This is a genomic window from Parachryseolinea silvisoli (assembly GCF_021190955.1).
GTDB classification, from domain to species: Bacteria; Bacteroidota; Bacteroidia; order Cytophagales; family Cyclobacteriaceae; genus Ohtaekwangia; species Ohtaekwangia silvisoli.
Genome location: NZ_JAIOAO010000002.1, coordinates 1,498,478 through 1,555,263 on the forward strand (window position 1 = coordinate 1,498,478; position 56,786 = coordinate 1,555,263).

At 50.4% G+C, this 56,786-nt stretch carries 55 protein-coding genes and 1 tRNA gene (1 of these 56 cut by a window edge); 25 read left to right on the top strand and 31 right to left on the bottom strand.

Annotation, left to right across the window (positions count from 1 at the left end; all coding sequences use genetic code 11):
• From K7P01_RS16285 to K7P01_RS16300, 4 genes are all read right to left on the bottom strand, one after another.
• Positions 1–1,314 carry the 5' portion of an ABC transporter permease gene (locus tag K7P01_RS16285; protein ID WP_267294890.1) on the bottom strand. 1,038 nt of this gene lie to the left of the window's left edge, so only the first 1,314 of its 2,352 coding nucleotides appear in the window; its start codon is at positions 1,312–1,314; the stop codon falls past the left edge of the window.
• Positions 1,315–1,399: 85 nt separating this feature from the next.
• Entirely contained in the window at positions 1,400–2,986 is a 1,587-nt protein-coding gene (locus tag K7P01_RS16290) for an ABC-F family ATP-binding cassette domain-containing protein (protein ID WP_267294892.1), read from the bottom strand.
• A gap of 119 nt (positions 2,987–3,105) precedes the next feature.
• A complete protein-coding gene (locus K7P01_RS16295) occupies positions 3,106–3,753 on the bottom strand; it encodes a response regulator transcription factor (protein WP_267294894.1) in 648 nt (215 codons plus the stop codon).
• The gene (locus tag K7P01_RS16300; protein ID WP_267294896.1) at positions 3,737–5,725 is read right to left on the bottom strand and encodes an ATP-binding protein; all 1,989 of its coding nucleotides are present in this window, start codon (positions 5,723–5,725) and stop codon (positions 3,737–3,739) included. The genes K7P01_RS16295 and K7P01_RS16300 overlap by 17 nt, the downstream gene beginning before the upstream one ends.
• 151 nt (positions 5,726–5,876) lie before the next feature.
• On the opposite strand from K7P01_RS16300, the gene K7P01_RS16305 reads away from it, so the two are divergent.
• The 4 genes from K7P01_RS16305 to K7P01_RS16320 all read left to right on the top strand — a co-directional run bounded on the left by K7P01_RS16305 (position 5,877) and on the right by K7P01_RS16320 (position 10,633).
• Positions 5,877–6,365 carry a hypothetical protein gene (locus tag K7P01_RS16305; RefSeq protein ID WP_267294898.1) on the top strand — a complete coding sequence of 163 codons (489 nt, stop codon included), beginning with the start codon at positions 5,877–5,879 and terminating at the stop codon, positions 6,363–6,365.
• A gap of 195 nt (positions 6,366–6,560) precedes the next feature.
• On the top strand, positions 6,561–7,094 hold the full coding sequence (locus K7P01_RS16310) for a C40 family peptidase (protein WP_267294900.1): 534 nt from the start codon (positions 6,561–6,563) through the stop codon (positions 7,092–7,094).
• 311 nt (positions 7,095–7,405) lie between these two features.
• Complete coding sequence (locus K7P01_RS16315) at positions 7,406–10,114, top strand: PQQ-dependent sugar dehydrogenase (protein WP_267294902.1); 2,709 nt, start codon at positions 7,406–7,408, stop codon at positions 10,112–10,114.
• A gap of 75 nt (positions 10,115–10,189) precedes the next feature.
• Positions 10,190–10,633, top strand: coding sequence for a DMT family transporter (locus tag K7P01_RS16320; RefSeq protein ID WP_267294904.1), 444 nt, complete (start codon positions 10,190–10,192; stop codon positions 10,631–10,633).
• On the opposite strand, the gene K7P01_RS16325 is transcribed toward K7P01_RS16320, so the two are convergent.
• From K7P01_RS16325 to K7P01_RS16340, 4 genes are all read right to left on the bottom strand, one after another.
• Complete coding sequence (locus K7P01_RS16325; RefSeq protein ID WP_267294906.1) at positions 10,630–11,433, bottom strand: epoxide hydrolase family protein; 804 nt, start codon at positions 11,431–11,433, stop codon at positions 10,630–10,632. The two genes, K7P01_RS16320 and K7P01_RS16325, sit on opposite strands and share 4 nt — an antisense overlap.
• A 121-nt stretch (positions 11,434–11,554) precedes the next feature.
• Positions 11,555–13,897 (bottom strand): ABC transporter permease, encoded by a 2,343-nt coding sequence (locus K7P01_RS16330; RefSeq protein ID WP_267294908.1) that lies wholly within the window; start codon positions 13,895–13,897, stop codon positions 11,555–11,557.
• Between the two features lie 65 nt (positions 13,898–13,962).
• On the bottom strand, positions 13,963–14,343 hold the full coding sequence (locus tag K7P01_RS16335) for a DinB family protein (RefSeq protein WP_267294910.1): 381 nt from the start codon (positions 14,341–14,343) through the stop codon (positions 13,963–13,965).
• 122 nt (positions 14,344–14,465) lie between these two features.
• Positions 14,466–15,218, bottom strand: coding sequence for an SDR family NAD(P)-dependent oxidoreductase (locus tag K7P01_RS16340; protein ID WP_267294912.1), 753 nt, complete (start codon positions 15,216–15,218; stop codon positions 14,466–14,468).
• 100 nt (positions 15,219–15,318) lie between these two features.
• Here K7P01_RS16340 and K7P01_RS16345 point away from each other — a divergent pair, with 100 nt between their 5' ends.
• Both K7P01_RS16345 and K7P01_RS16350 read left to right on the top strand, forming a co-directional pair.
• Positions 15,319–15,690, top strand: a complete 372-nt coding sequence (locus tag K7P01_RS16345; RefSeq protein ID WP_267294914.1) for a winged helix-turn-helix transcriptional regulator — start codon at positions 15,319–15,321, stop codon at positions 15,688–15,690.
• Positions 15,691–15,697: 7 nt separating this feature from the next.
• Positions 15,698–16,549 (top strand): AraC family transcriptional regulator, encoded by an 852-nt coding sequence (locus K7P01_RS16350; protein ID WP_267294916.1) that lies wholly within the window; start codon positions 15,698–15,700, stop codon positions 16,547–16,549.
• Between the two features lie 78 nt (positions 16,550–16,627).
• On the opposite strand, the gene K7P01_RS16355 is transcribed toward K7P01_RS16350, so the two are convergent.
• From K7P01_RS16355 to K7P01_RS16375, 5 genes are all read right to left on the bottom strand, one after another.
• A complete protein-coding gene (locus tag K7P01_RS16355; protein WP_267294918.1) occupies positions 16,628–17,158 on the bottom strand; it encodes a hypothetical protein in 531 nt (176 codons plus the stop codon).
• A gap of 38 nt (positions 17,159–17,196) precedes the next feature.
• Entirely contained in the window at positions 17,197–19,812 is a 2,616-nt protein-coding gene (locus tag K7P01_RS16360) for an ABC transporter permease (protein ID WP_267294920.1), read from the bottom strand.
• 142 nt (positions 19,813–19,954) lie between these two features.
• Positions 19,955–21,907 (bottom strand): KUP/HAK/KT family potassium transporter, encoded by a 1,953-nt coding sequence (locus K7P01_RS16365; protein ID WP_267294922.1) that lies wholly within the window; start codon positions 21,905–21,907, stop codon positions 19,955–19,957.
• A gap of 78 nt (positions 21,908–21,985) precedes the next feature.
• The gene (locus K7P01_RS16370; protein WP_267294924.1) at positions 21,986–22,732 is read right to left on the bottom strand and encodes a metallophosphoesterase; all 747 of its coding nucleotides are present in this window, start codon (positions 22,730–22,732) and stop codon (positions 21,986–21,988) included.
• Between the two features lie 58 nt (positions 22,733–22,790).
• Complete coding sequence (locus K7P01_RS16375) at positions 22,791–23,003, bottom strand: hypothetical protein (RefSeq protein WP_267294926.1); 213 nt, start codon at positions 23,001–23,003, stop codon at positions 22,791–22,793.
• Between the two features lie 292 nt (positions 23,004–23,295).
• Here K7P01_RS16375 and K7P01_RS16380 point away from each other — a divergent pair, with 292 nt between their 5' ends.
• Positions 23,296–23,709: a VOC family protein gene (locus K7P01_RS16380; RefSeq protein ID WP_267294928.1), complete on the top strand. Its 414-nt coding sequence runs from the start codon at positions 23,296–23,298 to the stop codon at positions 23,707–23,709.
• Here the strand turns inward: K7P01_RS16380 and K7P01_RS16385 are convergent, their stop codons facing one another.
• The gene (locus tag K7P01_RS16385) at positions 23,710–24,249 is read right to left on the bottom strand and encodes a DinB family protein (RefSeq protein ID WP_267294929.1); all 540 of its coding nucleotides are present in this window, start codon (positions 24,247–24,249) and stop codon (positions 23,710–23,712) included.
• A gap of 200 nt (positions 24,250–24,449) precedes the next feature.
• On the opposite strand from K7P01_RS16385, the gene K7P01_RS16390 reads away from it, so the two are divergent.
• Positions 24,450–25,526: an adenylate/guanylate cyclase domain-containing protein gene (locus tag K7P01_RS16390; protein ID WP_267294930.1), complete on the top strand. Its 1,077-nt coding sequence runs from the start codon at positions 24,450–24,452 to the stop codon at positions 25,524–25,526.
• Between the two features lie 225 nt (positions 25,527–25,751).
• Here K7P01_RS16390 and K7P01_RS16395 read toward each other — a convergent pair whose 3' ends face one another.
• A complete protein-coding gene (locus K7P01_RS16395; protein WP_267294931.1) occupies positions 25,752–26,639 on the bottom strand; it encodes an SDR family oxidoreductase in 888 nt (295 codons plus the stop codon).
• Positions 26,640–26,802: 163 nt separating this feature from the next.
• On the opposite strand from K7P01_RS16395, the gene K7P01_RS16400 reads away from it, so the two are divergent.
• On the top strand, positions 26,803–27,174 hold the full coding sequence (locus K7P01_RS16400) for a winged helix-turn-helix transcriptional regulator (protein ID WP_267294933.1): 372 nt from the start codon (positions 26,803–26,805) through the stop codon (positions 27,172–27,174).
• Here K7P01_RS16400 and K7P01_RS16405 read toward each other — a convergent pair.
• Together K7P01_RS16405 and K7P01_RS16410 are read right to left on the bottom strand one after the other, a co-directional pair.
• A complete protein-coding gene (locus K7P01_RS16405) occupies positions 27,171–28,133 on the bottom strand; it encodes a membrane bound O-acyl transferase family-domain-containing protein (protein WP_267294935.1) in 963 nt (320 codons plus the stop codon). The genes K7P01_RS16400 and K7P01_RS16405 overlap by 4 nt on opposite strands.
• Entirely contained in the window at positions 28,130–28,552 is a 423-nt protein-coding gene (locus K7P01_RS16410) for a hypothetical protein (protein ID WP_267294937.1), read from the bottom strand. Before K7P01_RS16410 ends, K7P01_RS16405 begins: the two co-directional genes overlap by 4 nt.
• A gap of 104 nt (positions 28,553–28,656) precedes the next feature.
• On the opposite strand from K7P01_RS16410, the gene K7P01_RS16415 reads away from it, so the two are divergent.
• On the top strand, positions 28,657–29,232 hold the full coding sequence (locus K7P01_RS16415) for an SRPBCC family protein (protein ID WP_267294939.1): 576 nt from the start codon (positions 28,657–28,659) through the stop codon (positions 29,230–29,232).
• 68 nt (positions 29,233–29,300) lie between these two features.
• Here the strand turns inward: K7P01_RS16415 and K7P01_RS16420 are convergent, their stop codons facing one another.
• From K7P01_RS16420 to K7P01_RS16435, 4 genes are all read right to left on the bottom strand, one after another.
• Complete coding sequence (locus K7P01_RS16420) at positions 29,301–29,771, bottom strand: group II truncated hemoglobin (protein ID WP_267294941.1); 471 nt, start codon at positions 29,769–29,771, stop codon at positions 29,301–29,303.
• Positions 29,772–29,834: 63 nt separating this feature from the next.
• The gene (locus tag K7P01_RS16425) at positions 29,835–30,662 is read right to left on the bottom strand and encodes a helix-turn-helix domain-containing protein (protein WP_267294943.1); all 828 of its coding nucleotides are present in this window, start codon (positions 30,660–30,662) and stop codon (positions 29,835–29,837) included.
• A 77-nt stretch (positions 30,663–30,739) separates the two neighbouring features.
• Entirely contained in the window at positions 30,740–31,768 is a 1,029-nt protein-coding gene (locus K7P01_RS16430; protein ID WP_267294945.1) for an SDR family NAD(P)-dependent oxidoreductase, read from the bottom strand.
• Positions 31,769–31,857: 89 nt separating this feature from the next.
• A complete protein-coding gene (locus tag K7P01_RS16435; RefSeq protein WP_267294947.1) occupies positions 31,858–32,313 on the bottom strand; it encodes a GNAT family N-acetyltransferase in 456 nt (151 codons plus the stop codon).
• Between the two features lie 144 nt (positions 32,314–32,457).
• On the opposite strand from K7P01_RS16435, the gene K7P01_RS16440 reads away from it, so the two are divergent.
• Both K7P01_RS16440 and K7P01_RS16445 read left to right on the top strand, forming a co-directional pair.
• Positions 32,458–33,486, top strand: coding sequence for an SDR family oxidoreductase (locus K7P01_RS16440; RefSeq protein ID WP_267294949.1), 1,029 nt, complete (start codon positions 32,458–32,460; stop codon positions 33,484–33,486).
• Positions 33,487–33,506: 20 nt separating this feature from the next.
• Positions 33,507–34,331: a helix-turn-helix domain-containing protein gene (locus tag K7P01_RS16445; RefSeq protein WP_267294951.1), complete on the top strand. Its 825-nt coding sequence runs from the start codon at positions 33,507–33,509 to the stop codon at positions 34,329–34,331.
• Here K7P01_RS16445 and K7P01_RS16450 read toward each other — a convergent pair.
• A complete protein-coding gene (locus K7P01_RS16450; RefSeq protein ID WP_267294953.1) occupies positions 34,295–34,690 on the bottom strand; it encodes a DoxX family protein in 396 nt (131 codons plus the stop codon). The two genes, K7P01_RS16445 and K7P01_RS16450, sit on opposite strands and share 37 nt — an antisense overlap.
• Before the next feature lie 123 nt (positions 34,691–34,813).
• On the opposite strand from K7P01_RS16450, the gene K7P01_RS16455 reads away from it, so the two are divergent.
• The 5 genes from K7P01_RS16455 (at position 34,814) to K7P01_RS16475 (ending at position 38,778) form a co-directional block, all read left to right on the top strand.
• Positions 34,814–35,158 carry a winged helix-turn-helix transcriptional regulator gene (locus tag K7P01_RS16455; RefSeq protein WP_267294955.1) on the top strand — a complete coding sequence of 115 codons (345 nt, stop codon included), beginning with the start codon at positions 34,814–34,816 and terminating at the stop codon, positions 35,156–35,158.
• Between the two features lie 78 nt (positions 35,159–35,236).
• Positions 35,237–35,890: an SDR family NAD(P)-dependent oxidoreductase gene (locus K7P01_RS16460; protein ID WP_267294957.1), complete on the top strand. Its 654-nt coding sequence runs from the start codon at positions 35,237–35,239 to the stop codon at positions 35,888–35,890.
• Positions 35,891–36,143: 253 nt separating this feature from the next.
• A complete protein-coding gene (locus tag K7P01_RS16465) occupies positions 36,144–36,980 on the top strand; it encodes a hypothetical protein (protein ID WP_267294959.1) in 837 nt (278 codons plus the stop codon).
• An 86-nt stretch (positions 36,981–37,066) separates the two neighbouring features.
• Entirely contained in the window at positions 37,067–37,807 is a 741-nt protein-coding gene (locus tag K7P01_RS16470; protein WP_267294961.1) for an SDR family oxidoreductase, read from the top strand.
• Between the two features lie 107 nt (positions 37,808–37,914).
• On the top strand, positions 37,915–38,778 hold the full coding sequence (locus K7P01_RS16475) for a helix-turn-helix domain-containing protein (RefSeq protein WP_267294963.1): 864 nt from the start codon (positions 37,915–37,917) through the stop codon (positions 38,776–38,778).
• A 168-nt stretch (positions 38,779–38,946) separates the two neighbouring features.
• Here the strand turns inward: K7P01_RS16475 and K7P01_RS16480 are convergent, their stop codons facing one another.
• Together K7P01_RS16480 and K7P01_RS32135 are read right to left on the bottom strand one after the other, a co-directional pair.
• The gene (locus K7P01_RS16480; RefSeq protein ID WP_267294965.1) at positions 38,947–39,882 is read right to left on the bottom strand and encodes a hypothetical protein; all 936 of its coding nucleotides are present in this window, start codon (positions 39,880–39,882) and stop codon (positions 38,947–38,949) included.
• Between the two features lie 130 nt (positions 39,883–40,012).
• Positions 40,013–40,279: a DUF6629 family protein gene (locus tag K7P01_RS32135; RefSeq protein WP_397311104.1), complete on the bottom strand. Its 267-nt coding sequence runs from the start codon at positions 40,277–40,279 to the stop codon at positions 40,013–40,015.
• A gap of 938 nt (positions 40,280–41,217) precedes the next feature.
• Here K7P01_RS32135 and K7P01_RS16485 point away from each other — a divergent pair.
• Together K7P01_RS16485 and K7P01_RS16490 are read left to right on the top strand one after the other, a co-directional pair.
• Positions 41,218–42,678 carry an SDR family oxidoreductase gene (locus tag K7P01_RS16485; RefSeq protein ID WP_267294967.1) on the top strand — a complete coding sequence of 487 codons (1,461 nt, stop codon included), beginning with the start codon at positions 41,218–41,220 and terminating at the stop codon, positions 42,676–42,678.
• A gap of 176 nt (positions 42,679–42,854) precedes the next feature.
• A complete protein-coding gene (locus K7P01_RS16490) occupies positions 42,855–45,227 on the top strand; it encodes an ABC transporter permease (RefSeq protein WP_267294969.1) in 2,373 nt (790 codons plus the stop codon).
• A 101-nt stretch (positions 45,228–45,328) separates the two neighbouring features.
• On the opposite strand, the gene K7P01_RS16495 is transcribed toward K7P01_RS16490, so the two are convergent.
• From K7P01_RS16495 to K7P01_RS16505, 3 genes are all read right to left on the bottom strand, one after another.
• Complete coding sequence (locus K7P01_RS16495) at positions 45,329–45,700, bottom strand: hypothetical protein (protein WP_267294971.1); 372 nt, start codon at positions 45,698–45,700, stop codon at positions 45,329–45,331.
• 178 nt (positions 45,701–45,878) lie between these two features.
• The gene (locus K7P01_RS16500; protein WP_267294973.1) at positions 45,879–46,274 is read right to left on the bottom strand and encodes a response regulator; all 396 of its coding nucleotides are present in this window, start codon (positions 46,272–46,274) and stop codon (positions 45,879–45,881) included.
• 188 nt (positions 46,275–46,462) lie between these two features.
• Entirely contained in the window at positions 46,463–48,880 is a 2,418-nt protein-coding gene (locus tag K7P01_RS16505; RefSeq protein WP_267294975.1) for an ABC transporter permease, read from the bottom strand.
• A gap of 193 nt (positions 48,881–49,073) precedes the next feature.
• Between K7P01_RS16505 and K7P01_RS16510 the strand changes: the two genes are divergently transcribed.
• From K7P01_RS16510 to K7P01_RS16530, 5 genes are all read left to right on the top strand, one after another.
• Complete coding sequence (locus tag K7P01_RS16510) at positions 49,074–49,727, top strand: dihydrofolate reductase family protein (RefSeq protein WP_267294977.1); 654 nt, start codon at positions 49,074–49,076, stop codon at positions 49,725–49,727.
• Between the two features lie 18 nt (positions 49,728–49,745).
• Positions 49,746–50,192, top strand: coding sequence for an SRPBCC family protein (locus K7P01_RS16515; RefSeq protein ID WP_267294979.1), 447 nt, complete (start codon positions 49,746–49,748; stop codon positions 50,190–50,192).
• 83 nt (positions 50,193–50,275) lie between these two features.
• Positions 50,276–51,142: a pyridoxamine 5'-phosphate oxidase family protein gene (locus K7P01_RS16520; protein WP_267294981.1), complete on the top strand. Its 867-nt coding sequence runs from the start codon at positions 50,276–50,278 to the stop codon at positions 51,140–51,142.
• Positions 51,143–51,149: 7 nt separating this feature from the next.
• Positions 51,150–52,028 (top strand): helix-turn-helix domain-containing protein, encoded by an 879-nt coding sequence (locus tag K7P01_RS16525; RefSeq protein ID WP_267294983.1) that lies wholly within the window; start codon positions 51,150–51,152, stop codon positions 52,026–52,028.
• Between the two features lie 60 nt (positions 52,029–52,088).
• Positions 52,089–52,823, top strand: coding sequence for an SDR family oxidoreductase (locus K7P01_RS16530; protein WP_267294985.1), 735 nt, complete (start codon positions 52,089–52,091; stop codon positions 52,821–52,823).
• Between the two features lie 23 nt (positions 52,824–52,846).
• On the opposite strand, the gene K7P01_RS16535 is transcribed toward K7P01_RS16530, so the two are convergent.
• Both K7P01_RS16535 and K7P01_RS16540 read right to left on the bottom strand, forming a co-directional pair.
• Positions 52,847–53,512 (bottom strand): Type 1 glutamine amidotransferase-like domain-containing protein, encoded by a 666-nt coding sequence (locus tag K7P01_RS16535; protein WP_267294987.1) that lies wholly within the window; start codon positions 53,510–53,512, stop codon positions 52,847–52,849.
• A 405-nt stretch (positions 53,513–53,917) separates the two neighbouring features.
• Entirely contained in the window at positions 53,918–54,652 is a 735-nt protein-coding gene (locus K7P01_RS16540; protein ID WP_267294989.1) for a tetratricopeptide repeat protein, read from the bottom strand.
• Between the two features lie 87 nt (positions 54,653–54,739).
• Here K7P01_RS16540 and K7P01_RS16545 point away from each other — a divergent pair.
• A tRNA-Lys gene (locus K7P01_RS16545) sits at positions 54,740–54,812 on the top strand.
• 328 nt (positions 54,813–55,140) lie between these two features.
• On the opposite strand, the gene K7P01_RS16550 is transcribed toward K7P01_RS16545, so the two are convergent.
• Both K7P01_RS16550 and K7P01_RS16555 read right to left on the bottom strand, forming a co-directional pair.
• Positions 55,141–55,662, bottom strand: a complete 522-nt coding sequence (locus K7P01_RS16550; RefSeq protein ID WP_267294991.1) for a hypothetical protein — start codon at positions 55,660–55,662, stop codon at positions 55,141–55,143.
• 155 nt (positions 55,663–55,817) lie between these two features.
• Positions 55,818–56,513, bottom strand: coding sequence for a suppressor of fused domain protein (locus K7P01_RS16555; protein ID WP_267294993.1), 696 nt, complete (start codon positions 56,511–56,513; stop codon positions 55,818–55,820).
• Between the last annotated feature and the right edge of the window lie 273 nt (positions 56,514–56,786).

Here is a 56,786-nt window from a genome sequence, read left to right on the forward strand (position 1 = left end):
AATGATAAAAATGATCGACGCGGTAAATTGGAAAACAACGAGTCCCTGGCGTACCATGTTCCCCGCGCGTGGGCCGATTGCTTTTCCTTTCAGCGCCTTTACAGGGTCGATGCCTGACAGGTATAGTGCGGGGTAAATTCCTGCCAATATACCGGTCGTGAAGGTAATGGCCATCAGGCTCAGAACAAACCGATATGTCGGCGCCAGTGTCAGGTGTTTTTGCGTGACCACGTTAAAGTTTGGAAGGATCCATTTAACCAGAAGCAATGCTACGGCAAGGGAAAGCAGGGTCAGGAATATCGTCTCGCCGAGCTGCTGCACCGTGAGCGACGTGCGGCTGGCGCCCACCGTTTTTTGAATGCCGATCTGTTTTACACGTTGCGTGGCGCGTGCTGTAGAGAGGTTGATAAAATTGATACTGGCCACGGTCACGATACAAAGCGCAATGATGCCAAACATGATCACATAGTTAATCCGGCCACCGTCTGGTTTGCCGTTGGTATACTGGCCATAGAGGTAATTGTCGGAGTATTGCTTCAAAAAAAGAATGCTGGTGGCGGCGTTGTCCTTTGACTGAATATAGGTGCTGAGCTTCTGGTTGACGATGTCAAGGTTGCTGTTGTCTTTTAGTAATACATAGGTGAAGAAAGGTTCCGGGCGTGTCCAGTTGGGTGGACCAGGTTTTACGATCTCCTGAAATTGCGCAAAGGGCAGCACCAGGTCAAACTGCTCGGACGAGTTGGCAGGCAGATCCTGAAATACACCGGCCACTACTACGTCTTGTTGTATCGATAGCAGGGAATAAGAAAATGTTTCTCCGATCGGTGCCGGGTTGTTGCCGAATAACGTTTTGGCCAGCGTTTGGGATATTACAACCGAGTATTTTTCTTTTAATACCTGCCCGGGCGCACCCGCCACCAGCGGATAGGAGAACATGTTAAAGAAGTCCTCACTGGCGAATTTAACAATACCTTTTACGTGTTGTCCGCGTACAGCGAGCGTGAATTCCGGAAAGAAGTTCGGAGGCGTGGCCACGGCGGCCATCGCCACTTCGGGTATATCTGCTTTTAACGCTTGCGCCAGGAAGGTGGGCGTCTGCCCGCTGGTTTGAATGCCGTGGTCGGTCGGTTGGTGGTACATGGCCTGATAGAGCTGGGGTGTATGGTATTGGTCGAACGAGAGCTCGTCGGCAACCCACAGGTAGATCAGGATGACGCTGGTCAGTGCGGTGGAGAAGCCGATGGTATAGATCAGGAAAGTACTTTTTGAACGCAGGGCGTTGCGATAAAAGACGGTGAGGAACTGCTTGAACATAACACTTGGTTTAGGTAAGAGATTGCCTGTAACGGGAGTAATGCGGGCCCGGTGAAAAAGTCACAGAGCCCGCAAATAATTGCTATTATACTGCTATTTCGCGCTCCACGCGCACCTGTTCCAGGAAATGTTTGTCATGTGAAACGACTATGAGCGTGCCTCGGTAGTCCCGCATCGCGGCAATCAGGATTGCTATATTCTGCATATCGAGGTTGTTCGTCGGCTCATCCAGGACAATCATTTCGGGGGCCTGGTTGCTGATCGTCAGGCAGCACAACATCAGCCGCATCTTCTCGCCGCCGCTGAGCGCGCGACACGGTTTATCCCAGGCATCCTTCGAAAACAAAAAACGGTTCAGTCGTATTTTGATCTCGTGCTCCGGCAGCTTACTGTCATTTGCGCGTTGTGCCTGTTCAAGAACGGTTAAGGAAAGATCAATCAAGGAATAATCCTGGTCAATATAAACCGGCCTGATCGCAGCACGATATAGCGTGCCGGCATTCGGCTGTATTTCACCCAATATGATCTTTGTTAAGGTGGTCTTGCCCGAGCCATTGCGGCCTACCAGGGCAACGCGCTCACCACTGGTCAGCAGGAGGCTTACAGGCTGTTGCCAAAGTGTTCGGTCCTCGTAAGCGAAGTTAATATCATGCGCTTCCAGCAACCGCTTGCCATGGTGCAGATTGGCATCACCCAGGTTTATCTTCATCTTATCGATGTCCGGTATTTCCTGCCGAAGCGTTGAAAGCTCCTGGGCAATGTTCTGGATCTTGTCGGCGTGCACATCTTTCATACGCGAGGTGCTCTTCTCTGCGTTGTTGCGAAACGTATTCATGGAGATGGTGGGCAGGCCGGCCTTCTCCTGTTTCTTTTTGCCGCGGGCATCCAGTCGTTGCTTTCGTTCGAGTGATTCGCGCTCGACTTCTTTTGCTTTGCGTAAGGCCTTTTCTTTGCTTTTCAGGTCGTGTTGCAATGCGTCTCCGGCAATCTCCTTTTGTTCGGTATAGAAATCATAATCGCCGCCGTAGCGGGTGAGGCCGCGTCGTTCTAACGCATAGACGAGCGGTAACAATCGTAATAATGTCTGATCGTGACTGACTACGACCAGGCTGTGATCGGTCGTGGAGACATAGTGGTATAATTGTTCGCGGCTGGTAGTGTCGAGGTGGTTGCTGGGCTCATCGAGCAGGACCACGTCGGGTTGATGGATGGCAATGCCCGCCAGGAACACCCTGGTCTTTTGCCCGCCACTGAGTGAGCCGATCTTGCGATGTAATAAAGTACCCTCGAGGTCCCAGGCCGCAAAGGCTTCGCGACAGCGTTCTTCTATCAGCCAGTCGTCGTTCAGCGCTGCCAGATGCTCATCGGTGGCCCGGCCGGCTATGATCTCTTGTAAGGCCAGCAACGGGCGGTCCACGTGCAGCGCTTCGGCTACGGTCATGTCATTGAACTGTCCGGTGTGCTGCGGTACGTAATAGGGTTTTGTCTCTTGGCGGATGGTGCCGGAAGCGGGGCGTAGTTGTCCGGCCAACAGCTGTAGTAGTGTTGATTTGCCGGCACCGTTGTTGCCAATGAGCGCGATCTTGTTGTGGGCATGAATGGCGAGATCGACATTTTCAAATAGACGATCGCCGTTCGGGTGTATGTACGATACACGATTGAGCGTCAGCATAATTTCTTTCGGTAAAAAGTGAAACAAGGAAAGCCCGGGAGGGCTTCATTTAGAACCGATGGAAGAAATACTGACTACACGCTTATATTAATTCGTTGAGATGCAAATATACAAAATTCTCAAATCAGTTGCAGCTGGGCTGCCAGGCGGATGAGCGCCGCGGCATTGTTTACGTCAAACTTCTGCATCAGGTTGCGCCGGTGCGTTTCAATCGTAAACGGACTTACCAGCAGCTCGGCGGCGATGTCGGCGCTGGTCTTGCCGTCGGCAATCAATCGTAAAATTTGCTTTTCGCGTTTGGTGAGCGGTGGCACGGCCTTCACTTGCGCGGCAGAGGGTTTGGCAATGATCTTTTTGATCTCGTCACTAAAGGCCATCTGTCCGCTCAGCGCTTCGCGCACACATTGCATTAGTTCCCGGGCGCTGACATTCTTCAGCAGATAACCACTCGCGCCGCTGGATAACATCTGCATGATGAGCGCGCGGTCGTTGTGGTTGCTGAATCCCAGAACACACGTATCGGGTGATTGGCTTTTTACTTTCTGACACAGCTCGACCCCATTGGTGTCGGGCAGCGTGATGTCGAGCAACGCCAGGGTTACCACGTGTTGTGCTCCGCGCAGGTGTTGCAGAAAGGCATCGCCGGTATGAAATTCCAGGAGTGTGGCGTGCGGCATTTCCTGGGCCAGGATGCGCCGGAGCCCTTCAATCACGACGGGGTGATCTTCCACCATGGCTATGTGCAACGTGTTATCGGGTTGTGACATCAAATTCAATGTTTATGGTGGTGCCCTCGCCGGGCGCAGATGTAATATCGAGCTTCCCGTTCAGGTATTCTACGCGGTTGCGGGCATTCGATAATCCGATGCCCGGTTTCGCTACCGCGGCCGGATCAAAGCCCCTGCCATTATCTTCCAGCGTAATGAAGAATCGCGTGCTGTTCTGGCTGCACTGCACGAGAATCTCGGTGGCCTGCGCATGGCGCACGGCGTTGGTGAGCAGCTCTTGTACAATGCGGTATATATTTATTTGTATTTCGGGATGTATGTCGCGGTGTATGCCGAAGGGTTGGAATACGACCGACGTTGTATCGGTGCTGAGGGAATCGCACATGTCTTTCAACGCGGGCTCAAGTCCCATGAGCAACAATGACTCGGGCATCATGTTCCGGGCAATCCGGCGCAGCTCGTTGGCGGAAACGTCGAGCTGCTCGATGACCTTCTGCAGTTGTGTGTCGGGATGCGATGTGTTGGTGGCCATGCGTGACAGGTTGATCTTGATACCGGCCAGCTGCCCGCCGAGGCCATCGTGTAGGTCGGCGGCCAGTCGTTTGCGCTCTTTCTCTTCGCCTTGCATCAGGGCGCGGGCGAGCTGTATCTGCTGTTGCTGCTCGGTGTCTTTTAGTTGCTGGCGGTAGTGTGCGCTACGTTGGCGATAGAGCACAACACCCAGCACAATGCTGACGAACAGAAACAACGAGAGGGCGCCCAGCAAACCGGCCAGCAGCCGGTTGTTGTGCAACTCGGTCGCCGCACGATCTTTCTCGGCTTGCAGCGCCGTGATCTTTCGCTCATTCTCGGCATGTTTGAATTTGTTTTCCAGTTCGGCAATGTCTTGCTGGAGCTGTTGCTCGTGCAGGCTGTCGCTGAGGGTGATATATTGTTGTGCGTACCGGAAGGCATCCCGGGTGTTGCCCAACGCCGCGTACGTGGCATACAGCTCTTTGTAATAAAGCTGTTTGTCGACGGTAAATACATGGGGGCTTTGTACCAATGCCGCTAATACAACAGCGGCCTTTTTGTATTCTTTTTGGTTGGACAATGCTTTGTACTTTGCATACAGCAACCGGTTGAGCGAGAGCACGGCCCCCAGCCTGGTGGCCAGGTCGATGCCTTTGTCCAGGCTTTTGACGGCTTCTGCGGATTGATTGATTTTATACAGGTAGACGCCTTCGGCAAAATAAAAGATCATGTAGAGGTTTGAGGCCGGGTAGGGCGCCAGGAGTGCGCGCGCATGGCTCAGTGTGTTGCGCGCGGAATCGTACCAATGCAGGTTAACAAAGTTCTCGCTGGTGTTGATGTAGGTTTCGATCAGTTCCGTAAGGTTGATCGGGTTGTCGCGTGGTGCCCGGCGTAGTGCGGCGATGGCTTGTTGCAGATATCCGGCGGCCTTTTCACGTTGGTTGGAGTTCATGAAGATGGTGGCGATGCCTTTGTAGCTTTTGCCTAACGCCAAAAAGTCGCCGGACTGTATGGCATGTTGCACCGCCTTGTTGGTGAAGGCTTCCAGCGCGCCCTTCTCATCGCCTTTCATTTGTTGCAGGATGCCGTAGTTGTTCCAGATGATGCTGCGCAATTTGTATGCTTCGGGATCATCGAAAGGCTGCAGCAGTGAGTCGCTGGTGATGAGATTCTTTTCAAGTGCGGCAATGTCGCCCGGTACGAACTCTACGATTGTCTTGTAGTAGTAGGACGCGGCGTTCAATAGTGGGTATTGCGTTGCGAGCTTGAGGCCTTGCTGCAGCGCTGCTTTACTTTTCTCCGCGTTGTTGATCCGCCGGTAGAGCAACGATAGCTTCAGATACTTATTGGCTTTGGTGCTGTCGTTGGTGGTGGCGGCGGCTTCCTGTTCCTGGCGGGCAATGTAGGCGCCTTCGTCGCCTAGCGAGTAACTTACCTGGCCGGAGGCGTGCAGTGTTAACGCGAGGGGTAAGCACAGGAGAAATATTCTGGATGACATGAAAGGGCAATTGAGATGACTGCGAAGAAACGAAATTTTTGTGTGATCCCCTCTACCAGAAAACCAGTAGAAAAAAACAGTGCTTTTGTGTGATTGATGTGGGGCATGTGGGTGCCTTACTTTGAAGGGTTCAAAAAACTCACTAGACAATATGAAAACATCTGTTCGTAATCTGTTCTTAGGTATGATGCTCACAACCGTATTATTGGCGTGTGGCAGTGATGATAGCAACGATCCGACACCGGGTGGAGACGGAAACCTGGGTACGTATGTTGGCAATATTCAAGTGTCGGACGATCCACAGACGGACCTGGGATATATTTTGAATGCCAGGGTAACGGTGAGTCATAGCGGCTCAACGGCTACTGTAAAGATCACGGGCGATCCTGGTTTTGATCGTGAGTATACCGGCACGTATACCTCGCAGGTTGAGGGCTATCATGACATCAATCTGACCAAGCAAACGAAGCCTGTTGAAAAAGTGGCGGGCGATCGTGTCTCGATTATCGACAATGAACTTACCGTCGTGATCAATCTTGCGGGTGATGAAGTGACCTTACGCGATAGTCCGTCGACAGACGCGACGCTCAAAATTTCGGGCAAGCTCCAGATGATCGGCACTGATCTGCTGAAGGAGTAAGGGTTTACTGCTTTTTAGCGAAAGGAGGCGTGAAAACGCCTCCTTTTTTATTTACAACGGCGCCTGTGTATGTCGGAAATATCTTTAAATGGCCGTAATGGCCGATGAAGCAACAAATTGTGTTTGTTTGTTTGAAATCTTACCTGGCAAAGCGTCGGGCGTCCCGTAAAACGTTGTTTGTGTTATCTTTGTAAGATGTTCACATCACTCGCACCTTATCTGTTCCCCCTTTTGCTTGCTTCGGGGCCTGGTCCGTCGCCCAAAGCACACGCGGGATTTGCACCACAGATCATGAGTCGTGTCGCTGCTGAGACTGTTGGCGCCAGCACCGGCGTGATTGATCGTACAGCGGTGATTACGTACGCCAAGACGCTTAAGGGCATTCGTTACAAGTATGCCTGTGCCGACCCGAAAGTGGGATTTGATTGCTCAGGTTTTGTGATGTATGTGTTCAACCATTTTCAAATTGACGTTCCGCGCAGCTCGGTTGACTTTACAAACAAAGGAACCACTGTCGAGCTTGCAGACGCCCGCCCGGGTGATGTTATTCTCTTTACCGGCACAAACAGCAAAGTACGGCGCGTGGGGCATGTGGGAATTGTTACACAAGCCGGCGATAGTTTGACGTTTATTCACGCCAGCTCCGGCTCCGCCCATGCCATCACCGAAACGAGGCTTATCCCGCATTATCAGAGACGGTTTATGAAGGTAATCCGCGTGCTGGAATAAGCAGCCTTCATTTTTTTACCAAAGTATATTTCTTAATCCAACCTTGACCGGTTTGTTGTTGTGCGCTGTGCGTCAACAGGCATAATTTTTTAATCTTTTCTTTTCCTGCTGTAAGGGCACGCTCTGTGACGTTTGCTATTAGTGTAATTTATAACCAGGCTCTATGGGAGTCTGAAGACTCTCTCCATACCCGGCACGAGTCTCCGCCCCGAGGCGGGGATAAGACTCGCGGCAGATGCTGGGGACAGCCGATTCATTTATTCAGTTTTCAACGAAAAATAATTAGATGAATAAAATTTACCCCTTTACAAATGATGAAATCCAACGTCTTTTTACCGGTGACATGCACGGGTGTGTTACTCTGCGTGATGGCATGCTGCATAAGCTTGTCGCTACGTGCGCAAACTTTTCCTGCCGGCTTTAGCCGGGTGCAAGTAGCCAGTGTCAGCAACCCAACTGTAATGGCTTTTGCGCCCGACGGGCGAATCTTTGTCGCACAGCAAAATGGCGTCCTGCGTGTTATTAAGAATGGAACGTTGCTGGCGACCCCGTTTTTACAGCTTACTGTAAATTCCAGTGGCGAGCGTGGCCTGATAGGCATTGCGCTCGATCCTAACTTTTCCACCAACCAATATATTTACTTGTATTATACATTGCCCGATGGTTCGCGCAATCGCATCAGCCGCTTTACCGGCAATGGTGATGTGGTGGTGCCCGGCAGCGAGGTGGTGGTGCTGAACCTCGATCCGCTCAGTAGCGCGACGAATCATAATGGCGGCGCCATGCATTTTAAGAATGGATTGCTGTATGTGGCGATCGGCGAAAATGCCAATGGCGCCAATGCGCAGAACCTCGATACTTATCACGGCAAGCTCCTACGCATCAATCCGAATGGATCTATACCGGCCGGTAATCCCTTTACTACTGGCTCCGAACAACGCCGGCGGGTTTGGGCTTATGGCCTGCGCAATCCGTATACCTTTGATATACAACCCGGCACCGGGCGCGTCTTTTTGAATGACGTAGGGCAAAGCACCTGGGAGGAGATAAACGACGCCACGACCGGCGGCCGCAACTTCGGATGGCCTACGGCCGAAGGGAACAGCACCAACGCCAATTTTACCAATCCCGTCTTTGCGTATCCGCATGGCTCCGGCGATGGCACGGGTTGCGCGATTACGGGCGGCGTATTCTTTAACCCGACCTCGACAAACTATCCGGCCCAGTACACCGGTCGTTATTTCTACCAGGATCTTTGCAACCGGTGGATCAATGTTCTTGATCTCTCCGGCGCCACGCCGGTTCGTTCGCCCTTCGCAACAGGGCTGGGCAACAATGCGCTGAGCATCGATGTAGGGCTGGATGGTAATCTATACTACCTCGAACGCAGCGCGGGCGCTTTGTTCCGGATCATTTATTCGGTGAACAATGCTCCCGCGATAGTTACGCAGCCTGCGAGTCAAACGGTAACCGCCGGCCAGCCGGTAACGTTCTCTGTCACGGCCACCGGTACGGCGCCGCTCAGCTATCAATGGCAGCGCAACAATGCAAACATTACCGGGGCCACGAGTGCCAGTTATACCATTGCCAATACACAAGCCAGTCATGCCGGTACCTATCGGGTCATTGTCTCCAATTCCGCGGGCAGCGTCACCAGCAGTAATGCGACACTCACGGTCAATGCCTTTAACGCGCCGCCAGAGGCACAGATCGTTACACCGGCGGCCGGGGCGTTGTATAGCGGCGGCCAAACCATTCAATTTTCGGGCAGCGCGACAGACCCTGAGCAGGGTACGTTGCCGGCCAGTGCTTTTACGTGGTTTGTGGACTTTCATCACGATACACACAACCACGATGGACCTCCGGTGGCATCGGGTGTCACGTCGGGGTCTTTTGTAATTCCTACGAGTGGTGAAACATCCGACAACGTATGGTACCGGCTATACCTGGTGGTGACAGATGCCGGCGGACTGCGCGATACCGTATACCGGGATATCCTTCCGCGTAAATCGACTATTACCCTGGTGACACAACCGGCGGGCATGCAGGTAACACTCGATGGTCAGCCCGTCACGACACCGATTTCCGATCTGAGTGTAGAAGGCATCGAACGTAGTATCGGCGTTGTGTCGCCGCAGACCTTCAACGGACAGACGTATGTCTTTGATCGGTGGCTTCATGGTGGGAGCGCCACCCAAACGATCGCTACACCGGTAAACGATGTGACCTACACGGCCGTCTACCGTGTGGACACCGGCTTGCGCAATCCCGATAATCCCCCCAGTACGGTGAGCGGTCTGGCGTATGCTTACTATGAAGGTACATGGACCGCGCTTCCGGACTTTTCAACATTGACGCCCGTGGAAGTTGGCGGTATTTATTCGCTTACGCTGGCACCCCGCAATCTGCAGTATAACTATGGCTTTCGGTACACCGGTTTTGTGAATGTGCCAGCCGATGGCAGCTATACATTTTATCTGAATTCCGACGACGGCAGCCGCTTGCTGATCGGCACTACGGTGGTGGTTAATAATGATGGTGTCCATACGGCACAAGAAGCCAGCGGCACGATTGGCTTGCGGCAGGGCAAACACCAACTTACGATACTGTACTTCCAGGCCATGAGCTCGGCTGTACTGACGGCGAGTTGGGCCGGCCCGGGCCTTACCAAGCAAGCCATACCCAACACGGCCTATTCGCGTCTGCCTGTATTACCCTCGCGGGCTATGGCATCGGTTGACGATGACATGCGTATGGAATCCACGGGCAGCCTGGTGACCTATCCTAATCCAGCCACGCGCGAGCTGTTTGTCGATCTCACGGCAGAGGAGCCTGGCGCTGTAAGCGTCAGCCTTGTAAGCTTGCACGGCCGCGTGGTGAAGTCACAGCACTTTGCTGAGCTGCCGGCCGGTGCGAAGTCGCTCACGCTGGAACTGGACGATGTCAGCAATGGGCTCTACCTTTTGCGCGTAGAGTACGCGGGTCAGGTGCGGTCGAAGACAATATCCGTGCTTCACTAAAAGTTTTTACCTTGTCTTAAGTGGCTTCGGCCCTGTCAATTTTGGCAGGGCTTTTTTTATGGTTTATTTTCGGCTATGGACAAACTCATCTGGATCTTTCTGACCTTACTGGCGGGTGCTTTCCTGCCGATTCAAGCGGGGCTGAATGCGCGCCTCGGCAAAGCCGCCGACAGCCCTGTCTATGCGGCCATGTTCTCCTTCCTGGTGGGTGCCCTCGGGTTGATCCTATACATTCTTCTAACACGACAGACCATCTCGTGGGCAGGTGTCAGGGGTGCACCGCTATCGTTGTGGGCAGGTGGCCTGCTGGGTGCGTTTTATGTTACGGTCATCGTGCTGGCCTTTCCGCGATTAGGGCCCGGGTTGACCTTTGGCCTGGTGGTGGCCGGTCAAATGGTCATCTCGCTGCTATTGGAGCATTTTAATATCCTCGTGGCAAATCCTTCGCCGATCAACTACATGAAAGTATTGGGCATTGCGTTGATCATTGCCGGTGTAGTTATTCTGCGGCGTTTTTAGCCGCGTAGCGCACGGAATTTGGTCCGGATGTCATGTACCACGGCGTCAGGATTTTCGATATACCCGAAGTGGCCGTTGCGTTCATGGCTGTTGTTGGTGAAGTGATCGCGCATGGACGATGCAACCGTGCCTGTAAGCCAGTAGAGCATTGTATTGGTGATTACGTGCTCGTTTGGTTGTGCCCCGACCTGTAGCCCCTCTGTAAGCCATGCGAGCAGGCCCACAGGCGAGTCGTTAATACCGTAGGCCCATGTTTGCGGGTCCGGTATTTGCACGGTGCGCTGACTTGCAAGCGGCTCGTGGACCTGGTAGCGCGTATACCCCAGTACGTCGGTCATGAGTGTATGCCACAGGTCGGCGGTCCTCCCGGAATGTATACCCGTATTCGTAGAGCCTGAAAAGACATGTCCGGGCGGGCTGGGCACGATTACATCAAAGGCATCGTCGGGGTGGCCACCAAAGGCAACGGGGTTTGTCAGTGGTCCAATGATGCGTTGCAGATCCCAAAACGATCCGGGCCATCCGTGCGTCAGGATAATAGGAATTGGTTTCGGGCCTATGCCCTTCTGATATAGAAAGTGAATCGGTGTGCCTTCAATAGGCACCCGGTAATGGGTGTATTGATTCATGGCTGCCTCTATATTGTGCCAGCGGTATTCTGTTTGCCAATAGGCTACCAGGCTTTTGAGGGAGCTTGCCTGCGCGTCGTTGGGCCAGCGGGTATTCGTCAGTCGGCGTTTGAGATCAGCCAGGGCATGACCAGGTATAGCGATCGTAAACCGGTAGGGTGATAGGTCCATAGAGAGGTACTCGTGGTATGCTAGATTTCCGACAAATAACGTGTGCGGAAACGACGAAGTAACTATCCATGTCGCCGTGCTGACAAAACCGGTAGATGTTCTGCCGTGATAGCAGCCGGTATTATTCGCACTTCAGAATCTCTACGGGGTTGGCCACGGCTCCACGGTAGGCTTTAAAAGCCACGACAAACGACGCTATACCTATAATGATACTTCCCGGTATCAAAATGAGGGCAATATCAACCGGAATGTGGTATGCAAAGTTTGCCAGCCACCGGTCTGCGACAACGTAGCCGATCGATAACCCTATTGTTGTATCGGCCAGTACGATCCTGATAAAATCTGTGGACAACAATGTAATAAGCGAGGCCGTAGAGGCGCCGTGCACCTTGCGGATGCCAAGCTCTTTGGTCCTCCGTTCGACGTGGTGATAGGTTAAGCCCAGTAGCCCCAAAATAGAGAGCGCGATGGTGAGCGTGGTGAAATACAGGAACAATACCTGAAGATTCTTGTCGGATGTATATTGGGCGTCGAAGTATTCGTCCAGAAAGAAATACTCCAGGGGGTGATCGGGAAACAATTTTTTCCAAAGCACCTGGATGCTGGCCAATTGGTCGGGTGAGGTCTTTAGGTAGAAGTAGCGTACGTCGGGATTTTTATAGTCCATTTCAAATATTGCCAGGGGCTCGATCTTGTTGTGCAGCGACTGGAAGTGATAGTCTTTGAGTACCCCCACGACGGCGCCCTCACCGGCATATGTCTTTACCGTTTGTCCGATGGCGTCGGTCCATCCGGCATGCTTTACAAAGGACTCGTTGACCAGTACACGCCGTGTGCCCTGTTCGTTGTTGTCGAACGAGTTTCCTTCTTTTAGCTGAAGATGTAAAAGTGCGGGATAATTTTTATCTACGATGATGTTGGGAACGATCAGCTCCCGTTTGTCGGCGCCCTTGCCCAACCACAGTGGCGAGGCCAGCGGGTCTGTGGTGCCGATGTTCGACGCAAAACCGCCCACGCTTATACTCTGCGTGATGCCGCTCTCCAGGAACGCTTGCGTGTAGTATGTCAGGTTCTTCGCAACCAGCGTGTCGGGCGGCGCGGCGATGGCTAAGATACCTTTCTTCGAAAATCCCAGCTCGTACGTACCCATGAATCGCATTTGTAGGATGACGGCCACGAGGAATACCAGCAGCCCTGCCGAAAGTGTAAATTGCCCAATGGTAAAAACCTTTTGTACGATAGACTGGTTTGCCATGACCCTTCCTTTCAGGGCTTTCACGGGGCGGAACGACGAGAGTATGATGGCGGGATAAAGCGATGCTGCCACCGCAATCAGGATCAGGAATAACAACGCGGCGCCTATGATCCAGCGGTCGGTTGTATTCGAAAACTGTATGTGTTTACCGGAAACGATCTCGAATATGACGCCCAGGAGGTTGATAAAGAGAATGCCCAGTACTGCGGCCGACAAGACGGAAACGAAGGACTCGCTCAGAAATTGCCAAATGAGCTGGGATCGGTATGCCCCCGTCACTTTCCGGATGCCTACTTCGCGGGCACGTTCCAGGGATCGTATGGTGGTCAGGTTGATAAAGTTGAAGACGGCCACAACAACCAATACCAGGGCCACGGCGCCAAAGATATATACATAGGATTTGTTGCCCTTGGGGTTGTCCATTTCTGTGCCATGAAAGAAGTGCAGGCTTGTAAGCGCTTGCATGTCGTAGCCCATCTTCACTTCCTGGCCGGCTTGTTTGTGCAAGCCTTCTGCCGCTGTGGGAAGCTGTGCCTGGATGAAGCCTGCGTCGCCGGGTGAACGGAGCAGTATATAGGTGTCGTATAAAAAGCTTAGCTCGGACGTTTCTTCACCGTCGAATCCTCCATAGACAAAAGCGCTTATAAACTTGTCGCTATTTGCCGGCGGATCGGACATGATGCCCGTAATGGTATAACTGTCTCCGTCTATTTCCAGGGTCTCGCCCAGGGCGAATCCGTGTGGGAAATATTTATCGGCCAGCGATTTTGACAGTACGATGGAGTGGGGCTGACGCAAGGCGGTATGGGCGTTACCTTCTATTAACGGGTAGGTAAATACATCGAATACTTGCGGGTCTGTTTTGGTGATGCCTTTTTCTTTTATTTTGTTTTTACCGACCCGTCCATCCATGGTTTCAAGCCGGACGTACTGTTCCACCTGCGGAAAGTTTCGTTGCAGGTACGGTCCTAATTTCTGATGGGTAAACCGAAGGTTCTGTGTGTTGTCGGGGGTAATGAACGTTTGGGTAAGGCGGTAGATGCGGTCGGCGCGTTGGTGAAACCGATCGTAGGTCAGCTCGTCGTATAGATAATAAAAGATGAAGAGGAAGCTGGCGAGGCTCAGGGCAAGTCCTCCGATGTTGATGATCGTGAAGAGCTTGTATTTGCCCATGTTCCGCAGGGCAACGAGTAGGTAATTTTTGATCATGGGGCAGGTTATGGCTATATAACGACAGGTAACCGGGCTTGTTGCCCCCATGATGGGGTGGGGAACTAACCTCGGGTTTTGTATAAGATATAGTCCGTCGCCAACGGTTCAAGTCCTGTTTGCCTGAATTCCGTCGCGATCTGGCCGCGGTGATAGGTGGCATGGTTCAGTGCGTGGAACAAAAGATCGCGCACGGGGTGACGGAAGACGTCGCCGCGGAAAGTGTACTCGGTGACTTCGTCAGGGTCAATGGTCGTGAGGATGCGCAGTGTGTGGTGGTAGTTTTCGTTATCAATGGTTTGTAACTGGTCCAGGGAATGTACTTGCCAAACGCCAAACGGATTTGGCTTTTTATCGATCCTATAATTCCATATCTGGTGGGCGTTTAGGATGTGGGAGAAAAGTTTTACGCATTTTTCTGACACCTGGTCAGCGTGCAGGGTCATTGCTTCGATTAGGGCTTTGTTTACGGAATTATTATACGTGAAGAGCTCCTCGAGGAAGGAAGGGGATGGTGCGTTCTTGGGTTTTGAAACGGATGTGTAGGGCGTGGTGTTGCGTTCTAATGTTAGAATGCGTAGTGACGTAGCCCGCCGTCGACCGCAGCCACGGTACCTGTGATATACCGCGCGCGGGGTGATACGAGAAAGGTGGCCATGTTTGCTACGTCTTGGGGGGTGCCAAAGTCTCCCAACGGGATGGCCTGTGGTGCATATGCTTTACGTTCTTCGTCGGTAAAGACGCGGCGGATGTTGGCGGTGTCGATCAGGCCGGGTTGCAAACAATTCACGGTAATGCCATGTGGTCCCAGTTGCGCGGCCAGCTGTTTCGCCCATACGGTTATGCTGGCTTTAAAGACTGACGAGGCGTTGATGGATCGGAGCTCGTATGTGCTGGTGACATTTAAGATGGATCCTTGCCGGCGGTCGATCATGTGCGGCAGAAGTTGTTGTGTCAGTTGGCGGTGGCGGTCGAAGTCTAACAGCAGCGCCTGTTGCCATTCCTCGTCCGGTCCCGTGACGTCCAGCGGCCGGCTGCGGCCGGCGTTGTTCATCAGAATGTCTACGTGCGATAATACCGATAACGCTGCCGTGGCAATCCGCTGCGGGGCATCGGGCGCCAGGAAGTCTTGTATCATTATTTCGGGGACGACGCCACCCGCGGCGGCGACCTCTTCTTGTAAGCTTTTTAACAAACCCTCGTTCCGGGCTACGGCGAGTACTTTTACGCCTTCGGTTGCCAGCGTTTGTGTGATCGCCCGGCCCAGGCCCTGACTGGCGCCGGTTACGACGGCGGTTTTTTTATTCAGATATAAATCCATGGGATCGAATGATTTTGTGAAATGATGTGCAAAAGAAGCTTGTGCCGTCTAATTTTACACTGTGTACAGGTCTTTGTATGGTACGAACAAACGTGTAAGTATGGCAATCCGGAAGAGTACGTCAACCTATAGCCGAAATGAAAAGTGGATCGCTGACTGCGATCTAACGTATGTCATCGCCAAGATCGGCGGACGATGGAAATTACAGATCCTAAGTGCCCTGGAAGACAAGACGCTTCGCTTTAGTGATTTAAAGAAGACGTTTTCGATGATGACCGAGCGCATGCTGACGTTGCAACTTAAGGCGTTGGAAACGGATGGCCTTGTCAAACGTACGGTATATGCAGAAGTACCTGCCCGTGTGGAGTATGAGCTCACACCGTTGGCGGTAGAGCTGTGGCCGGTGCTGGATCAGCTCAGCGCCTGGGGCAGCAAACACCGGCAGCAGGTTGGTGAAACGACTGCGCAATAATATATTCATGAAGAAGATTCCTGTACGGGCGATTGGCTCACCTGGTTCGGCCTCGAAGGCAACAGCGGACTTTCGAATTCGCGACCTGCGCGCGATAACGCTCGGCAAAGAGCGTGTCGAGGATTTTCATCGTCACGATTTTTATTACATACTCGTCCTGGAAAAAGGCAAGGGGAATCACGAGATTGATTTTGAGTCGTATCCTGTCACTCATCACGTCGTTTTTTTGGTTGCTCCCGGTCAGGTACATCGCCTGACGCTTGGTGCGGGCAGTACAGGCCACCTGTTACAGTTCCAGGCAGCGTTCGTGCAGCGAAACTCATCGCGTGCGCTGCTACGCCGCGCGGGATATACCACGTTTCATCCCCTCGATGCAGCGGGTTTCAAAAAGATATCGTTCTCCTTGCAGCAAATGCTGGAAGAGTACACGACAAAGCAGGAAGGATATGAAGATGTCATTCAAGCGCACTTCGATATCTTCTTCGTGGAGCTTGCGCGGCATCGCGAAGCATCGGGTGATCAGCATACGTATGCTCATACGCATGAGCGCCTGGCGAGCCTCCAGGATTTGTTGCGCCAGCATATTGGCAAATACAAACAAGTGACGAAGTATGCTGATCTGTTGCATGTTTCGCCTTACCAGCTTAATGCGCTGACGCGAACGTTCTTAAATAAAACCGCTTCGGAAGTGATTCAGGACTTCGTTGTGCTGGAAGCCAAACGCTGTCTGCTGGGTACGACGCACCAGGTAAAAGAAATAGCCTTTCAGTTGGGCTATGAAGATGTGTCGTATTTCATCCGGTTCTTCAAAAAACAAACCGGGCATACGCCGGAGTCGTTCCGGCAAAGCTTCAAATAAGTCTAGTCGCACTGCCCTATTTGCCGCTTCTGGTAGTGAATTCACTTTTACGCTCTCGCTCTCACACTCACTCTGTTTTCAGTTGCCCCAGTTTACGGTGATGTTGTGTTTCGTGGCGTAAGTTTTGCCGAGATCAGTCAAAGCCTGGTATAGGTCGTCGTATTTTTTGTAGTACTTGTCGTGGATGGCAGTTATCGAGGCTTCGATGTCGGTGCGGGTGGCGTTGGTGTCGTATTGGCGTGCCAGCTCAGTATATTCATTTTTATAAATAGGCAGCACATATTCGTACAGGGCCAGGGCGGCATCTTTCATCGGTTTGCCATCGTGGTCATCCGGCAGTCCCTTTATTTTTTCAATGCTACCTTCGATGACCTGGATTTTGGTCTCCACCACTTGTGCGCGTGTGGACGTGCCGATGGTGTTATCCGCTTTCAGAATAGCCGATGGTTGTTCGAACTCGCGGAAGTCGCCGTCGTTGGCGAAACCTACTACGAGATTTGAGTTTAGCACCGTGATGTCGAAGTATTGCTCAGGTGTGGTGGTGTTACAGCCGGCTAGTAAGCTCAGCAATGCGATGGAAAGAAATGTGGAGAGGGTACGTTTTTTCATACGGTGTTATAAAAAGAGTGCCCGTAAACTTACACAATTTATTCCGATCGTAGACTCTTCACTGGATTGGCTATAGCCGCTCGGATGGCCTGATAGCTTACCGTGAGCAACGTGATGGATAGAGCACCCAGGCCGGCGGCGGCGAAGACATACCACGCCAGGGTTGTGCGTAGCTCAAATTGCTCGAGCCAGTGCTGCATGCCGAAGTAGGCGAGGGGACAAGCCAGGGCGCTGGAGATCAACACCAGTACTACAAAGTCTTTGGAGAGTAGTTGCCAGACACTTCCTATCGAAGCGCCCAGTACTTTGCGGATGCCGATCTCTTTGGTGCGTTGTTCGGCGACAAAGGATGCGAGTCCGAATATACCGAGGCAGCTGATGAAGATGGCGATACCGGCGAACATGAAGGCCAGTTTGCCGATGCGTTCTTCTTCGGTGAATTTTTTTGCGTAGGCTTCTTCGACGAAGTTGTATACAAAGGGACTGTCGGGGTCGTGTTTTTTAAAGATGGTTTCGACGGTTGCCAGTGCGGTGGGTAGATCTTGTTGGGGGTTGAGGCGGATGTTTACTACGCGGCCACCCGTGGCTGAGTTGTCGATCATGTATACGGTGTTTCGAACGGGCATATAGGGTGACTCTTGTAGCATGTCTTTGATGATGCCAATCACGGTGAAGTTCGAAGTTTTGTCGAACAGGGTGAGCTGAATGGTTTGGCCGATGGGATCGGGCATGTTCATGATTTTTGCCGAGGCTTCGTTGAGGATGATGGCGGCAGAGTCGCTGGCGATGTCGCGGGAGAAGTCGCGCCCGGCGATTAGCTGCCAGCCGATGGTCTTTCCGAACTCACGGCCTACCCAGGCGGTACAAAATGCTGTACGTTCGCCGGGTGTCATGCCGGGCCATGTGTAGCCGCCGAAGCGAAAGCCGATGTTGGCGGGTGTATTGACGGATTCTGCCATTTCAGTGATGGCGCCGGATTGCTGCAGATCGTGGCGGACGGCCTCCCAGTGGTCGTGTATACGTTTTGAATAGGCATCTACCCAAATCAAGCCGTGTTGGTCATAGCCTACGGGTTGGTCTTTGCCCACTTGTATTTGCCGATAGATCACCACCACGCCGACAATCAGCATGACGGATACCGTGAACTGTAGTACGACCAGCACTTTGCGTGGCGTTGCCGCTGCGCGGCCTGCGGCCAGGGCGCCTTTGAGTGCTTTTACCGGTTTGAAAGCAGACAGATAGAGAGCCGGGTAGCTGCCGGCCAGTATACCGGTGATCAGGGTAAAAGCGATGCCGGCCAACCAGAAGTATGGATTGGTCCAGGGCATGATCATTTTTTTGTCGGCTACCGAGGCAAAGAATGGCAGTGCCAGTTGTGTCAGCACGATGGAAAGGATAAAGGCCACGCCTGCGACGAGTAGCGACTCGCTAAAGAACTGGTGTATGAGCTGACTGCGCAGGGATCCGATTGATTTGCGGATGCCTATTTCTTTTGCGCGTTTTTCTGACCGGGCGGTGGCCAGGTTCATAAAGTTTATGCAGGCGAGCACCAATACAAAAAGACCGATGCAACCGTATAGCCAGACGTATTGTATGCGGCCCGTATTTCCTTCGAAGCCGGAGTGCAGGCGCCAGGCATCCATGGGATGCAGGAAGAGTTGTGGCTGGTCTTGTGCGTCTTCTGGTTTCAGGTTGTTTAGCTCCAGGTCTTTAATGGCGTGTGACACCGCGGGGAGTGATGCGTTGTCTGCCAGTTCTACGTAAGTAAAGAAGCCGTTTTGACGCCAGTCATCTTTTCGGATCCAGTCGCTCTTTGCCAGGTAGAGCGCCCATGGCGCGATCCATTGGAGCTCGTGGAAGTCGGAGTTGGCCGGTATATCGGCATATACACCTGTTACCACCAAGTCGGCCTTGTTGGCAAGTCTAACGACTTTGCCCAGTGGATCGGCGGTGCCGAAGAGCTCCCGGGCGGTGGTGGCGGAAAGCAACACCGATTCCTGGATGGTCATGGTGCGGGTGCCTTGCAGCATGCGTAGGGTTAACATTTCCGGCAAGCCCGGCTCGCAATAGCCTCCCCGTTTTACCAAACTGGTTTCGTCGTGTAGCAAGGTGGCGTTCGAGGGTCGCGATGCCATGCTTACGTGTTTGAATGAGCTTCCATGCAGGCTTCGCAGTCCTTCGCCGAACGGTGGCGCGGTAATATCTTGTACCCAGGCGCCGCTGCTGTTGTGGCCACGGACCATGACGCGGGCAATGCGTGCATGATTTTCGTGCACGGTGTTGAACGAGAGCTCGTCGTATACCCAGAGGCCGATGAGCATGGCTACGGTCATGCCGACGGCGAGGCCGCCGATGTTGATGCCGGCATATCCTTTATTTTTAATGAGGTTCCGGAAACCGATCTTGAAGTAACTTTTATACATACCGAATTGGTTTGTGTAGCGATAGGGTTGCGGAGGGCGAATGATGCCCGGACGGAAAAGCAGCAGCACGTCGCGTATGAAGGCGAGGTTCGCCCGGCGGGGTGAGTCTGTGCACCGGTCGTTGTATAGCTCCATCAGGTCGCCTTCGATGTGGTCACGAAGCGAGGGGTGGCAATACCACCGGAAAAACCGGAGGAACAACGATGGTGGTCGATGCTTTTTTGATTGCATGCAGTCCGGGGACAATTATTATTTCCTAAATGTAGGAATAACAATTGTGCCAGGATTTAAAAAGGACGTTACGCGAATAGAAACGCGGTAGCGGTGTTTATACCCTGTCCGGTTTCGGGCGCTGAGCGGACGGTCGACCTGTTTAGTGCCAGTCGCGTTCCAGCGGCAACGGCACGACAGGCGTTACTACGACCGGGTATTTTTCGATCGTAACATTGCTTTCGTCGAGTCCGAAGTTGGCGGCTTCTTTTACGCCGATGGCCTTCAGGTTAAAGTAGCTGCGCACGAGCAGGTTTTTCCAGAAGGGCATGTCGTTGTCGAACGAGAGGAACGAGTCGAGGATGAGGAATCGGATGTCGCCGATCTTGGTCTGTTGGTATTCCAGCTCTTCGCTGTCGGACAGGTCTACTTCTTTTGTTTGTACCAGCTCGTGCAATACCTGGCGGAAGTAAAAGTCGATGCGTGGATCTACGCGGAAGCCTAAATTAAACTCGATAAAGTATACATCGTTTTTGGCGATGGTGTCGACTTTATACCGGAGTGCATAGGGTTCGTCGAGGACGTTTACGTGTACAAACCAATATACGTCGGCGCGCTTGGGGAGCCCGGCCAGGATCGAATAGATGGCTGTCTTTTCGATCTGGCGATGACTGGCAGAGGTGGTCAGGTATACCAGGTTGGTAGCATATTTCTGGATGTCGTCGTCTTCGCTCAGCTGTTTGAGTTTAGGAATGTACGCTTCGATATCCACCAGTGTCGTAAGCTCTCGTTTGATCGAACGTCCGCGGTGCCAGATGTACATGACGGTACACAGTAATGCGCCCATGAGTATCGTGATCCAGCCACCGTCGCTGAATTTCTGCAGGTTGGCCCAGAGGAAACACGATTCGATCACCAGGAACAGGGTTGTTACGAGAAAGACCCACACGAACGATACGTGTTTGACGTACAGGTAGAATGCAATCAGCACGGTGCTCATGAGCATGGTCAGGGTAATGCTCAGTCCATACGCCGCTTCCATGCGGGTGGACTCGCGGAAGTAGAGTACCATGGCGATACACCCGGTCATTAGAAACCAGTTAATGAACGGTATATAGAGTTGGCCTTTCATGCTGCCCGGGAAGATCACGCGCAGACGGGGCCAGATGTCGAGGCGTATGGCTTCGTTGATGAGCGTAAAGCAGCCGCTGATCAGTGCCTGGCTGGCAATGATGGTGGCGAAGGTGGCAATGGCTACGGATACGAGGTAGAGTGAGTCGGGTACGATGAGGTAGAAGGGGCTAAGGCCTTCGAGGTGCTGGCCGGTGTGGTTGAGCAGCCAGGCGGTTTGGCCGGCATAGCTTAGCAGCAGCATGGCCTTTACATAGATCCAGCTGATGCGAATGTTGGCGCGTCCGCAATGTCCCATGTCGCTGTAGAGGGCTTCGGCCCCGGTGGTACACAGAAAGACACTTCCCAGTAACCAGAAACCACCTGGTATTTCCTGTAACATGACCCACGCGTAGTAGGGGTTAAAGGCCTTGAGTACGTCGGGGCGACCCACGAGCGACATAAAACCGATGATGCCAATAAAGGTAAACCATACTACCATGACAGGACCGAAGATCTTGCCAATGCGTTCGGTGCCAAATTGCTGGAAGGTGAAGAGCAACAGCAGGATGACGATGACGATCGGTTCCGTTTGGATGTTGGGATAGATCTTTTGTAAACCCTCGATGGCGGAGGATACGGAAATGGGGGGTGTGATGATGCCATCGGCGATGAGGAATGCGCCGCCGGCCATGGCCGGGATCAGCAGCCAACGACCCCAGTACCGTCGGATGAGGGCGTAGAGGGAGAGAATGCCGCCTTCGCCTTTGTTATCGGCTTGTAGTGTAATCAGGACGTATTTGAGGGTCGTCTGGAAGAACAGCGTCCAGAAGATCGCCGAAAAGGCGCCGAGAGCGACGTCTTCCGTGACCTGGCGTCCGTGAAAAATGGCGTTGAGGGTATAGAGGGGCGAGGTGCCGATATCTCCAAAAACAATACCTACGGCAATGAGGAGGCCGGCTCCCGTGACTCTCTTGTGAAAGTCTTCGGAGGAATGAAGCGTCATGTGTTGATTAATCTACGGGGGCAATATAGCTATTATCGGGAGAATCTTTGCGATCCTATCGGGAGCCATTGCTATAGACTAAATACTTCGGGTTTTAAACGCACGATGTTCATTGCGCTCGACGTAGCCTAGCGGGTTTGTTGTCAGTATAGTTTGGCCAATGGTAAGATCCTGGAGCGTCTCGTGGGTATGCGCGAAGATCCAGTGTGTTGCGCCCGAGGTTTCGATCATGTCATGCAGTTCTGTGGCAAATGCTGTGTTGAGCTCGCTGTGGCGGTAGCGTTCCGGGTAGTTTAGAAATGTGGGACGGTGGTGCGTGATGACGATGGTTTGGTGTGTGGTGGGTGTTAGCTCGGTTTGGAGGAAATTGAGTGCGTTTGCATGGAGAGCGTTGTAGTCGTCGATGTTTATTTTTCGGCCATTTATGGTAATGAGCTTGAAGTCAGACATTACTTTTTTGATTACCAGTTCTTTTGTTGGATCGATCTGTGACCAGAGCGTGGAGAACACCAGGCGGGTGCCCTGGTGGATGATGGTTGTGTTGTTGAGTAAGGTGACGTTGCTGCGGATGTTTTCCTGGAAGGAGCCGGTTCGTTGGTGGAAGTCCGACCGATAGTATTCATGGTTGCCGGGGAGCCAGTAGACATGCTGGAAGTTGTCGGATAGGGAGTCGAAGAATGTTTGTTCGTGTTCGATGTGGGTGAAGGGCATGACATCGCCGGCAAGGATCAGGATGTCGCCGACCGGCTCGATGGGATGTTTGCTCAAATGGTTTTTGTTTGCGGGGAATTCGAGGTGGAGGTCGGAGCAGTATTGGATTTTCATTGGCGTGTGTCGGATGGGAAAGCTACGATTTTAATTGTGATGTGGCAGGGCTAACTGTTTATACGTTTATTGGACTAAGTCCATGTTTTGCATTAGACTGATCATAGACCTGCTTAAGGCTGACTTCCATTAGCTCTCCGGTCATAAATTCTTCGCCCGTGTCCTGGCATTTGTAGAAGAATTCTGTAATGGTGAATTTTTCTTTTCTGAATTCAACTTCTCTTTCGGCGTAGCACAGAATGGCTTGTCCGTTGGTGATGGGGCTTCTCATGTGAGTATTGGTTAACGTATATATGAAGGCAATAATTATTTTAACTGATAACAGATTCTAAAATAATAGCGATAGTCTTAGTCCGGTATGGTAGATGAGGGATTTTTTATGACTTACTGTGGATAATTTATTTTGTGGTGACTTTGCTTTTTTTTAACCAGCGATCGGTTTAGTAGCCGTGCTCCACGGCAGTCTGAAGACTGTCACCATGCTGGGCACGAGTCTCCGCCCGTGACGAGCTAAGACTCGCCAGGTTTTGACTTTCTTGTTGATGGCGCGTACTTTTCGGGGTATGAAACAACGCATTGCCCAACTTGCTCTTGTCGTACGCGATTACGACGAGGCTATTAAATTTTATACAGAGAAGCTTTCCTTCGAGCTTATCGAGGATACGCGTATGCCCTTGGAGAAACGTTGGGTGGTGATTGCGCCGCCGGGGTCTACGGAGTGTTGTTTGTTGTTGGCGAAGGCAACCAATGAGGCACAGCTGGCCAGTGTTGGGAATCAAACGGGCGGCCGCGTATTTCTTTTTCTCTTTACCGATGATTTCTGGCGTGATTATCACGCCATGACGGCGAAGGGAATTCGGTTTACGGGGCCGCCGCGGGAAGAGGCGTATGGTACGGTGGTTGTGTTTGAAGATCTCTATGGCAACTTGTGGGATTTTATACAACCCCGTGACGCCAACAAAAGCAACAGACCGTAATTAATTCTTCAACGCAATCTTGATATGCTCGAGGTGATGCTTTACGTGCCATTCCGACATCGCGATGGCCTGGCGTTGATCGAGCGTGATCTTGCGGACAGGGTGATAGTACGATACATTCAGTTGCTCTTCGGTAAGCGACTTTGCCAGGAAGACAAAACGCTTTACGAGATTTTCAAACAAATCCAGTGAGTCCGCTATTGGCGAGTTAACACCGTCATATGTTTTGGCCCAGCCGTCCATGCTTACTAAAGTGAGCTCTTTGTAGTCGGGTTCGGTGAGGGCTTTCTTCATGCGGAAGAGATGCAGCATTTGCATGTCGGCTACGTGGGCCAGCAACTGTTGGATGTTCCACGAGCCTGTGCGATATGTCTTTTTTAACTCCGCGGGAGAGAGGTTGGCGGTGAGGGCGCGGTAACGCGCGGGGGCAGTCGCTATGGTCCCGATCATGGCGTCTAGGTCGGCCGGGGTGATCGTAGGCTTTGGCGTGAAGGGGCCGATGGGAAATTTGAGGGCGGTGTCGTCGGTGGTGGTCGTCATGGCGTTGGGTTGTCGTTGAATACAAAGATACGGGATTGCGGGTTATTAGGTTGCTGTGATTAACCAGTGATTTTTACTGGATATCGGTAAAATATTTTCCAGCTAAACGAAAAGTAAGCGGGTTTTAAATATATTTATCGTACGTCAACCTCTTCGTCCGGTCGCTATGAAACATTGCGCTGGAAGAAATATATTTTGAAATGAACCAGAAGCGCATTCACCAGGCCAAAGAAGTACTCACCATTGCTATTGTTTGGATGCTGCTGACTTTTTTGTATGTGTACGTTAAATTCAACGATATTCCTGATTTATACCTGGCAGAGATTTATCACATGAAGCCGGGCCTATCAAAAGCGGATTTGTATCGTATTTCTTTTTTTGTGTCACTGCCGATTGGGTTTGTATTTGCCTGGCTTCACACTTTTGTTTATCCGACTATTGATCGCACCCAAAGTCTGTTATTTAACATCGGTATCAGACTGTGTATTTTTTTTCTGATAGCCGTTGTAGTCTTTTATGCATTGTCATTTATGAATAATGATGGTGGTGAACATGGTGTTGAATTTTCAAGTACCATGGTGAGCGGCCCCGTACTCAATATTCTTATCTACACTCTACTGATTGAGAATTTAATTGGAGTATTCATTTTATTGCGGCGAAGTCTCGGCATTAATTTCTTTCTAAATACGATTACCAATACGTATCGAAATCCGAAAGAAGAAGAGCGGGTTATGATGTTTCTGGATTTGGAAAACTCTACGCCGATGGCGGAGAAGTTGGGGCACCTTACTTTCAGTCGCTGCCTTCAGGATTGTTTCCTCGAACTGTCGCATGTAGCCATAGCCCATGGTGGTGAGATTTACCAGTTCGTTGGTGATGAGGCTGTCATTACCTGGAAAGTATCCGGGCGTTTCAATTACTGGAAGTGTGTTGACTTGTATTTTAATTACATGAAACAATTGAGGGCAAAGGAAACTGTGTTCCTTCAAAAGTATGGGTGTGTTCCTGTATTCCGGTGTGCGATTCATGCAGGTGTAGTTTCCACTGCATTGGTAGGAGATTACAAGAAGGAGATCGCGTATCATGGCGAGGTGCTCCACTTGTGCTCACGACTGAGGTCTGTTTGCAAAGAGCATGATGCGCACGTTTTAATTTCTGGAGCATTTCGAGCGAGTGCCGCCCATGTCACACAATACATCTCGCAAAGCGTTCCCTTGTTGGAGCTCAAAGGGATAAAAGGTCCGCAAGTAGCTTACAGAATCCGGGAAGGCGCATAACAATACCCTGCCCGTTCCCTTTCACTTTGCCCGCTTCACCACGAATTGATTATGTGCTTTTCCCGATTCCCTAATGCTCAGGGTAGGCTACGCGTATTTGTTGGCTGTTGTTGGGTGTGGTGGGGTTTCGGTACGACGTTGCCGTGTGGCGGTCGGGAGACCGCCCCCATACTGGGCACAAGTCTCGCCCGAGGCGGGCTAAGACTTGCGCCCGATGTATTCTAGTTATTTATAGGCTTGCTTGATGACTTCGGCGGCGGGGGTGGTTTTGCGGCCGAGGATTTTTTCGAGGTCGTTTGTTTTGTGATCGAACTCGCCGTTGGCGATGCCTTGTCCGAAGCTGGAGACGATGGCGATGATCGGTGCGGGTACGCCGTGGCCGGCGAGGGTCTGCTCGAACTCTTTTGCATCGGGGGAGATATACGCAATCTTCTCGCCGGTGGTCTCTGATAGGATCTCCGCTATCTGTGCAAAGGTTATGGCCTCGCTGCCGTTGAATTCGTAGATTTTATTGACGTGCGGCTGTGGATTGGCAAGGATGTTTGCTTCTGCTTCGGCAAAGTCTTTACGGGGCACAAAGGCTGTTTTGCCGTGGCCGGTAGGCTGGTATACGGTTTTGCTCTGTAACAACTGTTCTTTTGCGCCCAGGAACAGTGGTACGACTTCGGCGTACAGGTTGTGACGGAGTAAGGTATAGGAGAGACCAGATTCGAGGATCCACTTTTCGGTTTGGGCATGTGCCTGTACGACCAGGTGCAGTGGGGCAGAGGCCGATTCGTCTTTGCGGACGGTGCTGGTATAGAGTATATGTTTTACACCGGAGGCTTTGGCCATGGTCACGACGTTTTGGTGTTGTGGCAAGCGGGCGTGTACGTCGCTGCCCGATACGAAGTATAAAACTTCGATGCCTTGAAAGGCGGCGGCCAGGGAGGCAGGATCGTTGTAGTCGCCACGGCGGACGTCGAAGCCCTGGGCGCGGAATTGCTGGGCTTTTTCGCCTTGGGTGTCGCGTACAAGTACGGCGATATTTTCGACGGCGATCTTGTTCTTCAGGAAAGTTGCTACGGCGCTGCCGAGTCCACCGGTAGCACCTGTAATCAATGTTTTTGCCATGTTTTTAAGCGTTTTTAGTGATATTCTATGGAATGTTGCTATAAAAAAGTTTATTACTTACTTTTGGTAAGTCAAAGGTATGTGCTTGATTTTGAGGGGACAAGAAGTTACTCACACGTCAGGCACTTACCTGCGGGTAACTCTTGTTGATAATGAAGGTGTTATGACGGAAAATATTTTGAAAAAATATTCGGAGACGGTCGATTGTCCTGTCCGGAATGTGCTGGATCGCTTCGGCGACAAGTGGTCGACGCTGGTGATTTTGATTTTGGGTGATGCGGGGACGCTGCGTTTTAATGAGCTGCATCGTCTGATGGAGACGGTGTCGGAGAAGATGCTTACGGTTACGCTCAAGAAGCTCGACGCTGATGGCCTGGTGAAGCGTACGCTTTATCCCCAAGTGCCGCCGCGTGTTGAGTACGAGCTGACGGAGCGTGGTCGGAGCTTATTGCCTTTGCTGCAAGGTCTTGTGGTTTGGGCCAACGAAAATATGCCGGAGATACAGAAGTCGCGGGAGCAATACCAGGCGGCCTAAGCTGGTAATAGCAGGTGCCGCAGTGGTGTGAGCACGTGAAGTATGAACGCCTGGTGAAATAACAACGGTAAGGGTACTATCAACAGGCCCATTACCCATACACGCGAAAACACAGGGTGCTTTAAAAAGCGTTGTAACCCGGTTGACTTTGCCTCGGCCAGCATGGCGGCAGCGTGTAATGCAAAATAAAGCATAGGGAGCCCGTAGCCGGCATTTACCGGAAGTGAGATGGCTATTTCATGGAGCAATCCAGAGAGTAGAAATGAGAGCAGCATGGCTTGCTCGGCACTTATCGTTTGCTTCAAGGGGCGGTATGCTATCTGTGCGGTCATTTCCGAGAAGGCCATGTTCCAACGCTTGCCCCAGAACTCGCGCAGTGATGCAGACTTATAGGGTGACCGGAAAAGCTCTTGTACATCGACACCTTGCGCACGCCAGGCTGCCGTGGATAAATTGAGGATACCGAAATGCAGGATCATGCTGATTCCGACCAGCAACAGAAGCTGCGGAATAAAAAGTGTCGTCGCGATGGCAAAGTGTTCCGTAGTCACGGAGAGGTATAATAGGATCAGCCCTATCGCGATACGAATCACTCCCTTTATTATAAGTCTGCTGTGGGGTAGAGTAATGCTGGGAAGCCGCTCGAAGGGAGCGGCTCGCATGCCGAACCAGCCGAGGGCGAATGCCAGCCACTGAAATACTTTTAGGCGGTTCTCGCCTGAGTATGTTTCTACGACAACCAGGACTTTCATGGATAACAACTGGAGGAATACGATGACAACCATTCTCAACAGGGCGGACTGATCGGTTGTGATAAAGGAGGAGAACCATACGGTGGTGCATGCGATTGTCCAGGCCAACGTCCGGGCTATGAATTTCTTCTTTAGAAATGGGAGGTAATAGCCGACGGTGATCAGCAGGAGAATATAGACCGAAAGGAAAATGACGAGTGTGTTCATGCAAGTGTGTGTAAGAATGCTAGGAAATAAATGACCGTGAAACTGGCGAACATGCTGACCAGGCCGATCTCGCCCAGCGTGTATATAAATCCCTTCGGGGCTTGTGATCGATCAAAGTACAGGAATTGAATCCCGATCCGGGTGAGCCAATACAGTGCTATAAATAAGGTCATACTTTTGGCCAGGAAGGAATGTCCTACTAATTCATTTCCTCCCCCTACCGAGACAATCCCGAAACAGAAGTTGATGACCAGGATATAGCCAGCATAGGTCCAAAACATTTGTCGCAGCAGGGGCTGCAGGTTCTTTAAATGTTCACGCCACTGCAGTGCCTTGGGAACGAACAGGCTGCTGAGGCACAGGATGAAATGGCCGATTCCAGCCCAAAAGATCAGTTTTACGAGAAGTGATTCGGTCATGGTTTCGGCGTTTGCTCTAGTACACGAATAAGATTAGCTTAAAGTTTCAATATTTATTGAAACTTTGATAACCCGGGATTTTCTTTTTCGTATATTCTGGTAGAATGCCACTGATTGAATTAACGACGGTTATCCATGCACCCATCGAGCGGTGTTTTGATTTGGCGCGCAGTATTGATTTGCATAAGCTTTCGACAGACGGTACAGAAGAAGAGGTTGTCGATGGTGTAACATCAGGTTTGATCGGTATGGGGCAGTATGTAACCTGGCGTGCGCGGCATTTTGGTGTTACGCAGACGTTGACGTCTAAAATTACGGGGTATGAGTATCCGATTTATTTTCGCGACGAGATGGTGAAAGGGGCTTTTAAGATGATCTGCCATGATCACGCCTTTGAAAGCTCGGGCGATGATACAATCATGAAGGATAGATTTGAATTTGAGTCGCCGGCGGGAATACTCGGAGTGATGGCGAATAAATTGTTTCTGGAAAGGTATATGCGGGACCTTCTTATTAAGCGCAACGCGGTTATAAAGGAGGTTGCTGAGGGGGGGAGATGTGGCGAGCTGTTCTGTCGAGAAGATGGTGATTCGTTGTTGGTGGTAGGGGGGTGTGGTGTGAATTCACTAATTCACTACGCCAGTCTGAAGACTGGCATCAGGGCAGGCACATTCCGATAGCTATCGGAACGCCCTCCCTTCGGTCGGAAGACTTGCGCCAGGGAAGTCACTATAACTATATAATTACTTTACGGTGCGATATATGGTCCGCCGGGGACGCCCCAGCCCCAGGCGGGCATCGGCTCATTGGCATCGATGGGTGACTCTTCGAGGTTTGAGTTTATGACCGCTAAGCGCGTGCCCCATTCCAGGTAGGCCATGAAGGCGGAGCGGAATTCGGGGTCGTCGGGGAGGGCTAGGGTATCGGCAGTTTCGACCAGCAGTTTTACCCATTGTTTGCGATGGGCTTCGGTGAGGTGCTTGCCGATGTGTTTCTGGATCATTTTGAAGTGGCTGCCTTCGGCGGTGCTATAGAACTTGGGTCCGCCGAAAACTTCGGCAACGAAATGGGCCACGTGGACGCGGTGGTCGGGAGACATGTGTTTAAAGACGGGTTCCAACAAGGGGTCTTGCAACACCTTGTCGTAAAATGATTCCATGAGCTTTTCGAATACGGGCATGCCGCCGGCCCATTCATAGAGTGTGGGAACTGTCTTCATGCAGCTATAGTAAGCCTTGATGAGCAGAAATCAAAATGGCATGATTTGCCATGCAGCAAATGGCTAGGGCGTAGGCTGATGGTTTCTCTTGATCAGGCTGTTAGGCGAATAGCCGAATTGCTTTTTAAATGCGAAAGAGAAATGGGAAAGATCTTCAAAACCGGCTTCAAAATATACTTCTACCGGCCGGCGCTGCTTCTCGGAGAGCTGGTAGTGGGCCAGTTGCAGCCTTTTGTGGGTGAGCCACCTTTGCGGTGTGGTATCGAAGATTTTCTTGAAATCCCGTTTAAAGGTGGTCAGGCTACGGCCGCTGAGGTAGCTAAACTTTTCGAGTGTGAGGTTAAAGCGATAGTTCTTTTCCATGAACTCGGCCAGGTTGATTTTGCCGGGTTCTTGGAAGTCGGCGAGTAGGCCGTCGATGTCGGGGTCTATGCTACGCAGAATGGTGATAGCTTCTTCCAGTTTTACGTCGGCCATTTTCGGTGGCAACGCATGGGCCATATCGAAGTATGGCATGAGCGAGGCAAAGAAGCTAATCAGCAACGGATGCTCTTCAAAGTGCCGGATCTTGTCGGTGCGTGGTAGCGGTGTTTGAAACGGGTTGCGGGTATAAAAATCTTTTAGTCGCTCGTGCGTGAGCTTCATGGACACACTCTGAAAGCGCTGTCCGTCTTTCGGATACTTAATGACGGTGGCGGGCTGGTTACGCGGATATAAAAACGTGCTGCCAGGTCCGAGCAAAAAAGTGCTGTCGGCCTGGATGATTTTCATCTCGCCGCTGATGACGCGTGCCAGGGAGTGGTGACCGAGTATGATCTCGTCTTTGTAGAATTTGTCGTCAACGCAGGAGAAAACGATCTCGACGAATTGGTTCTGTTGCTGTTCAGCCATAACGAGCGGATTGTAATACAAAGCTAAACAAAGACGGACAGCCAGAGATTCCCGCTGCCGTCCTTGTAAAGAGTGTACTATTTGGTGACATCAAATGTCACACCGGTCATGCGCTCGGTCAGTGTCCAAAGCTGTTGGGCATGCTCCTGGTCAAGGCTGTAGGCCATCACGCCGCGCAGCGATCCGTTTTCGGGCCGCCAACCCTGGTAGGTTGTATCGATGACCGCTACTTCATTGTCTTCGCAGTACACGCCGCCGAAGTCTTGCAAGGCCGGACTGGTGGCACACCACACTTGCGTGGAAGCGCCTTGCGCGATGGTCTTCATGCCGCGGGTAGCGTCGTGGATAGTGTTGCCATCTTTGTCGTGTACACCGAGTTGGATAAGCATCTCGGGCTCGACTTCCCGTTTCAGGTCCGTGTCTACGATGCTGCCTGGGTGTAGGGTGTAGGAGCGTACACCATATTGTTTACCGCGCTCATCAAGCGCTATGGTGAATAGGATGTTGGCGGTCTTGGATTGTCCATAGCCTTCAAAGGAATCGTACGCGCGGTTCTCAAAGTTCGGGTCTTCGAAATTGAAATCAGACCGGTGATGTCCCCACGAAGATACATTCACTACGCGGGCGCCCTTTGCATTTTTAAGGGCTGGCCAAAGTCGTGCGGTCAGTCGAAAGTGGCCGAAGTGATTGGTGGACAACTGTGACTCGTTGCCGGCTGCATCGCGTCGCAGGGGCACCCACATGATGCCGGCGTTATTCACCAGGATGTGCAAGGCTTTGTGTGTTGCTAAGAATTTTGTAGCAAAGGCATCGATGGTAGCGGGGTCCATCAGGTTCATCGTTTCGATGGTCACGTTTTTTATACCCTTCAGGTTTGCTTCGGCTTTTTTACGGTCGCGTGCCGGCGCGACCACGGTAGCGCCGGCGGCGGACAATGCCCGCACGGTTTCCAGGCCCAGTCCGGCATAGCCGCCGGTAACAATGGCGACTTTGCCGGTCAGGTCGATACCTTTTAATACATCGTCGGCGGTGGATTCGGCGGTAAAGCCTGATCCTATAGGGTGTTGCGGGGCTCCGGAGTAGTTGCTTTTTGTTGCTTGTTCCATGGTGTTTCTGTTTTATGGAACAAAACTAGCGGGAGTTACACCGTCGGACTTTGTTTAGAAGACGTGATTTTCTTTGTTTAAGAGGCCACTTACCAAACTAGCTCCATCTTTACATTGGCTGTAGTAAAGGGGCTGTCCGTTACGGCGATGTGCTTGAATCCGTATTGCTGGTATAAAGCGATTGCTGTTTGGAGCTGGTCGTTGGAGAAGAGTACTATCTTTTTAGCGCCCAACGTGCGGGCTGTGTCGATACATTTTTCGAGGAGTAGTTTGCTGATGCCTTTGCCGCGCCAGGTAGGTACGACAGTCATTTTGGCGAGCTCGTAGATGCCGTCGTGCTCGTGGATGAGGGCGGCGCTGCCGATAATACTGCCGTTGTCTTCGGCGAGGTAGATTACGCCGCCGCTATTGATGATCGTGCCGCGTGGGTCATCGAGCATTTGGAGGTCGTGGTCTTCGAGTAGGTTATATTTTTCGAGCCACTCCACGTTGATATTTTTGAAGTCGGAGGCGTAGGTGTCGGTGTAGTCGATGATGTGGGGCATAAACGTTTGGGATCGGGTGATCAAAGTCCGAAATCAGGCGCTAAAATCCAATTGCTGCGCCTTTCCAGCAAAGTAATAGCGTCTTTTTAACAAACTCCTCCGACGCGGGTCGTCCTACCTTTGATCCAGAAATTAATACATGATATGAATCAATCGGATCAAGTCCTGGTCACTGGTGGATCAGGTTTTATTGCCAGCTATTGTATTATAGTGCTTTTGCAACGGGGATTCCGGGTGAAGACTTCCTTGCGTTCGCTCGACCGTATACCAGAGGTTAAGGCGATGTTGGCGACGGCGGGTATCACGAATTTTGATGCGCTGTCGTTTGTCCAGGCAGACCTGTCGCATGCGCACAGTTGGCGTACTGCTGTGGAAGGATGCAGGTATGTTATCCATCCGGCGTCGCCTACGCCGCATCCGGATGCAACGACGGACGATGAGTTTGTCGTGCCTGCGGTGAACGGTGTGCGGTACGTATTGCAGGCTGCGAAGGCTGCGGGTGTGCAGCGGGTTGTGCTCACGTCAGCGTTCGGTGCTGTCGGCATGGGTACAAACAAGAAAGAGCCTTATACGGAAGAGGACTGGTCTGATGTGAATGCGGGTATTCCGGCCTACCAAAAATCAAAGACGCTGTCGGAGCGGGCGGCGTGGGACTATATAGCTGGCGAAGGCAAGGGGCTTGAATTGGCCGTGATAAATCCAGTGGCTGTATTGGGTCCGGTGTTAGGGCCTGATTATTCTCACTCTATCCGGATGATCCATAGCATGCTGAACGGCGCGACGAAAGGATTGCCTAAAATTCGCTTTGGGTATGTTGATGTGCGTGATGTTGCCGAACTGCATATACTGGCGATGACTAGTCCCGCGGCGAACGGTCAACGTTTTCTGGCGGTGGCGGGGGACTCCGTATCGATGTTAGCGATAGCCCGGATGTTACGTGAGGGGTTGGGGAGTGCTGCCCGGAAAGTACCGCTGAAAGAGCTGCCGAGCTGGCTTATCCGGTTCATTGCGTTGTTCAATCCCAAGGTGCGACTCATCGTGCCACACCTCGGCATGGAAAAAGAAGCAAGTCACGAAAAGGCCGGCCGCCTGTTGCACTGGCAACCGCGCAGTACGCGTGACGCTGTCATTGCCACGGGTGAGAGCTTACTCCGGCTGGGATTGGTGAAATAGGAATTTGTTAACTTTACGGTATGGAGTATCCGGGGGCATCGGGCAGGGCGGTGAAGGGTCGCATGTTTATTTCGTGTAAACGCGAGCGTCACTATAGCAAGGAGTTGATTCTTGACCAGCATGCACTGGTGTATATATTCACGGGTACGCTGGAGATTGCTTATGCAAACCAGGCACATGAGTTTGGTCCGGGTACAACGCTCCTTATTCCGCGCAATCAATTGGGGCGGTTAACCAAGCTGCCCGCCAACGATGAGCCGTTTCGTTCGTTGTCGATTATGTTCCCGCATGAGCTTCTGCGAAAATTCTTTGCGTCGCAGGTAGAGAACCCGATGGAAGGAAAATGGAGGGGACACCTGGCCCTTGGTCCACATCCTTTATTGAAGAGTGTTTTTCATTCGTTGCTGCCATATTTCGAGTTGCAGGATGAGCTGCCCGAGAATTTAACGGATATCAAAATAACCGAATGTCTGACGGTGCTGGACGCATGCAACCCGGAGGTTAAGCATTTGCTCAGCTCGTTTCATGAACCCGGTAAAGTCGACCTGGTGGAGTATATGGAGCAGAACTTTATGTATAATTTGCCGCTGGCGAAGTTTGGATACCTGACGGGTCGCAGTCTGACGACCTTCAAAAAGGACTTTCAAAAAGTGTTTAAGATGACTCCCGGCCGGTGGCTTACGCAAAAGCGTTTGCAGCACGCGCATTATCAGATCTCGGTCAGAAAGCGAAAGCCGACCGAGATCTTTATGGATGCGGGCTTCGAGAATTTGTCGCATTTCTCGTACGCCTTTAAGAAACAGTTTGGTTATAGCCCGGCGGCTGTACCGGATGTGCCTGCGTAAATAATACGTTTCGTTAGTTCCGGCAACCGCAGGCATGCGCCGATCCATATCAAGCTTTCCAGTATTGCCGGAAACAGGATGCCCTGGTTATGTAGTAAATGTGTCGTGATGGCGCCGCCCAGGTACGATGAAAGCAAGAGGAGTCCGAGAACGGCGGTTCGGGGAATGACAAACAATATAGCAGAGAGTATCTCGATGATGCCCACTATGCGATAGGTTTCCGGGGAGAGCCCGAACGATGTTCCCATCTGTATGGCGTGCTGTGATAAAATGATCTTATCCAGTGCAGAACCCGCCAGCGCGAGTGCCATGGTGCCAGACACGATCCAGCCTGTTATGTTTTTTACTTTGGAGCTCATACCGTTACTTTAGTTTTTAAATGCACTCATATATTTTTTACGAATTATGAATGCGAAACTAGCGGGAGGCTTGCTAACTTTGTTACCTGTTACAAATAGGTTACTAGTTACAAAAAGGTTACCATGGTAAAACACGCAAAAACCGAATGCGACGATGCTCACTTTGCTGTACAGGATACCTTGTATGTAGTGGGTGGAAAGTGGAAGATGATGATCCTTTCCATTCTTGTCAGGTTCGGCACCAAGCGCTTTGGGGAGCTGGTAAAGCTCATGGGTATCTCGGCCCGGATCCTTTCGAAGGAGCTGAATGAGTTAGAGCAAAACAAGCTGATCAGCCGGAAGGTATGTAACACGAAACCGATCACGGTGGAGTACTCGGCCACGGCTTATTCAAAATCTCTGCACGAGGTGCTCAATGCCATGATCAAATGGGGGAGAAATCATAAGAAGAAGATCCGGGAGAAGTGATAAGCGTTGGCGCTGCCGGCAGAGTCGTTGCAGGTGGAGGAGCGCGTGATTTGTCGGGAGAGATTGTATATTTGAGGTATGGAAAATATTCTGCTGACCGGGGGTACCGGTAATCTGGGTCAAACAGTCGTAAAGGTTTTGGCTGATGGAGGCTATCACGTACACCTTGCCGTACGAAAGGATGCTGCGGGTGGTGGAAATGTATCGTATTACCCGACGGAGTTAACGGACAGTGCACAGGCCGGGGCCTTTGTGCAGAACGTTATCAACGTTGGTAAGAACATCCGGGCGGGTGTTTTTCTGGCGGGAGGCTTTGCGGCGGGCAATCTGGCCAAGACGTCGATGGAGGATATTCAGTCCATGATCCAGGTGAATTTTGCGACGGCGTTCAACACGGCCCAGGAGCTGATTGCGTATTATAAGACCGTTGGCGGTGGCAAGCTTATTTTTGTAGGCTCCAAGGCGGCGATGGATTTTAAAGGCGCGGGTAACATGCTGGCGTATTCTCTGTCGAAGCAGCTGTTGTATAATTTTTCGACGTTGATCAACGAATCAGAGAAGGCGTCTGGCGTAACTTCTCATATTTTGCTTCCAGGGACCATCGACACGGAGACGAACCGCGGCTTTATGCCGAATGCCGACGTCTCCAAGTGGATTAAACCCGAGGCTATTGCGGGCGTTATAAAAGACATTGTTTCGGGAAAGGAAACGAGGGCTGTGATTGAGTTTTAGTTCACTCCCCCAGTTCGTTCGCCGACATGTTAGGTGAAAACGTGGGCGGTATCAAATAACGATTTGGTCATACCCTTGAGCATATATTTTTAGTATGGACATTTGTCAGTCTTGTAGAAAGAATTCCGTTGAGGTCATTGATGATTGTGATAACCCTGCTTACCCGTATAAAGTCTGTACAGCTTGTCACGACAGGCTGGTGAACATGTCGTTGCGCCCGCGGGAATATTTTAATCTGGTTTCCCGGCACGGCATGACGTTTCTGTTGCATGATGACTTTTACGATGAGAATGGCACAGCCAGCGCTCCTGAAAATGAAGTCGTGTTCGATCCTGCTTTAGCCTTCCCAGTATTAGCGGAGCTTCGTGACCTGTCGTCGATTGTCGACTATGCCATCGTGGAATGGCAGGTGTCGGACGAAGTGGTGGCAGCGATGAAACGATTTGAGTGGAAGGAAGTTCTTCGCGAGCTGGATGAGCGGCTCACGTTGAATGTGGGCCTGACAGAACGGATCTGTCTGCTGGGCGCATTGACTTGTGGGAAGCATGCGGAGGCGTGGATGCTCTGGCACTGGGGGGAAAGAACGCACGATAATTTTCCCCTCTATGCCAAGCCGATGGCGACATGTTTACCGTCGGACGTGGGCTTCGCGCTATACAGTCAGCAGGTTTCGCAGGTGGAGCAATCGAGCAGGTTTGTGGAGACGATGATGGGGCTAATGCACTTCCAATCGAAATCAACCTTGTCCTGGATCGAGGGGCACATCGGGCGTGTGTCGAATATATCGAGCTCGTGGGGCTACCTGGCGGCGGCTTCTCAGTTTGACTGGGCGACGGCGAAACGATGGCTGGAGGGTGGGAGGCCGTTGAGTCTTGTTGCGCTGGATGCGTTGGCTAACTGTGCCGTTACTTCGAAGACACAAAACAGCGTGCCTTTTTTACGGGAGAATCCACCGCGGTTGTCAGACCCCGACACGGTTGATGCGATGAGCCGCGTGCTGCAGCAGTATGGTGAAACCGACAAGGTGCCCCGGGTACGGTTGAATATTAGTTATATCCTGGAGAATTGGGACAGGATTTTGAAGCAGTGATTTTTGCTCCGTTTCGGCCACGACATGCTCCATTTAAGACACTGACGGTTTTTTAGCGTTCCGCTACTTTTGAATAAAAGTAGAAGATGGAAACGAAACTAACAGGAAAAGTGGTGGCAGTCGCGGGTGCCAGCAGTGGTATTGGAAAGGCGATTGCGCTGGTACTGGCAAAACAGGGTGCTAAAGTGGTGTTGGGTGCCCGGCGGGCAGAACAACTGGAGGGAGTTGTCGCGGAGATTCAGTCGGCGGGTGGCGAGGCGATGTATGTTGTAACCGATGTGCGTTCTCGCGCGGACCTCTTGAATTTAGTGAAACAGTCGTGTGACCATTTTGGTCGACTGGATGTGATCGTCAACAATGCGGGCGTGGCCCCGCTTTCGCGGATTGACGCCGTGGATGTGGAAGGATGGGAGGCCATGATAGATATCAATCTAAAAGGCGTGCTGTATGGCATGGCTGCTGCGATCCCGGTATTTCAAAAACAGCAATCCGGTCATATAGTCAATATCATTTCCACGTCCGGTCTTAAACTATCGCCTACGATGGGCGTGTACGCCGCCACGAAGAATGCGGTGCGGACGTTAACAGAGGCTTTTAGACAGGAGTCCGATGGTAAGATCCGGATTACGGGCATATCCCCCGGGGTGGTAAATACGGAGCTTGCGCAGAGTATCCAGGAGTCGAAAACAAGAGACAGCATCCAGGCGTTGATGGATACGATGGCACTATCACCGGAAAGTATCGCGAATGCAGTCTCGTTTGCCATAGGCCAGCCCGCGGAGGTGGAAATTGGCGATATCACGATCCGACCGTCGGTTCAGAATTAGAAGATCACACAGCGGGCATTTGTACTATAATGGGTGCGAATGCTTGCCTCAATTATTTCACCATGGATAACTCGACATTATACGCTTTCAAAAGTATCGCTGAGCTTATGCGGTATTTGAAGCAGCCCAGTCCGGCGCATCCGCTTATTTCCATTATGCAGTACAATTCCGAAAATGTGCAGATCGGCACACCCGGTGATCGTATTTCGTTGGATTTTTACAAAGTGTCGTTCAAAACAAGCTTCTCCGGGAAGATAAAATACGGACAGAGTCATTATGATTTTGAAGACGGAGGGTTGGCCTTTATAGCACCGCGTCAGATTGTTTTCACATCCGATACTAAAGAGGCCTATGAAGGTTATTCGTTATTCTTCCATCCGGACTTTCTGAGAAAATATCCGTTGATGAACACGATCCAGCAATACGGTTTTTTTCATTATTCGACAAGCGAGGCGTTGTTCCTTTCGGCGAAGGAGAAGAAAGTGGTTGAGGCCTTGTTCAATAGTATACAGGAAGAACTCAATAACAATATTGATGCTTTTAGTCAGGATATACTCATCACGCAGATAGAGCAGCTGCTTGCAGTGAGTAATCGCTTTTACAACCGACAGTTCATTACACAACGGGTGGTCAATAATGACTTAATTGCTCGCATGGAGAAGATCTTATCAGACTATTTCGCCAGCGAGCAACTACGCGAAGGGCTGCCTACCGTGCAGCAGATCGCTGACTCGTTACATGTCTCGCCGCATTACCTGGGCGATATGTTACGGTCGGTGACGGGGCAGAACACGCAGCAGCATATCCATAGCAAGGTTATCGAGAAGGCGAAGGAAATGCTGAGTGTTGGTAATCTTACCGTTGCAGAGGTGGCGTATCAGCTTGGCTTTGGTCAGCCGCAGTCGTTCAATAAGCTCTTTAAGCGAAAGACGGGAGTGACGCCGATGGAGTATCGGAAGTCGTTTAATTGAGGCGGCGTCCATTAGTCGTTTGTGCCCTTTGGGGCGCGAAAATATTTATCTGAAAGGCGAATAAAGGGGAGGCAGTGAGTTAACGTAACTCGCTGCATCGAAGTGACATTCCAGAAGAGGTGATCTTGAACAAGAGTGTAAGATCGTTTTGTTGAAGAGAATAGGTGGTTAATCACCTGTTTGCATCTCGAAATGGCGCAAAACTCTCAAAGCCCTAAGCGTATTCCAGCGGCTGGGCTTACCAGCTTTTTCCATCTCAAAGTGGGTCTGCCCGGGATGCATTGCGGCTACTTTCCATTGGCCGGATGACATTCTTTTATTCACGATTATGTTTAGCGCCTCCTGCATTCTATCGTCATAGTTTCTTTTAGCAAAATGAAAGTAGTCCATGGCCTTGAGTATATCATAGTACCACCGGCAGGGATAATATAGCTTCAGGAAATTAGCATTGATTATTTCTCCCGTTCGGTCGGAGCGAAATAGTTTGTGCATTAGGATAAATTCTTCGGATTCAAGTTTTGCCTTTCTCAATTCTTTTATTCTGTAGTGGTAACCATTATTTTCATATTCAAGAATTCCCTCCAGAACTGACAGGGTAGAATGTAAAGAACTATGAACAGCTCCCTTTCGGTTGGACTGGCAATTAAATCCGCCATCACTCATTTGTTCTGATAACAGAAAATCAACAACAGACATCAGGTCCTCTTGTCTTACCTGAAAATAGGACGAATAGTTTAATACCATTCCGTTGATACAAACATCGCTTTTTTGAACAGTACCGATCGGGTTTATTCCCCCATCCACTGCTTTTTGATTTTTGAAAATGATTTTAAGCGTTTCTCTGATCGCCTTGTTCTTGGGAGGGATGCCCAGGTTTTTTAGGTCGAGTAACGTATAATGGGTTGACGTCCATTTAGGTTGATAGAATCCTCTGCCCCAATGACCGTTACGTTGTCGGCGGGAAAGGAATTTCATTCCCCAGCCTTCGGACTCAATTTTTTTCCGGAGACCGGGTTTGTTGAAACCTAATATATCCCTGTTAGTTTGATATTGAATCGATACATCACCTTTAAGAAGCCAGGCAATTATTTCCTTGTTCATCATTCCTCCTGTTGATCAAATTAAGCGGCGTTATAAACAATAAGTTAAGTCCATCGAGGGGACAATCTAATGACAGTTGTCACTCTTTAAATGGAATTACGTCATGCTGATTTGATAGCCTTTACAGGAGTGGCTAGTCGTGCGCGATATTTGATAATGGTTCCTGCGCTGAGTTTATTGGGAAATTAGGAATCGACTGATTTACTTTTTTCAGGTTGTGCATAATTGCATAAATGGCAATGCTTATTATTGAAGCGAAGAAGCACCAGACGGAAACGACATAGTCGGTATACAAAATCACAGTGATTACGTATGATGCCAGCACTGTCGCTCCTAGCATCCACATGCGTTTGATGCGAGAGAAGAAGGGTGGCGCTACCGTGGCAATAACGTAGAGCAAACTACCGTAGTGACCAAGTGATGATGGTTAGTTCTGAGTATAAGAAATGTGATAACCGATTACTTTTCCTTCAACATTATACGACAATAAACAATAGGCCAGGTAGAGCGAAATAAAGGCACCAATTCCGAAAACCTCCGTCAGTATCAAATCGTAGGGTTAGGCATGCCGATAAGATCGGGACGCGAGCAATTAGGTTTAGCCCTGCACGAGGGGACGATACGGCAATACAGTGTCCGCGGGGTGGCCGCGTGGTGCCAATTTACCCTGGGCTCTTGCCTCCCTGGTTTCAGGCTTGGCCCAGCCATGTTCTACTCCTATAAAGCGTAGATCATCCGTGGTTCATGTGTGGAACATCTATGGGGGAACCCTGTGGCAGACTCGAAGGATCCCCGGCGAAGGGTGTCTTTTTTTCGTCCTGGCTTCGAACCGTCGCGCAATTCCTCACCCCTCCCCGGGACCTCCAAATCCCATTTTTTCAAACTAACGAAATTTGTTTCAGAAAGACAGGTCAAACGTGATGCAACAGGTGATTAAGATGTGATTTCCAGGTGATGCGCCGGTCCGGGGGCAAGGTCCAAGACCTTGCGTCAGTTGGGCATTTTTTGTCGTTGTCAGCATAGGGCTTTGATAGGGCTTAAGTACGGCTTTGGTACGGCTTTAGTAGGGAGTATCCCGCGCCTGCTTTTCCATCCCCCAGGTACTGCGATATGTTCATTTTTTTTGCAAGGCTTTGGTACCCTTTCCGGGAACTGTTGGGAACATATGGGAACAAATAGGAACCTGTGGGAATTGTTGTTATGGTTTGCCCAGCGTTGCGAGTATGTTTGAATGGCGGCAAGCACAGCCGTTGCGCCGGTGGACCTGTGACAGGCGGAGGAATGCTGTGCATAAACAATCCCGTGGCTGGTATGTTATACTCCTGAACGAACGAAGCAATGAAGATATTATTAACCGGCTCTACCGGATATATTGGCCGTCGCCTGCTACCGGTGTTGCTGGATGCGGGGCACAACGTGGTTTGCTTTGTACGGCAGCGACGGAAATTTGATATCGATGCGTTTACGCCTGCACAACGGCAGCAGATCGAGGTGATCGAGGGCGACTTGCTGGAAGGGCGATCGTTGGATGCCGTTCCGAAAAACATTGATGTGGCGTTTTATCTGGTTCACTCGATGGGTGCAGGCGGTGGGGATTTCCAGCAGTCGGAGGCGACGTCAGCCGACAATTTTGTTCGCATGGTGAATGGCACCGCGGCCCGCCAGATTATATACCTGGGCGGGATTGTGAACGACAGCAGCCTGTCGCAGCACCTTACGTCCCGGAAGGGGGTCGAGGACATCCTGGCGAAATCGTCGGTGCCGCTGACGGTACTTCGGGCGGCGATCATCATTGGCTCGGGCAGTGCTTCGTTTGAGATCATCCGCGACCTGGTGGAGAAGCTTCCCGTTATGATTGCGCCGCGCTGGCTGCGGACGCGGTGTCAGCCCATCGCCATCCGCAATGTGCTGGAGTACCTGGTGGGGGTGATGTTGAAGCCGGAGGCCCTGGGGCAGACGTTCGATATCGGCGGCACGGAGATCCTCACGTACAAAGAAATGCTCCTGACGTTTGCGCGGGTGCGGCAGCTGAAGCGCACGATCATTACGGTGCCGGTATTGACGCCCAAGCTTTCGTCGCTTTGGCTGGTGTTGGTGACGTCAACGTCTTTTGCGCTGGCGCGGACGTTGGTGAGCAGCATGATGAATGAAGTTGTTTGCCGGGATGCGCGGATCAAAGGTATCGTGGAGACAAAGCTCTTCAGCTATACCGAGGCGTTGCAGCTCGCCTTCGAGAAAATCAGCCACCGGAACGTGGTGTCCAGCTGGCGCGACGCGAACTATCTGCCCCGGCACAACCACGAGTCGGGCGATAACCTGGAGGTGCCCACGCACGGTGTATTGACCGACCGGCAAGAAGTGCCCTTTACGCGGCCGGCGGAAGAGGTGATCCGAAACATCTGGTCGCTCGGTGGCAAGCAAGGATGGTATGCCGGTAACTTCCTGTGGCGCATCCGGGGCCTGGCCGATAAAGTAGTGGGTGGTGTCGGCTTGCGTCGCGGCCGTCGCAGTGAGCATGACCTGAAGACGGGCGACGCGCTTGACTTCTGGCGGGTACTGCTTGCGGATAAGGCTGCGGGCAGGTTGATACTCTACGCGGAGATGAAGATACCCGGGGAGGCCTGGCTGGAGTTTACGATCAAGCAGCAGGGCAACGAAAAAGCACTGGTGCAGACGGCAACGTTCCGCCCGCTGGGGGTATGGGGACGGTTGTACTGGTATAGCGTCCTGCCCTTTCACGGATTGATTTTTCCCAGGCTTTCTAAAACACTCGTTACGTTTGAAAAAGAGCATGTGTAGAAAACTCAAGGCGAAGGGGCCTGGCGGGAGCCATGCCAGATGTTAGTTTTTGGTTGTTGTTTGAATTGAAGTAGTAAAGATAATTTGAGCGACTGTCCGAGGGCCGAAGTGAAAAAATATTCTTGAAAGGGTGTAACATACTGGCTTGATTTTAGTCGTGCTATAAATTGCCAGTTATGTTTAAAAGCTATCTGAAAGTTGCCGCGCGGAATATCGCCCGGTATAAATACTTCTCGCTGATAAATGCTTTTGGTCTTGCGCTGGGCATGTCTGTCAGCCTGCTATTGATTTCCTTTTATTCGTATGTGAGCTCATTCGATGATTTTCACACGCGAGGGGAAAACATCTATAGAATCATTTCTACGATGGAGAAAGGAGGGGACCGGGAGGAGCTTGCCTCTGCTCCTTCTTCTCTGGCTACGAGCATGCGGCATGAAACGGCGGGCATTGAAGAAATCGTCCGCATCAACGCATCGTTTCGGGGTGATGTGGTTTCGGACAAGGTCAATATTCCCATCCGCCAGGGGTACTACGTTGATTCAAGTTTTTTCTCGGTATTTGATTTTGAGATGATCCAGGGCAATCCGCAGGTGGCGTTGTCGAAGCCCAACAGCATTGTGCTGATTGAATCGGTGGCAAAGAAGATTGAAGCCTCCGGCTACCTGCTGGGCAAGGCGATTGAAATTGACGGGCTCGGTATGTTTGAGGTTGCGGGCGTTATAAAAGATCCCAAGCGAACGCATCTGTGGTTCGAGGCGCTTGTTTCGTTCAGCACGCTTCCGGCGGATGTGCGCGGCGATGAGCATAATCAGGAACAATGGTTGTCGTACAAAGATCAGTATATCTATCTCGTTGTCGGGAATGCATCGAACACTGACAAAATTCAACAATCGTTGGATCGTATTGCCCGGGAAGTATACAGCCCATCGAAAGACGCACGTGTTGCCTTTACGCTTCAGGCGCTCAATGATATCACGCCCGGGCCGGATCTGGAAAATTCCATCGGACCGGACACAGACTATGTATTGATCGTGGTGTTCGGAACGATTTGCCTGCTGATCCTTCTCCCCGCATGCTTTAACTATGGAAATATGTCCATCGCCCGGTCGCTTAAACGTGCGAAAGAAATAGGGTTACGGAAAACCATGGGGGGTGGAAAGAGGCAGATCTTCCTTCAGTTTATTATCGAGGCGATTGCCATCACCCTGATCTCGCTGGTGGGCGCTGTCATTCTATTCATTCTAATTCGACCGGAGTTCGAAAACATGATGCCTGGCGCCTGGCTGGACCTGGACCTCACGTGGGAAATGGTAGGGATGTTTGTACTTTTTGCCGTGGCTGTAGGTGTTTTAGCAGGCGTGTTTCCCGCGCTGCTCTTTGCGGGTCTCAATCCGATCCAGGCATTAAGAAGCCAGCCGGGTGCCGGCGGCATCTCGCGGATGCGCGTACGGAAAGTGTTAATCATTTTTCAATTTGCACTGTCATTTTGTTTTATTGTTTTGATGATTGTGCTGGGCCGACAGTACCGATACAACCTGAACTTTGATTTCGGATTCAATACCGAAAACATCCTGGATGTCGGGCTTCAGGGCGTTAATCCCACGGCATTCCACTCTGAATTTTCGCGACTTCCCGCCGTTCAGGAAATCTCGCTGTCATCCGGCATTTTGGGGGCAACGTATTCCAGCACACACGTTCGGGCGGAAGCCGGAGGAGATTCTATAAGAGTTTTTGAGCTCTTTGTGGATCACCGGTATATAGACAACATGGGTTTACAATTGTTGGCGGGGCGGAATTTTCCTAATGCTTCCGTGCAAACAGAACGGTATATCGTGGTGAACGAAGAATTTCTTCGCGGGTGGCAAATCACGAACCCGGTCGATGCGCTTGGGAAAACATTCCTGGTAGAGGGGAAAGAGCTTGAGGTCATTGGCGTACTCAAGAACTTTCATTTTGCTCCCCTGCAAATACCGATTAAAAGCTTTTTTCTGAGAACGGATCCAACGCGGTTCGCGTACGCGAATGTGAAAGTGGCCTCCCCCGACATTCACGCGACGCTGAAGTCTATGGAAAAAACATGGAGCAGGCTGAACGACACCAGGAAATTCGAAGCACATTTCTTCGATGACGAAATGGAAGAAATGAATAAGTTTTATTGGGCGCTGCTAAAGATGATCGGATTTTTAGGACTGATCGCTATTTCGATCTCCATCCTGGGTTTGTTGGGGATGGTGATTTACACGACGGAGACCCGGACAAAGGAAGTGGGTATTCGCAAGGTTTTTGGCGCCAATGAGGCCGGCATTATCTACCTGTTATCAAAGGACTTTTTAGCGCTCGTGGTATGGGCGGTCGGTTTTGCCATTCCGGTGAGCTTCCTTTCGTTTGATAATCTTCTTTCTGAAATTCAATACTACCGGGTCAGTCTGAACGGGTGGGATATACTCATCGGCCTTGTTGCCTTCTCGTTGATTGGCCTTGGTACGATTGCGTCTCAAACCTGGAAGGCCGCGGGAGCGAACCCTGTTGATACACTGCGATACGAGTGATATGCCGTTGGCCTACAGTAAGGGAGGAGGGTAAACCCATCGACCCGCCGAGTTTAATCAGGCGGGTGATGGGGAGAGGGGTTTTTTAATTAAGACGGCTCTTATGCCTTTGTGCTTCCTGTGAAATGTTCTTTAACAAAGGCGTGTTCTTGATTCTCTGTCATTTTATCAGACGGTTTAACATCAATCTTGATTTTGGAGAATAGATGGTCGGCTGTGAGAAGATTAAAAAGCTCAGTCTTGGCATCGGTTGGGCCGAAAAGCAAAACAGAATCGTATTGTTTTATGGTTTCTCCCAATACGTTAAAATATTCACTCTGCTTGTGTTGTTCTTTATTATGGGTGGCGTTTTCATTGGAGGCATGTGTAACCTTCGATTCGATAAGTTTTGTTTCCATGGCGTCCGTGGTAAACTCCATCAAGTGGGCGGCCTGGTGATCCATCCAAATTCCTATTTTTCTTTCTGTCTTCATGTTATTTTTATAAGTATCGTAGTGTATATGCAATTGCATGCTCGTTCGATTTATTGTTTTTAACAGTCGCAAGGCGGTGTTTTTGTATCCGCTATTGTTACATGCATTACCTCCTCGCGATGACGGCGTGCAGCGTCTTTTTTTTCATGCTGGTTGATTCAATTGTTTTTCGCCCGGTTCAGGAACGGCCGTTAAACTTAAAAAGGATGTGCGCAATTTCTTCGCGAAGTACTGCAACACTACAGCTCTTCTTGATGAATCCGTTGGCGCCGGCGATCCGGGCTTTTTCCCGGTGCCCAACATCAGCCGACAGCATGATGATGGGTACGGTGTTCATCCAGGGATCTTTTGCCAGAATTAACAAACATTCCATACCACTCATAACGGGCATGTGAATGTCGAGGAAGACGATTCTTGGCGGGAGGAGGGCCCTATAAAGCCACTCAATGGCTTCTTTTCCGTTGGTGACCAATTCAAACGCGGGAGTATTCTTAATTCCACGTAGCGCGGAAATAAAGAGGTTCTGATCGTCCGGGTCGTCTTCTACCAGCAGAATGGTCTGCGAAGAATTCATGCAATTGGCATTTAATTTTAGAGGGGACTGCCAAGGTCGACAAAATCGCTGGTAATAGGATTACAGAGTATTTTTATAAGTTACATCTATTACTGATGTGTTGGGAATAGTCAACGACAGTGTCTGCGATAACAACAAAGGCGCCTCTGAGTCTCTCAGAGGCGCCTTTGTTTACAGTTTATGGGGTATTATTCCCCTCGCAAGTTGTCGACGGGTTTGACATACAGCGCGCGCCACGCCTGTGAGCCAATCGTGACTATTCCGAAAACGATGAGCGTGAAGATGCTCATGGCAATGGTCAGCATGCCTACGGATACATGATACGCCAGCTGCTCGAGCCACAAGTTGTTGATGAACCAGGCGGTGGGTACGGCGATCACAATCGCGATGAGTAACATCGAGCCAAAACCTTTTGAGAGCAGGTACAGCAACGCTCCGTCACTGCTTCCCAGCACCTTGCGAATAGAAATTTCTTTGATACGTGTTTCTGTTGCATAGGTGGCCATGCCCAGCAACCCCAGGCACGAGATGGTGATGGCCAGAAAAGCAATCACACTCAGGATGCTGACCAGGTCGCCGAAGAATACATCGTATATTTTGTGAACTTCATCATTAAAATCCTTGTAATCGATTTTTAAAGTAGGGTTGATGGTTGCCCACGCTTTTTCAATACTCTTGCCGGCTTCACTATACGCGCCGGTGTATTGTACTTGCAGCACGGTATATTCTTCCTCGCTGGCAGTCAAGGCCATCGGCTTCATCTTGTCAAACAACATTTGGTGGTTGTAATCTTCTACCACGCCGATGATCTGCTTGCGGGTAGAGTCGTCTTGTAAGATGATTTGCTGCCCAATAGCTGATGCGGCGGAGCTGAAATGAAACGCGTTCACGGCCATCTCATTCAATACAATATAGTTATTGTTGGCGAGTTGCTCTGCCGGGAAGAACTCCCCGGCAACCAGGTGCAAATTCATGTTTTTCAGATAGTCCTCGTCGGTAGAGAAGTAGTAAAGCTCGGTCCATTCTTTTTCATCCACGGATTGCTTGTAGCTTGTACTACGGCTAATCCCGGCTGCGGGTACGTGCGACACCGCCGAAACGTTTTCAATGTTGTTATACTTCAGTAACTCCGTTTTCAGCGCCACATAATTGGTATTGCTAAGGCCCACGACAATCTTCTTCTCCATGCTGAAACCATGATCTGCTTTCAGGAATAATTGCAATTGATCATACACGACGATCGCCGAAAGAATAAAAATAAGCGAGAAAGAAAACTGCGCGACCAATAATGTTTTACGCAACCCGACATGCGAGAATAGCTTGAGGGTGCCCAGTCCTTTCAATACTTTCACCGGTTGAAATCCACTTAATACAACTGCGGGGAAGAAACCTGCGAGCAGGCCCACCACGAAGGCAAAGACGATAAAGATGCCCACCACAGCATAATTAATTTCGAGGTTCCACATCATCAGACGGGCGAAGCTCAGCTGCATCAGCAGCGGCTTCAACAAAAACAAGATCAGGAAAGCTCCCAGCAAGGCGCACATCGACGTGATGACCGATTCAGAAATGAATTGCGTAAACACCTGCCAGCGCATGGCGCCTGTTACTTTGCGGATGCCGATCTCGCGGGCGCGTGTAAGCGATCGGGCGATGGACAGGTTGGTGAAGTTAAAGCACGACGTAAGCATGACGACCGCGGCTAACCCGCCAAAGAAATAAATGAACAGCCAGGGAAGAAACGGGCCAATCGGATTGCTCACCAAGGGTCCGGGGGTGATGTTCGTCAACGCTTGCAAGGTATAGGTTACTTTGCTTTGTGTTTCCGGCTTGGGTAACGTGGTAAAATACTTTTTCTGAATACGATCCAGCACCGGCTGGAGCGACGACGGTGTTTCGCCGGGCGCTAATAACACATAGACCCAGCCCTGCGTGTAGTTATACCAGTTGTCGAGGTTCTTTGTACGTTTACCCGTGGCCTCTAAAGCCCTTACGGTTGCTATACTGGCCAACGCATCAAATGCTATGTGTGATTTGTTGCCGGTCTCCCGGATCACACCGGTCACGGTATACGGGCCATCATCACCTACTTTGAACGTCTCACCGACGGGATTCTCCTGTTTGAATAACTTGCGTGCAGCTTTTTTTGTCAGCACGACCGTGTAGGGTTCTGTCAATGCCGTTTCTGCATCGCCGTACTCCAATTCATATTCAAAAAAATCGAGTGCTTCCGGATCTGCATAATAACCTGCCACGGGAATATTTACATTTTGCGCTAGCTCTACCCACATATTGCCAAAGCCGCGCACCAGGCGCACGGCCTTCTCCACCCCGGTGTGGTTTTCCAGCAACTCCTGCCGCAACGGCAACGCTGAAGTGGCAACCTCGCCGGATTGCTGTCCTTGCTGCCCGATGGGATTTGTGTTTACCCGGTATATGCGTTCACACGTGGTAATATGACGGTCGTACGTCCACTGATCCGCCACCAGCATGATGATTACCATGGACAATGCCATGGCGATGGATAAGCCGAATATATTAATGAAAGAGAAAAAGCGGTGCCGCAACAAGCTGCGTACAGCTGTCTTGAGATAATTCCTGAACATGTCGGTGCGTAAAATTTACAGTGAGACGCCTGCCTGCCGCCGAATGTTGCAACGGGCGGGAAAAAGATTTAAAAGAATGATTTTGACGCAAATCGCCTCTGTTTATGTCACGATCACGACCTCCGTTTTATGTTCGGTCTGCCGATATTTGTTCTACAACAAGGCCATCACAAAACGTAAATTGTAGTCTACTATGAGTAAAGTTAAAGTAGCCGCATTCTCCATTTCGCTGGATGGTTATGCGGCAGGCCCCGACCAAAGCAGAGAAGAGCCGTTGGGTAAGAGAGGTGAGGAGCTCCACACCTGGTTCTTCCCCACCCGGATGTTTCAGGGCATGTATGGCAAAGGAACCGGAACGGAAGGTATAGACAACGACTTCGCTGAAAAGTCATTTGAGAATCTCGGGGCGTGGATCATGGGGCGCAGTATGTTTGGGCCGGTTCGCGGGCCGTGGCCGGACGATGCGTGGAAAGGCTGGTGGGGAGAAAACCCGCCGTACCATGTTCCGGTCTTTGTCTTAACACACCATGCGCGAGAATCCATTACCATGGAAGGTGGAACGGTATTTCATTTTGTTACCGACGGTATCGATTCGGCGTTGGAGAGAGCCAGGAAGGCTGCTAACGGCAAGGACATACGCATTGGTGGCGGAACATCCACGGTGCGTCAGTACCTGCAGGCAGGGCACATCGATGAAATGCACCTGGCGGTCTCGCCTGTATTTCTGGGATCCGGGGAGAACCTGTTTGCCGGACTGGACCTGCCCAAGCTCGGGTTTACGGATACGCAGACGGTCTATGGCGAGGGCGCCACGCATGTGATTTTAAAGAAAAGTAAAACAGTTTAAAACTTAAATAATACGATTATGTCTAACAGTGTTTCATTACATCGAATTCTGAAAGCAACGCCGGAAAAAGTATTCCGGGCGTTTACACAAGCATCGGCCATTGCGTCCTGGTTGCCACCGTACGGATTTATTTGCACGGTCGACCACTTGAAAGCCGAGAAAGGCGGTACGTTCCGCATGGCGTTCGAAAACTTCTCCACGGGCAACAGTCATTCCTTCGGCGGCACCTACGTGGAATTTAAACCGGGAGAGTCTTTGAAGTATACAGATAAGTTCGATGATCCGAACCTGCCTGGGGAAATGATGACGTCTGTTTCGCTTAAGCAAACAATTGCCGGTACCGAGATAAAAATAGTACAGGAGGGAATCCCCGCGGCTATACCTGCCGAGATGTGCTATTTAGGTTGGCAGGAGTCGCTCGAAAAACTGGCTAAGCTGGTAGAGCCGGTGATTCCGGATGCCTAGCGTGGGTAAATTTTAGACTCGTTCCCGGGCAGTTGCCTGAACTTATTCCCGTTGGAAAATTGTTTCCCTGAGAAATCCCGATTATGGAAGAGGTATTTCATGCTGGTGAAAAAGCAGTTCACGACCTGCTTGGTGTTTCCGACGAAGCGCATCAGCTTGAAGGAATGATTAAGGGACGGTTGGCGCCCGCGGCCATGCGTATGCTGCCTGCGTTTGGTTTTGCATTGGCAACCTCCATTGACAGTTCGGGAAATGTATGGACATCCTTCCTGGCGGGTCCTGCTGGTTTCCTTTCCGTAGTTTCTGATGAGATTATTTCGTTATCGACGATTTCCGATACGAAGTTTTTAAACAATATAAAAGGTAATCGTGAAGTCGGGCTACTGTTTATAAACTTTGAAGCACGTGTGCGCGTACGCGTGAATGGTACAGGTGTGATCGACGATGACGGCGGCCTGGTACTTACGGTCAGGCAAAGCTATTTTAATTGTCCTAAATATATTCAGGCGAGGAAGTTTGAATTTACGCATCAGAATCATACAGATGGGGAACATGGTGAAGCAAGTCTTGACGATTCTCACATCCGGATCATTCGGGAAGCCGATACATTTTTTATTTCAACGTATGCCGCGGCGCAAGGTGCAGACTGCTCGCATCGCGGCGGCAGTCCCGGATTTATGGAAGTATTGGATCATCAAACGATTCAATGGCGCGACTATCCGGGGAATAACCTGTATAACACGATTGGCAACTTACACGTCAATCCCCATTGTGGTTTACTGGTAATAGACTTTGCCACGAACAGGATTCTGCAAATGACTGGGACCGCGCGGTTTGTCGTAAAGGACCAGGATAGTCGGTTTGTCGTATTTACGTTGAGATCGATGAATGACATCTTCGATGCCACACCATTCAGCTGGAAATTTCTGAGTTATTCGCAATTTAATTGAGTTTCGGATGCAAGACACGAAAGGGTTACTGAATAAGTTTAAGCACCATACTACGTTGCCGCTTACGGTGAACGAGAACTGTAAGGTTGATGTGCCCGAAGATCTGTTGCAAATCTTTCTTCGGCCGCATACGCTGGGCTTTTATTATTTTGTTTTTATGGACGAGGGGATTGCTACCTATCACGCCGACCAGCAAGATATCACGCTTGCCGGTAGTCAAATGGTGTGTGGTTTTCCCAATCAGGTGTTCTACAATTCACCGAAAGACAAGAACAACCGGTATAATAATTTCGGATTTGATGAGAAGATGCTGTCATACCTGCCGCAGTTCTACCCCTTCTTGTTAAATCCGTTAAATTCAAACCTTGTTACGTTTGATCCGGCATCCAAACAACGGGTGAAAACTATTTTTAGCGTTCTATTTCAGCTGGTTCATTCTCCTGAGAAGCAAAAAAACACGGAGATCATTTTAGCGTATTTGAATATTCTGCTGTTCGAGTTTAACAAGGCTTACTTTCAACAAGGCGATGTTGGCATCATCTCCAGTTCCAGGCTGTCGAAGTATATAGAGTTCAAGCTTGCTGTAGAAACACATTTGACCGAGCAGCAGGACGTCCGTTTAATCGCTGAAAATTTGTCCGTCACCACCGGTAGGCTTTATGCTATAGTAAAAGAGTTTTCGGGCGTGTCGCCCAAAGAATGGATTACGAATCGGCTGATACAGGAAGCCCAACGGAAGTTGCAGCTCGCGCATATATCAACGAAAGAGCTGGCGTACGACCTGGGCTTTAATGACCCTGGCTATTTCTCCCGGCTTTTCAAGAAAAATACGGGCAAGACCGTTCGTGAGTTTTTAACAGACCTAAGGGATTTGTCCCCTAAATAGAAAGATTTGTCCATGCCCACCGGTTTTTCGCTGGCTAGTTTTGCTTCAAACCAAGAAGCAATGAAGACAGCATTAGTGACCGGCGCCAACAAGGGCATTGGCTTTGAAGTAGCAAAACGACTCGCACAACAAGGATACTTTGTCTACCTGGGGTGCCGTAATCTGGAAAGAGGTTTGTCTGCTGTGCAACGTCTCCAGGCTGACGGCCTCGGCCATGTCGCCGCTGTACAACTGGACGTTACCAGCCCGGAGTCGGTCCAATCAGCCTATGAGGCAATACATGAAAAGTCATCGGTGCTGGATGTACTGGTGAACAATGCCGGCATTTCGGGGCCGTTTCAGCAATCTACACTCGGATCAACCGTTGACCAATTTAAAGAAGTGTATGAAACCAATCTGTTTGGCGTCGTACGCGTTACCCAGGCATTTATAGATCTGTTAAAAAAATCAACGGCACCCCGTATTGTGAATGTGAGTACGAGTATGGCTTCGCTGACGCTGGCGGCCGATCTAACCGGGAGTAATTATCCAACAAGATTTGCGCTATACCAGTCGTCCAAGTCTGCGCTGAACATGTATACGATTAACCTCGCATACGAGCTCAAAGATACCCCCGTCAAAGTAAATGCGGTTTGTCCTGGATATACACAAACCGATTTTACCAACCATCAAGGTACAAGCACGGTACAAGAAGCGGGTCAACGCATTGTTAAATATGCTCTACTCGATGATGACGGACCGACCGGGAAATTCTTCAGCGAAGAATATTTTCCGGCGACAGTTTGTCCGTGGTAATATGTCAATGGCCAATGTCGGAATCATTGATTAAACAGTTTCCAGTTTCCTTCGGAGATGATTTCGACCTGGCCATCGGTTACTTTAATAGCGGTCTGATCGTCGATGGCATAAGAGGGCACGGGGATCGTGGCGGCCACCTTTTCCAGGTTGGCTAACGAGTTCTTTGGAAACCACGCGTGATCCAAATGCGGATGAATCGCAAAGTCAACCAGTCCGAGTGATTTATCGGTTTCGACTGGCAGCGTATGATTGCTGTAGGTCGTTCCATAGCGGGTCAACACCATGCTCCCGGCGCTCAGGCCCACGTAGACCGTCTTGCGGAGCAATGATGGCAACAGGTCAGTCAGTCCGGATTGCTGCATCCAGTAGCATAGATACTGGCAGTCGCCACCGCCTACCAGCAGGGCGTCAGTCTCCAGGAGCGTGGGCACCCAAAGCTCTTGTTTCATGGTGGGCAGTGCGGTGAGCTCCAGCAGTCCCAACGACTTCCAACCCAAATCGCAAAAGGGGTCGCCAAGCGATCCGCAAATCACCCGTCGCACGATGTCGCCACCGTTCGGTATACCGTATATCGCGGTGGGAACAAAAAGGGCGCTGGCTTCGGCGATGGGTTTTCCCAGGAGATCAACCAGTGCATTGTGAATGCTTGTGTTGCTGATGCCGGCGGAAGTGAGCAGAAGCTTCATGATTTTCTTTGTTTCGGCGTAAAGTTAAATCATGGGTGCGACGCATCTTCCCCCCTTTTATGTCACTTTCTGCCCGGTTGAAGAGCCGGTTTCCATGTGCGTCGTAGGATAGACAATATCTGGGTACATGGACCTTTTAAGAAAACAAGTTGGGGCTTTCTGGAAAAGTAAGCGCAATTTTTTTGTGCGCAATTATGAAGTATAAAACTTCAGCCATGGAAGATCAGAAAGCGTAGGTCATGACGGGATCTACTTCAGGTATAGGTTCTGCGACTGCATCGGCGTTTGTAAATCTCAGTGTGCGAAGTGGCTACCTCGGAAGTAGCAACAATCAAGAAAGATCTATTGGCAAAGGAGCTATCACCTTTTGGTGGCGGCGTCTTTACGACAGAAGGCTTGTAATCTTTAGAGCGTAAGCGTCAGCAAATTGGTATCACGTATGTAGGCAGTGGCGCCCTGCCACTGGATTTTCACCCACACATCTTTGCGTCCCAGTATTTCGACACGGTGTCCGCCGCCGACGACTGAAACAACGCCTGCCCCGGGCGACGGCCCATCCATCAGGACCGTATTGTCGTGCGCTACGATGCCATTCTCACCGTTGGTACTAAGAAGGTTATGGCCTACCAGCGAGCTGAGCACCAGGAACAGCAGCACGAGCGCCACCACCGGATTTCTTTTCTGTCGGCGCAGGTAGAAAGCAATGCTCAAAAAAAGTACGGCCAGGGCCATCAATGACAGCCCAATGGGCCAGCGGAAGTCGTGGTAGAATGACAGGGCCTGCACGGTGTCGGTTTGTTTGTAGCCCTCGAGGTTATATTTGCCGGCCAGCTCTTCCATTTTATCGAGCACAGCCTGGTCGTTGGTGGCATCGAAATAGAGGTTCAGGTAGAAGAGCGCCTGTCCTGCCTGGCCAAGGCCCTCTTCGATATAAGCCATTTTCAGGAGCATGGCGGGAGTATATTGGTTAGAAGCAAAGATGGCGCGGTAGTGCTCCATGGATTGCGTATAGCGCTTTGTTTTGAAAAGAGAATCAGCCGTTTGCAAGCGAAACGAGGATGTTTGAGCGGATGCCGTCCCGGTAAAAACGAGCAGGGAAGAGAAGATAATGAAAATAATTTTTTTATGGAGGCTTTGCATATTAATGATGTCCTGTTACCTTTGCAGCCTCAATTACGGAAAATACCCCGAAATTGACAAGAAATAGAAGATTTCTTGAAGAATGTCGATTCCGTAGCTCAGCTGGTAGAGCAATACACTTTTAATGTATGGGTCCTGGGTTCGAATCCCAGCGGGATCACTTGTAACAAGAACGATGCGCCTCCATGTCTCATGGAGGCGTTTTGCTTTTAGGGAGGTTCGGGCCGAGCGCCTCGCCTGCGTGAGAGCCTCCCTAAAAGCAAAATGACGAGCGAAGCGAGGCACATCGTTCTGCTTTTGCAACTCGGATAGCTGGGGATCACCGAAGGTAATCCAGCGGGATCACAAGAGAAGCGAGAGCCACTTTTTATGCATGAAAATCATTGATTGCAAATTATTTCGTGCAAACTGCCGCGAGCTGTGGACAAATCCGGACCAGAATCCGTAACTGGGTAGGGAAGTTGGTGGCAAATGCTGTGCGTTCGCCTTTATTCACCACCATCATCATCATGTTCCCACCATTTGTCACCGTATTGTTCCTTTAATTTGAGAGTCTTCTCAATTCGCTTTCTTATACTTTCAAAATCTTTTGAGTTGCAGAAACCTAATTTCTTTTGCCCTTTTGGTGCTGTAGAAAATTTTTCATTCCCTTTGTGTAATAGATTTAAAATGTCCGGCACCGTGTCAGCAAACCTAAAAATACACAAGTGCTTATGTCCATGATCAACAGTGTCCAATGGAAACCAAGCCTCATGAATACTCTGAACAAGCTCGTAGTCGATCTTTATAAAATTGTCGGGATTATCCGTCTGGAAAATTATGTCAAATGTTTTAGGTATAGGAAAGTCCGCATAAGCATATAGTGTAAACACTGCTATTTCATTGTTCAATCGTTTCCAATTGATGTACCTCTCATAAGGTGGTCCTTTTGTTTTGTCTTTGCAACGGCTGATGCATTCAGCTTTCCAAATGGCAATAGCGTTATCCGTAAAATATTCGTCTGAAAACAAATATCGTTGGTTAGATGGGCATAGTTCTTCAGTTCTCAAAGCTGTCTTAATAAAGGTGACGCAGAACGTTTTGCTATGAGGCGGTGGCCCTACCCTAATTTAAAATATACAAAAAAGGCCAATGCCTTATAGCTTGTGTTGTAGTGCGGTTTACTTCACTCTATTACAGAGGGTCTGTCCAAGTCGCTGTATGGATAAAATCCCTTCTCTTTCAACTTCTTTAGTAATTCACTACTTCCATTTTCCATTGCATATTCCATTTCATTTCTAAATACTTCAATTACTAAAAGGAGTCCGTGTTCTTTATCCCCAATAATAAAATCTTTATTATCCGGTTTGTACTCGTCAAAAATTAGGCACTTATTTGGTTTATCGTCTTCTGGTATTTCGATTGTCTCCCCAGGCTCTAACTTGGCTTCCAATGAGTAGTTTCCAATAGCAGTAAAAGTTCCGCAAGTCCTTCGCTCGATTAAATTGAATGCGTTTGTTTCCGTTGTATCTGAAACATAATTAAGCTTTGTAAAAGCAACGAGTTCATATGTCCCGTTCCTATTTGGTATCGGACCTGTGCCATCTGGTTGAATCAATTCCATTGTCGCAAAACCAGTTCCCTCTAATGCATTTGGAAAGTAATACATGTCCACTGCTCCTCCAATTTCAAAAGGGATAATAGCATGTCCAACCACGTCGTGAGATTTACCTAGTATCTTCTCAAGTCCTTGTGATTTAAGTTCATAATGTTTTTCAAATTCTTCGTCAGTAAACTCTCTAGTTATTTTTTCTTGTGTCTTTTGTTGTGAACACATTACTGTCAAGAATAATGTTGTTAATATTCCTATTCGTCTAAACATAATCGGTTATAAAATTCGCTACAAGGCTCGAATATACGTAATAGCGTATATTTGTTCTTATCATGAAGCTCTGAGACGGCCATTTTCTAAAAAAAGTCAGGTATTTAGGATCGTATTGCGAAAGATCACAATTGTAACCTTGTTATTTTTATCACTATTCATTTTCAATGGTGCTACGAGCTTTACCAAATCACCTACTATGATAGATAAATTTAAGATTCGGCACACTGTCGTGTTCAATTTAAAGCACGCTAAGGGTTCTGTAGAAGAAAG

Excerpts from the sequence above, each read along its gene's own strand:
- K7P01_RS16515 (WP_267294979.1), top strand. The coding sequence starts at position 49,746 with ATGTCTAACAGTGTTTCATTACATCGAATTCTGAAAGCAACGCCGGAA.
- K7P01_RS16315 (WP_267294902.1), top strand. The coding sequence starts at position 7,406 with ATGATGAAATCCAACGTCTTTTTACCGGTGACATGCACGGGTGTGTTA.
- K7P01_RS16520 (WP_267294981.1), top strand. The coding sequence starts at position 50,276 with ATGGAAGAGGTATTTCATGCTGGTGAAAAAGCAGTTCACGACCTGCTT.
- K7P01_RS16380 (WP_267294928.1), top strand. The coding sequence starts at position 23,296 with ATGAAACAACGCATTGCCCAACTTGCTCTTGTCGTACGCGATTACGAC.
- K7P01_RS16295 (WP_267294894.1), bottom strand. The coding sequence starts at position 3,753 with ATGTCACAACCCGATAACACGTTGCACATAGCCATGGTGGAAGATCAC.
- K7P01_RS16450 (WP_267294953.1), bottom strand. The coding sequence starts at position 34,690 with ATGAGCTCCAAAGTAAAAAACATAACAGGCTGGATCGTGTCTGGCACC.
- K7P01_RS16375 (WP_267294926.1), bottom strand. The coding sequence starts at position 23,003 with ATGAGAAGCCCCATCACCAACGGACAAGCCATTCTGTGCTACGCCGAA.
- K7P01_RS16310 (WP_267294900.1), top strand. The coding sequence starts at position 6,561 with ATGTTCACATCACTCGCACCTTATCTGTTCCCCCTTTTGCTTGCTTCG.
- K7P01_RS16355 (WP_267294918.1), bottom strand. The coding sequence starts at position 17,158 with ATGAAAAAACGTACCCTCTCCACATTTCTTTCCATCGCATTGCTGAGC.
- K7P01_RS16510 (WP_267294977.1), top strand. The coding sequence starts at position 49,074 with ATGAGTAAAGTTAAAGTAGCCGCATTCTCCATTTCGCTGGATGGTTAT.
- K7P01_RS16305 (WP_267294898.1), top strand. The coding sequence starts at position 5,877 with ATGAAAACATCTGTTCGTAATCTGTTCTTAGGTATGATGCTCACAACC.
- K7P01_RS16445 (WP_267294951.1), top strand. The coding sequence starts at position 33,507 with ATGGAGTATCCGGGGGCATCGGGCAGGGCGGTGAAGGGTCGCATGTTT.
- K7P01_RS16405 (WP_267294935.1), bottom strand. The coding sequence starts at position 28,133 with ATGAACACACTCGTCATTTTCCTTTCGGTCTATATTCTCCTGCTGATC.
- K7P01_RS16500 (WP_267294973.1), bottom strand. The coding sequence starts at position 46,274 with ATGAATTCTTCGCAGACCATTCTGCTGGTAGAAGACGACCCGGACGAT.
- K7P01_RS16540 (WP_267294989.1), bottom strand. The coding sequence starts at position 54,652 with ATGCAAAGCCTCCATAAAAAAATTATTTTCATTATCTTCTCTTCCCTG.
- K7P01_RS16435 (WP_267294947.1), bottom strand. The coding sequence starts at position 32,313 with ATGCCCCACATCATCGACTACACCGACACCTACGCCTCCGACTTCAAA.
- K7P01_RS16320 (WP_267294904.1), top strand. The coding sequence starts at position 10,190 with ATGGACAAACTCATCTGGATCTTTCTGACCTTACTGGCGGGTGCTTTC.
- K7P01_RS16480 (WP_267294965.1), bottom strand. The coding sequence starts at position 39,882 with ATGATGAACAAGGAAATAATTGCCTGGCTTCTTAAAGGTGATGTATCG.
- K7P01_RS16330 (WP_267294908.1), bottom strand. The coding sequence starts at position 13,897 with ATGATCAAAAATTACCTACTCGTTGCCCTGCGGAACATGGGCAAATAC.
- K7P01_RS16300 (WP_267294896.1), bottom strand. The coding sequence starts at position 5,725 with ATGTCATCCAGAATATTTCTCCTGTGCTTACCCCTCGCGTTAACACTG.
- K7P01_RS16335 (WP_267294910.1), bottom strand. The coding sequence starts at position 14,343 with ATGACCCTGCACGCTGACCAGGTGTCAGAAAAATGCGTAAAACTTTTC.
- K7P01_RS16465 (WP_267294959.1), top strand. The coding sequence starts at position 36,144 with ATGACGTTTCTGTTGCATGATGACTTTTACGATGAGAATGGCACAGCC.
- K7P01_RS16530 (WP_267294985.1), top strand. The coding sequence starts at position 52,089 with ATGAAGACAGCATTAGTGACCGGCGCCAACAAGGGCATTGGCTTTGAA.
- K7P01_RS16360 (WP_267294920.1), bottom strand. The coding sequence starts at position 19,812 with ATGCAATCAAAAAAGCATCGACCACCATCGTTGTTCCTCCGGTTTTTC.
- K7P01_RS16490 (WP_267294969.1), top strand. The coding sequence starts at position 42,855 with ATGTTTAAAAGCTATCTGAAAGTTGCCGCGCGGAATATCGCCCGGTAT.
- K7P01_RS16555 (WP_267294993.1), bottom strand. The coding sequence starts at position 56,513 with ATGTTTAGACGAATAGGAATATTAACAACATTATTCTTGACAGTAATG.
- K7P01_RS16400 (WP_267294933.1), top strand. The coding sequence starts at position 26,803 with ATGACGGAAAATATTTTGAAAAAATATTCGGAGACGGTCGATTGTCCT.
- K7P01_RS16525 (WP_267294983.1), top strand. The coding sequence starts at position 51,150 with ATGCAAGACACGAAAGGGTTACTGAATAAGTTTAAGCACCATACTACG.
- K7P01_RS16455 (WP_267294955.1), top strand. The coding sequence starts at position 34,814 with ATGGTAAAACACGCAAAAACCGAATGCGACGATGCTCACTTTGCTGTA.
- K7P01_RS16535 (WP_267294987.1), bottom strand. The coding sequence starts at position 53,512 with ATGAAGCTTCTGCTCACTTCCGCCGGCATCAGCAACACAAGCATTCAC.
- K7P01_RS16495 (WP_267294971.1), bottom strand. The coding sequence starts at position 45,700 with ATGAAGACAGAAAGAAAAATAGGAATTTGGATGGATCACCAGGCCGCC.
- K7P01_RS16385 (WP_267294929.1), bottom strand. The coding sequence starts at position 24,249 with ATGACGACCACCACCGACGACACCGCCCTCAAATTTCCCATCGGCCCC.
- K7P01_RS16370 (WP_267294924.1), bottom strand. The coding sequence starts at position 22,732 with ATGAAAATCCAATACTGCTCCGACCTCCACCTCGAATTCCCCGCAAAC.
- K7P01_RS16410 (WP_267294937.1), bottom strand. The coding sequence starts at position 28,552 with ATGACCGAATCACTTCTCGTAAAACTGATCTTTTGGGCTGGAATCGGC.
- K7P01_RS16460 (WP_267294957.1), top strand. The coding sequence starts at position 35,237 with ATGGAAAATATTCTGCTGACCGGGGGTACCGGTAATCTGGGTCAAACA.
- K7P01_RS16425 (WP_267294943.1), bottom strand. The coding sequence starts at position 30,662 with ATGGCTGAACAGCAACAGAACCAATTCGTCGAGATCGTTTTCTCCTGC.
- K7P01_RS16290 (WP_267294892.1), bottom strand. The coding sequence starts at position 2,986 with ATGCTGACGCTCAATCGTGTATCGTACATACACCCGAACGGCGATCGT.
- K7P01_RS16340 (WP_267294912.1), bottom strand. The coding sequence starts at position 15,218 with ATGGATTTATATCTGAATAAAAAAACCGCCGTCGTAACCGGCGCCAGT.
- K7P01_RS16365 (WP_267294922.1), bottom strand. The coding sequence starts at position 21,907 with ATGACGCTTCATTCCTCCGAAGACTTTCACAAGAGAGTCACGGGAGCC.
- K7P01_RS16485 (WP_267294967.1), top strand. The coding sequence starts at position 41,218 with ATGAAGATATTATTAACCGGCTCTACCGGATATATTGGCCGTCGCCTG.
- K7P01_RS16470 (WP_267294961.1), top strand. The coding sequence starts at position 37,067 with ATGGAAACGAAACTAACAGGAAAAGTGGTGGCAGTCGCGGGTGCCAGC.
- K7P01_RS16395 (WP_267294931.1), bottom strand. The coding sequence starts at position 26,639 with ATGGCAAAAACATTGATTACAGGTGCTACCGGTGGACTCGGCAGCGCC.
- K7P01_RS16325 (WP_267294906.1), bottom strand. The coding sequence starts at position 11,433 with ATGGACCTATCACCCTACCGGTTTACGATCGCTATACCTGGTCATGCC.
- K7P01_RS16415 (WP_267294939.1), top strand. The coding sequence starts at position 28,657 with ATGCCACTGATTGAATTAACGACGGTTATCCATGCACCCATCGAGCGG.
- K7P01_RS16420 (WP_267294941.1), bottom strand. The coding sequence starts at position 29,771 with ATGAAGACAGTTCCCACACTCTATGAATGGGCCGGCGGCATGCCCGTA.
- K7P01_RS16440 (WP_267294949.1), top strand. The coding sequence starts at position 32,458 with ATGAATCAATCGGATCAAGTCCTGGTCACTGGTGGATCAGGTTTTATT.
- K7P01_RS16390 (WP_267294930.1), top strand. The coding sequence starts at position 24,450 with ATGAACCAGAAGCGCATTCACCAGGCCAAAGAAGTACTCACCATTGCT.
- K7P01_RS16350 (WP_267294916.1), top strand. The coding sequence starts at position 15,698 with ATGAAGAAGATTCCTGTACGGGCGATTGGCTCACCTGGTTCGGCCTCG.
- K7P01_RS16475 (WP_267294963.1), top strand. The coding sequence starts at position 37,915 with ATGCGGTATTTGAAGCAGCCCAGTCCGGCGCATCCGCTTATTTCCATT.
- K7P01_RS16345 (WP_267294914.1), top strand. The coding sequence starts at position 15,319 with ATGGCAATCCGGAAGAGTACGTCAACCTATAGCCGAAATGAAAAGTGG.
- K7P01_RS16430 (WP_267294945.1), bottom strand. The coding sequence starts at position 31,768 with ATGGAACAAGCAACAAAAAGCAACTACTCCGGAGCCCCGCAACACCCT.
- K7P01_RS16505 (WP_267294975.1), bottom strand. The coding sequence starts at position 48,880 with ATGTTCAGGAATTATCTCAAGACAGCTGTACGCAGCTTGTTGCGGCAC.